Source organism: Acinetobacter sp. ANC_7553, from assembly GCF_056779895.1.
Genome location: NZ_JBWYIV010000018.1, coordinates 1 through 55,354, shown reverse-complemented (window position 1 = coordinate 55,354; position 55,354 = coordinate 1). Strand labels below are relative to the sequence as shown.

Below are 55,354 nucleotides of genomic sequence, written 5' to 3'. Positions count from 1 at the left end.
GAAAGTGCCGACCGTGGAAGGGATTCATCTGCTGTATCTCGAAATAAATAAGATATTTAGCTTATCATGTCAGCCTATTTGCAACAGTGCCTTAATTATTGTATTTACTAAAGAGAAAGGGCTTGATTTATATCAAGTTCTTTTTTTTGGAAAAATTTATCGATAACTTATATTGGTTTTCAATCAGCTACTTGCATAATTTATAATCATGCCTTTAAGGTATTAAGTAATACTAATAAAATAATGGACAATATATAAAAAAAATTGAATATTAAAAATACATGGAGTTAAAAATCAAAGGAAATTGATATGCACAAAACTAGTTGTGATATAAAATTTAAAGCCGTTAGTACTAATCTAATCAAAACATTTTTAAGCGTTAGTATCTTGGGGCTATTGCTTACTGGATGTAACAATGACGATAAAAATAACGAACATTCTGCAATACAGACTGACAAAGATAAATGTACAGAAGATTATTTGATTAAAGCGTTTGATGATCAATCCTACAAAATTTTAAAGACATATTATTTTAAAGCTGGTGACAAAGTTTCACTCAATAAAAATCCTGACAATACAGCTCAAATAGCAAATAATGATGTTTGCGTTGCTAAGGTACTTGTAGCTTCAGAAACTAACTCTCAACATAAAGATCAACCGTCGTATTCACAAGGGATAGGTATTGAAGTTTGGTTGCCAAAAGCTAGTGAGTGGGATAAAAGAATTCGCGTAAGGGGTGGAGGCGGATGGGCAGGTGGGAATCATACAGATGTTGATTTCTTAGCTGGGTTAGCATTATCAGGTACAACCTCTCCTTTTATAATTTCAACTAGAAATGGGTCTGTTTCAGCGGTGACTGATACTGGACACACAATAAATAATGCATCTTTTGCAATGAATCCAGACGGCACAATCAATGAAAAATTATGGAAGGATTTCTCAGAACGAGGAATACATGAAATGGCTGTCGTAAGTAAAGCTTTGGCAGAAAAATTCTATGGAGAGAAAGCTAAATATAGTTATTGGGATGGTTTTTCTACGGGTGGGAGACAGGGTTTAAAAGAAGCCCAAGTAAATCCGCAGGATTTCGATGGAATTCTAGCAGGAGCACCAGCAATCAATTGGACAAAATTCATTACGTCTGAATTATATCCTCAAATAGTAATGCAGCGAGATCTAGGTGGAGAATTAATAACTTCGGATCAATTGAATTTAGTTTCAAATAGAGCAAATGAGGTATGTGGCCAAATAAATAATCAATCATATGGTTACGTATTAGATCCAGAATCATGCAAATACGATCCAACCAAAGATCCTAAAATATTGTGTGAAGGCGGAGCTGTAGAGAATTGTTTGACTAATATTCAGGCAAAAGCAATTAACAAGATGTGGTATGGTCAGCACGAGGATGGATTGGCACCCGATCCGTTAATTGATAATAGCTTTAATTTAAATCTTTCAGAAAAACAAAAGTGGTTTGGAGTTACTCGCGGTACAAACCTAAACAGATTAGCAGGAAGCACCCCGTTTTTACACTCCACGGATTTAACGGCTCTTATTTTAGAGGATAGCCGTTATGCACAGGATAATTTTATAAATAAAATTAGTAATGGGATGAACTTATGGAAAGACATTACCTATGAAAAATTAAATTTCGTACAAAGTAGAGGCTTGGAGCTTCAAGATAAATTCTCTCATATAAATACTGATAATCCAGATCTAACTGAATTCAATAAAAGAAACGGAAAACTTGTAATATATCATGGTATGTCGGACGAGGTTATTATGCCTCAAGGTACTATGCAATATATTGAAAGAGTTAAAGAAAAGATGGGTGCAGATAATGTAGATAAATTTATAAAAACCTATTTCATTCCAGGAATGGGACATAGTTTCGGAAATGGAACCTCGAATAATCAAGCGGATGTTGCTTTATTAGAACTGGACCAGCTTTTTTATACATTGGTTGATTGGGTTGAAAATGGTAAAGAACCAAATACATTAATTGCAAAATCTGGGCAAACTAATCGCACATTACCAATATGTATTTATCCTAAAAAAATTAACTATGTATCTGGAAATATAAATGACCACAATAGTTATGAATGCAAGTAAATAATTGATACACGAAAGAGGTGCTTCTATAAGCACCTCTTTTTATTATAAAAATTACAAATTAAACGATTATTTAATAAATAAGGAGTATTTATTTGAAGGGTATATATTTTTGCTATGATGTTGATGATCTTGAAAGAGCCATGATTGTTAAATTCAGCATCTCGAACAACTCTTGCCATGGATTTTATGATAAAGCTGATCTACTCAAGATAATGAGGAAGAGTGATGATGATCTTGAAGATTTTTTAAATATAGAGTTAAAGAATATGAGAGCCTTGGTGATTCTAGTGGGTGAGAATGCTAAAGGAAATCATTACATTAATAAGATAATAGATAAATGCATTTTGTTAGATATGGATATTATTGAAATCAATATTTGCGATATTAATCCATTTGGCAAAGGGACGAGTACTTTTAAAGGGTGGGTATTTGATTCAACTGTACTAAAATATTCATGGTGTGAAGAAAAGGGGTATAAATACATTAATCAATGGATCGGATTGCAAAGCAATGGTTAAATTTTACTTAGAGTGAAGCTATAAAAAATTTTTAAAGTTAAATATAACACAATAGTATGTACAAAAGACTAATTATTAAATATAATATATATATATTATTTATACAAAAATACAGAGTAATTATGAGCCTTTCAAATCAGTTGCATATTCTTGCCCAATTGGACACTTAATAGTATATCGTACTGGACATAGATTCTTCTTTTAATTGGACACGGCTTTGTTGCACAAAGATTTGAAATGCAAAGCGCCCCTAATTGAGCCAAATTTAAGGCGTAACTTGGGTAAGTGGTCGACCTAATTCCGTAAATCTGTTAAGGACTGCTACACGTGCATGGATCTCATTCACTTGGCTATCAAAACTCCTTGCACTGAGTTTATCTCCTAATAATTTGATGCAATGCATCTTAGTTTCAACCAAACTTCGCCGATGATAGCCTGACCATTTTTTCCATAGTGTCCTGCCTAAACGTTTAATTGCTCGAAGTAATTCATTTCGCTCTAGCGAGCTACTCTTTGTATCTTTCCATGGTTTCGCATTTTTTCTAGGTGGAATCACCGCATGCGCTTGCCGATCTGCAATGACCTGACGGCATTGCTTGGTGTCATAAGCTCCATCGGTATAAACAGAGTTAATCTGCTCATCTTGTGGAATCTGATTAAGTAAATCACCAAGCACCTGTGAATCACTGATATTATTGGTTGTAAGCTGAACTGCTAGTATTTGTAGAGTTTTAGCATCTATACCAATATGAAGTTTACGCCATTGGCGACGATATTCAGGTCCATGTTTCTTGCGTTTCCATTCGCCCTCACCTAGAAACTTCATGCCTGTAGAGTCCATGAGTAGATGCAGCCCATCGCTACTTTTTTGGTAGCTGATTACAATATCAATATGCTTTTGTCTTCTACAAAGCGTGGTGTAATCTGGAGCTATCCAATTTAATCCGCAAAGTTTAATCAGACTTTGCACAAAGCCAGTGACCATACGTAAAGACAGACGGAATAAGGATTTAATCATTAAGCAGCATTGGATGGCTGCGTCGGAGTAGGTTTGATTTCGCCCTTGTTTGCCTTTTGATGGAGCATACCATTGCGTAGCAGGATCAAACCAAATGGCAATATTTCCGCGACTCATGAGTGCTCGGTTATATGCGGGCCAATTGGTTGTACGGTAGATTTTGTGTGCAGGCTTCTTCATTTGAAAATTATATCGCTGAAAAACCCTTTACAGATAGGTTTGTGCAACAAAGCCTTAGGAAAAACACAAGAGATTAATAAAGATTATCAGTATTTATTGTTAATCTCGAAGACTCGAAAAATCAGAGATAATTTAGAACAAGATTCTATTCCTCAAATATATGATTTTGATAAATTTAAAGAAGTGTTAGCTGTAGGATTTGAGGATGAGAATGTATATGAGATTCCTTATTTAGATTTTCAAAGTATATCAATAGTTATTGATAAAAATTATATTTAAATAATTGAAAAAATAAAATTGTCCTCTATATAAATATTACTTCACTACAGATTATTAAAGCTATAAATAGTTTGTAGTGAAGCAGACAACTAAAGGAGCTGAAATGTCATTAATTTTTGGTAAAAATAGTCAAGTTTCATTTAAGGATGATGCGGAAAAGTATAGTTTTATTGGATACTTAACAAAGTCTGTAGTTTTTATTCAGTGGGAAAATAACGACCAACAGGGAGCATGGGGTAAAGAAGGGAGAATGGCATTTACTACAGCAGATGGGCTTTGCCTTTCAAATCTTTGTGCAACAAAGCCATCTTGAGTTATATCTGACAAAAGAAAATCTTCTTCAAACACATTAAAAGTAAAATCTATATGTAATAAATAAGTTTTAAGTAATTCTAAATTTTTAATAAGTGTTAAGGCAGTAGCATCATCTAGCTCATAAGCATCTAAATGGATCTTACGTGCACCTTTAGAAACCAAATACAATATAGTACTTATTCCTAAAATACCTAAACCTGCACAGGATTCTAATATTTTATAAGGTCTTTCTAAGTTGTTAACAGTAATCAGGGAAGCCATGAATTTGGCGACTTCACTTGAAGTAAAGTATTGCCCAATCTTCTTTTTATATTCATTTGCTGTATTCGATGCATGAGAACTTTGCAAGAGCTCGATTTGCTCTAGAAAATTGGTCGGTGCTTCAAATGCTAGGTTCATTATGACAACGTGAAATCATGATTACTGGAATTAACTATTGTATTGGATGAAATAAAGAAAGTGTAAAGTTACATGCTAAATCTTTCTCTTCTACTTAAATTTATTATATGTTAAATTTACAAAATTAAGATAAAAATTTATAAGTGTATGAAATATAACATGTATATTATTTTGTATGTGGACTTCCGTTCTAGATCATATATTTAAATAGTTAAAAACCCTTTGTATAACAAAGGGTTTTTTGTTTTTATGATGATATAGTAAAACGTTTATTCATAGTTGAATTAGGGACAGTTGAATGAAACAAGGAATCATGTTTTTAACTTTTGTGCTGTGTAGTAGCATGAGCTTAGCAAAATCACCACAATGGACCGTGTTTGATCGAGATGATGCAGGCTGGTCTTATATTGATAAAACGACCATTAAATCACTCAATCAAGCCCCTCATATTTTTGAAATTGACTATAAATATGTGTATGAACATGGCGTACCCTCATTAAACATCAAACCCAAGGGCTACATACAAGCCGTTCATCAAATTGATTGTCAAAATAAAGCCAGAGCCTATGTCAAAAGCCAGCGTTTTACGCCGCAAGGTAAAGCCGTAGATGATAATAATTCATTCGATACGATTTATTTTGAACCCATGTCAATGCAACTTTCTAAAAATATTAAGTTAATTGAAATGTTATGCATTAAATAAAATTTATTAAAGACTTTGTATAACGCTACAACTTATTGAGATTTGATGCGAATCCATGAGTGATCCTTCAAAGCCTTTTTAAATAACAAGGCTTTGAAGGATAGTTAACCTAAAATTAGAATTTACCATTCATAACGTAAACGGAATAAATGCATATCTGGGGTTTGGAACGTATCATGTGTATATAAACGTTCATAATCAAATCCAAAACCATGGTTAAATCTAGCTGCTATACCAACACCGAGATCACGGCGTTTAAACTCTGAGCCATTGGTATATTCAAGTTGATTTCCCATGATATAGGGCTGAATGAATTTGATACCGTATTCTTCAATCTTGAAGTGCTGTCCCGCATAAAATTCAACGCCATAAGCCTCAGTATTCAGCAATGATTGAAGTTGAAAATCGCTCGATTCACTGTAAGCATCAAAATTTGGAACTAGATTTTTATACCAACCAGCGCCAAAGCTAAGCATCCATTTTCCATCAAAATAAAATAATGAACTTGCCCAAATTTCTTGCTTTAAATCATGCTTATCTTGTTGATTATTCAGACTAGCATTGTTGTACTTCCATGAGGTCGCCCAACTTAAATTTTTATTTAAATGCACATCAACTGCCAATTCGGCACCATTTTTACGTTGATATTGCACATCCGTATCTGCGACCGTCGTACTATCCTTGAACAAATAGCTGGCATATAAGTCTGCTTTATCTGTTTTGAACTCATAACGTAAAGTTTTATGAGCTGCTTGCGTACCATCTGTATAAGCGACAGGGCTCCACGTTTGGGGCTGAGCCAAGGTTGAGTAATTCCATAGGTCAGTTTTGGCGCCTACAATGTCGTAATAAATACTATAGATTTTTCCAAATTTAACGGTACCGTATGCTGAATCACGCAGACCAATATACGCCTGTTCGGTGGTGATGTTTTCATCAGAGGAACGGTAATGACCGTCCCAATCCAGCATCTTGGAAAGATTGATATAGTTTTGATAGCCTGCAATTAAATGCAAACGTTCATTCCATGCATAATCAGCATTGGCATACATACGGCTATTTGAGCTATAACCATCTCTGCGATATTTCTGATTTTCGTTAGATTGATCGTAATGATCGAAATTTAAGGCTTGTAGACGAATACTACCAGACGTGGTGAGTTTTAAACGATCTGATTCACTCAAAATTTGCTGTTCATCAATGAGTGTTATCTCGGCAAATGTAAGATTTGAAAAAATAAAGGTGCAGGAAAGCAATAGCTTGTAAAAGCATGGTTTTGACATAGTAACATCCGTGTGACTAAATATAAATTAAGCTGGTAATTCTGCTGATTAAAGCTGAGTAGAAATTAGGTGGTCTTTGTCGATTGAAAATATCGTTCCAAAATGGAATAGTGGTTGGTGTCTGCAAAACTCAAGAGATGCGTGAATTCAGGCTCTAGTTGCTGCCGAAATTGATAATATTTTTGGCTTTGCCATTTCAGTTCTGGTAACTCATCGAGTCCATACGCAATCGTACAGGGCTTAGCAAAGTGCGTAGAATGTTCAACTGGACTTAAGTTTTTAATGTCTAGCTCAGATAAATTTAAAGCCTTGTTTAAATGCGTTTCTTGAATCGGTTTTAGGTCATAGATACCACTGAGTAATATCGCTGAACAAATCAAGGGATGATCTAAATTTAAAGCAGCCAAATGGGCACCAGCAGAATGTCCAACCACAATGACATTGGGGCTGATCCAAGTTTGTTTGTGGATATAATCGAGCGCTTTGCGAATTTGTAGATTAATCAGATTTAAACTACTTTGAGGCGCTAAATCATATTCAACCAACACACATTGAGCATTTTGCTGTAAAACAAATTCAGCAACAAAGGCAAAATCCCTTTTTTCACACCATTGCCAATAACCACCATGTATAAAAATAACAGTAGTATTGGTGGCAACAGGTGTGGGGAAAAAATCAAGTGTAGATCTTCGCTGAAAGTCGTACTGTAAATCGGCAATATGATGGTGTTGCTTATAAGTCGCTTGGCTCATTTTTTGAAAATCAGACAAGATCTGATTTTCATCCGTCACAGTTTGCGAGTTGTCATAGAGCATGATTTACAGCTCCTTTACTAGGCTTGTTCATTTTCAGTTAATTGATGCTTTAAGGATGATTTCTTCATTTGATAGAAAATGATTAACATCACGATAAAAGGCACGCCAAACTGGAGAGTTGATTTAAATTCTTGCGTAAACCATGTGGTAAGCGTGATTGCAAGAATGGCAAACAAACCAATAAAGGAAATATAACGACTACCAGGAATGCTGTATTTGAGGTGGATATTATTTTTTGCTAAGTTCTTTCTAAAGAAGTAGTGTGTGGCAAAGATCGCCCCCCAAGTAAATAAAGCTCCAAACATGGACAGTGCAATCATGATTGGAAATGCTGATTCGGGATTAATGCTATATACAATACTCGCCACGGCAATACCTGTTGCCGAAAGTAGCAAGGCATTGATGGGCACCCCATTTTTACGAATTTTACCAAACAGCTTAGGTGCATCTCCTGAACGTGACAAGCTGAATAACATACGCGTTGAGATATATAACATGCTGTTCATTGCGGACAGTGCTGCCACAATCACAATGAAGTTTAAAATATGATCAGCAAAAGGAATGCCGACAATTTGCATAACAGACACGAAAGGACTGGTTGCACCTGGTGCTATCAATTGAGTCCATGGAACGAGAGTGACAATTAAACTCAGCGATAGTAAATAAAATAGAAATAAGCGAATCGCAGTGCTTTTGAAAGCGTATTTAACTGCTTTTTCAGGATCATTGGCTTCACCTGCAGCAACCGCGATCATTTCGATACTGAGATAACTAAAAATAGAAATAATGACACCAATCCAAACACCTTTAAATCCATTTGGCATAAAGCCATCATGTGCAGTGAGATTGTGAGTTAGCGCTTGATGAGGATTTGGATCTTGCGTCAAAATACCTATTGCCAACAGAATAAACACAATGATGGCAAATACTTTGATCGTCGAAAACCAATATTCAACTAAGCCAAATGCTTTGACACTATAAGCATTTACTGCGAGAAGTACGGTTGAAAAAAATACGATCCAAATACCTGAACCGACATGAGGAAACCAAAGTTTCATATAGTCAGCCACGGCGGTAATTTCTGTGCCTACAGCCAACACGATACATGCCCAGTAGCTATAACGAACTAAGAAACCAGAAAGTGGGTTGATATAATGTTCAGCGTAAGCACCAAACGAGCCTGAAGTGGGGTGTTGTACAGTCATTTCTGCCAGGCAAGCCATTAGTGCAAAAGCAATTAATCCGCCGATCGCATAGCTTAGAATGACAGCAGGTCCTGCAAAACTAATGGCAAATTTACTACCCATAAATAGACCAGTGCCTATGGCACCGCCTATTGCAATCATGCCCATTTGTTTAGCGGTTAATTTTTTATGTAATCCTGCTTCGCGTGTTTGAATTTTATCGAAGTTACTCATAAGCCCTCCTGGCCATGGTGATGTAAAGTGAGTAACTGAATTAAGTTACTTGACCTCGCACCGAATATTTTTCATTTTTCCATTCTTTATTCAGCATCACTTGTTTAAGATGTTGAACAGCATGCCAAATGTCTTCATGGCTTAGGTACAAAGGTGTGACCCCGAATCTGAGCACGGCTGGCTCTCGGTAATCTCCAATCACACCACGTGCAACAAGCGCTTGGACAATGGCATAACCGTGTTCATGGCAATAACTCACATGACTACCACGCTGTAAATGATCGATTGGTGTAATTAACTCAAAACCAAATTCAGCACATTCCTGTTCAACCAATTGAATAAAGAGATCTGTTAAATTTAGAGATTTTTCTCGGATCTTTTGCATGTCAGTTTTTAAGAACACATCTAAACCACATTCGATCAAACTCATGGACAAAATGCTTTGGGTGCCACATAAAAAACGACGAATGCCTTGAGCTGGCTCGTAGTGATCAGCCATATCAAAAGGACGTTGATGCCCCCACCATCCTGAAAGAGGTTGCCAAAATTTATTTTGGTGTTTTGCATGTACCCAGATGAGGGCAGGAGAACCTGGTCCACCATTAAGGTATTTATATGTGCAACTTACGGCAAAATCACTTTGGGTCTTGTTTAAATCGATTGGAACAGCGCCTGCAGAGTGGCATAGATCCCAGATGACCAAAGCGTTATGTTGATGAATCGTTTGATTGACCTGTTTCATGTCATAGAAATAGCCTGAGCGGTAATTGATATGTGACAACACCACAACTGCCGTTTGATGGGCTTTCAGAGTGGTTTCTAATTCATCAGGATGTTCGATTAAAACCAGTTGGTAGCCTTTTTGAACAAGGTCAATATAACCTTCAATAATATATAGGTCAGTCGGGAAGACGTCCTTTTCCGCAATAATCACTTTACGTTCAGGAGCGATTTCAGCTTGGATTTTGACAGCAGCAGAGAGTGCTTTAAATAAGTTGAGTGTGGTTGAATCAGAGATCACCGTTTCGCCTGGATTTGCCCCAATGAGCTGAGCCACCTTATCACCTAACCGAGTCGATAATCCCCACCAATCCGCTTTGTTCCAGCTATTGATGAGATCTTCTCCCCACTCTTGACTGACCACTTCGTGAGCACGTGTTAAAGCAGATTTAGGGCGTGCCCCAAGGGAATTTCCATCTAAATAAATGGTGTTCTCAGGTAAAGCAAATTCATTCTTTAAGTGGCTTAGTTTGTCTTGAGCATCCCATGCTTTGCATTGATCTAAGGTAATCATTTTTAACCTAACTTAGTCCGTGTTATTTCATTCGATTTTATCACGGCATTTTTTCATATTTATCCGATAATCATGCTTGAAATTGCATGAAAACTGGATAGTATTCGAATTAAATATAAAAAATCAGGATGATATTTAGGAATGAATTTAGACCTCATTGATCATAAAATTTTAAGACTGTTACAACAAAATGCACGACTAAGTCATCAGGAATTGGCAGATTTAGTGAATCTTTCTGCTTCAGCTTGCCATCGCCGTGTCAAAATTTTAGAAAACAATGGAGTCATCGAAAAATACCAAGCAAAAATTAATTATGAAAAATTGGGTATTCAGGTTGAGGCGATTGTCGAAATTAAACTCAATCAGCTGACCGAATCAGATCATCAGCATTTTCTGAGCCAGATTCGTAATTTTGATGAAGTGATCAATGCTTTTATCATTACAGGGGATTCGAATTACGTTCTCTTTGTGGCCACCAAGGATTTAAATGGGTTTTCCCAGTTTATTATTAATAAGTTAAACAAAATTAAAGGTATAGCCAACATTAATTCTAAAATTATTCTTGAAAAAGTGATCGAGAAGACCTTCATGTGATCATTAATTTTTTTATGAAAAAAGTGAATCCGTATTTTAAAATCAACCTCGAATTGATTTTACAAGCGATGTTTTTTTTATGAGTTAAAACACATAAAACTGCTATTATGGTTCATCTTTTTTTAAAAAATAATTCTATGAACGAACATTACAAATATATATACACTAAATTTAGTTTTTTTGGTTCATTACCTACATATAAGGTGTTTCTGAATGAGCAAAATAAGATCGTAAAATGGGTCTTTGCTGATAACTCTTTTATCTATGGGTATATATCTGATTGGGCATTGAATCATTCTGGTTTAGATGTGGGAAAGGCTACTTGGGCTGAAGAGTCGACATTATTACTAAATAATGAAAAATTTAAACTCAATTTGTATAGGTCTTTACATCAAAAATTTAAAACAGAATTATCTGAATAATTTATCTAGTAACGATAATGATTTTATAGTTTTTGATAAAAATAAATTATTTAGATTGCTATATATCTCAAATTAGCGTACAAATGCACTTGTTGATGCGGGATGGAGCAGTCTGGTAGCTCGTCGGGCTCATAACCCGAAGGTCGTTGGTTCAAATCCAGCTCCCGCTACCAATTAAAAACTAATTTAAAAGTTTACAACCTAATTGCGGTCGATCTGTAGTTAGGTTTTTTTATTAAAGAAAATTAAATCAATAAATCAATTAAATATGTGTTATATTGGTTTTCTAGAATTATAATTTTATTGTTTACTAATTTTATTTTGATCTGATATTAATTACATCTTTCATTCTATTAAAAGTCTATCTTCAAAATTATTTTCTAATTATTCATTACATAATATAGGAAATAAATGATGTCTAATTTAACAACTGGTACAGTTAAGTGGTTCAACGAAACTAAGGGTTTCGGATTTATCGCTGTAGATAATGGTCAAGATGTATTTGCTCATTTTAGTGAAATTCGAGCAAATGGTTTCAAGAATCTAGTCGAAGGACAGCGAGTTCAATTTGTTGTGCAACAAGGTCAGCGTGGCTTACAAGCAAGTGATATTGTAGCTATTTCATGAATACCTCATTAATTGAGGTGAAAGATCAGTTTGAAGTTAAATATGCAGTGATAGGTACATTTAATACTTCGCAGCATGCTTCGAACTTATCTCAAATAAATATTAAATTTATCACTGTTGATAATGAAAATATAAGACCTAGTTTTGATTTAAATTTTCATAGTTTAAATACTGGTAAAATTTACCAGCTCATTTAAATATTAAAATTAAACCATAAAATATTTTTTATGGTATAATCGTTGTTGATCGAATCCGTAAGCGAAACGGAAGTGTTTAGATAGAACTTAGAATTGCGTATTCTCAATTTATAGATTTTAATATCTATGATATCTAAACAGTTAACGCAGAGCATGAACTCGCACCATGCCGATCTTAGAAGTCCACAATCTCATTGTGGGCTTTTTATAATTAAATACATGCTAATGTAAAATTGTAATTTGAATTATAGGCTTGAGCCTCTTCGATATCAGAATCCATACTCTCGATTTAAATATTTAATATTATTTTTAATTTTACATGAGCTCATTAATGAGTAAGTGAAAATGAATATCTCTAATGGCTGGACTACAGCAAAAGCAGTGAATGGTGAAACCATTCGAATTAACATTATCCCATTTCATAAAGTTCAAAATACGATGAGAGGGCAAATTCTTGTAGAAGTTTATAAACAAGTTGAAGTCGAATCAGGTGAAGTATTTGAAATAAACTTAGATGGCCGATCTTTTTTCTTGGGATTTAATAATCTATATAAGATTATGATTTAAAAATATTTTTCATAAATGATGCTATTTTTAGTAGTAAAACCTTTAAAGATCATCAAGATAAATTTAAGAAAGCGATACAAAATCACAGACTCTGGTCTCGAGAGGATATAGTAGCAAGTATCCCAGCATAAAAATAAGAGAAGCCTAGATTCACTATCTAGGCTCTTTTTTTTAGGTAGTCATGATAGGTTTATTGATCGAATTATTTTGATTGGTCTTAAGTAAATATACCGTGAATAATCTGAGCACAGTTCATCATAGAACTTATAGACTCGTAATTCGAGCGACGTTAGATCGCTACTTGATTGGTTTCTATTTATGACCTTGAGTAATTTGATACAAAGCTAATTTTGATTTGTCTAGAGAATTGCTATTCTTGAGCTAGCGCTTGAAAATTTGAAATGTGAAACCGCCATACATATTTGTTAAAGTTATTCTATGAAAGATAATAAAAATGGGAAACGAATTTTGAGTAATGAACGGCGTCCTTTTGAAACGTCACTCCCGATACTACAAAAATCTAAGTTGGGGCATCATTTCTTTAGAGTGCAAAACTCACATATATCCATGGATCTTATTGAACTGATTCGTGGAAGAAAGTCATGATCGGTGCAATCGATGTGGCAACCAATCAAATTGAAACACTTGACGAGATGGTGAACACTTTGCGTAAAGTTTTGCAATTTGTCGATGCTGATAAGCTATACCCTTCAACCAACTGTGGAATGATACCACTGTCTCGTCACGAGGGACGTGACAAACTTGAAGCCTTAAGCACGGGTTCAGCGATCTTAAACTAAGAAATTAGTGCTTTAGCTGTGTTTATTTTCTACATTCAAGATGGATCATCTGTGCAATCACCTATATCCTAGGTTCGCACGAGTTTAGCAGTTTATATTTGAGAAGAGAAAAATGGTTGAAGCTTCAGACTACAGAAACGCAATGTCTTTATTAACCACTGCAGTCAATATTATTACAACAGCTGGTGAAACAGGACAGCATGGTTTCACGGCGTCTGCTGTATGTAGCGTTACTGATTCACCTGCTACACTTTTGGTGTGTATGAATCAATCATCCCGATCTCATCAGTATTTTATTGAGAACAAAGTTTTATCTGTCAATGTGCTCAGTTCTCAACATGAGTCTCTTTCAAATGCTTTTGCATCGAGTCAATTGAGTGCAGAACAACGTTTTGGATTAGCCCAATGGGGTAAATTGAAAACAGGTTGCCCGGTCTTAAAGGACGCTTTAGTCAGTTTTGATTGTGAGATTGAGCAAATTCAACAAGTGGGCACACACAGTATTTTTATTTGCCGAGTTGTAGCTATTCAACAAAGCTCGCAAGAGGAAAGTCTTGTCTATTTTAATCGATCTTATCATCAGGTTAATGCAAAAGAGGAAGTTTAATGAGCTAGAGCAGCAAGATTTTCAATCGTTTCATATAATGATTATAGAAATAGATCAGCGCTTGATTAATGATCTCGGGAAAAGATGGTGAATCGTAAGCCTCGAACAGTGAGCTTTCATAGTGTGAGGTTAAGCCCAATGGATATTACTCGAATTGTTTATGATCATACAGAGTGAATGATCTTTCTCTTTGGGATGAAAAAAGACAAGTATTATTTTCAAAAATTTGAAACCAATTGAATAAATTTCAAAAAATAAACAGTGTTTTATATTTGATTCATTCTCTTAAAGAAATATATTAACTTTTAAATCTAGAAATTCGATTGTTTTTATAAATACTTTCGGTTTTACCAATTTAATCATCTTTTGTATTCTCTATTTCAATGAAGCAACACTCTCACAAAGAAATAGAGGAAAACACATGAGTTTAATCAATACTGAAGTCAAACCATTCAATGCAACTGCTTATCAAAATGGTGAGTTCATTGAAGTTTCTGAGCAAGATTTTAAAGGTAAATGGTCTGTTGTCTTTTTCTATCCTGCAGATTTTACATTTGTATGTCCAACAGAATTAGGCGATCTTGCTGATAACTATGCTGAATTCCAAAAGTTAGGTGTAGAAATTTATGGTGTATCTACAGATACTCATTTCACACATAAAGCTTGGCATGATACTTCTGATGTGATTGGTAAAATTCAGTATCCACTTATTGGTGACCCAACGTGGACATTGTCTAAAAACTTTGATGTATTGATTGAATCTGAAGGTTTGGCAGATCGTGGTACATTTGTAATTGATCCTGAAGGAAAAATTCAAATTGTAGAGATTAATGCAGGTGGTATTGGTCGTGATGCTCAAGAACTTCTTCGCAAAGTGAAAGCGGCTCAATATGTTCATGCTCACCCAGGCGAAGTATGTCCTGCGAAATGGAAAGAAGGTGATGCTACACTTGCACCATCAATCGATCTTGTTGGTAAGATCTAAATTAAGTTGAAAAGTAAAGAACCAGCACGATGTGCTGGTTTTTTATTAAGAGGCATAACCTTCTTGATTTTGTGCTGCTTGTCGTAAACCTTCAACCAAGTGGTCGATGAGTTTTTCCATCACGAGTCGTTGTCCTTTACGTGATGCATAAACGAGTTGCACAGTCCCTATATTTGAGCACCAGTCAGGCAAGATGTGTATAAGCCGTCCTGCTGCCAAATCCTTTTGCACTGTAAGATAAGGTAGATCTGCAATACCTAATCCATCCATTACTGAATAATACACACCAGCCAAATCATTACTTTTAATACGTGGTTGTAATGGAATTTCAATGAGATCATGCCCTTCAATTCGGTGCAAATTCCATTGATAATGAGTTTTTTGAGTGCCTAAAACAATTGTTGGAAAATCATTGATTTCAGTTGGATATTCTAAAACGCGACCCTGTAAAAGCTCAGGGGTTGCCACTAAACAATGAGTGGTTTTGATGACATCACGAACCACGATGGTGGAGTCTTCATTGGCAGAAAAATTAGTTCTGATCGCCAAGTCAATATCATCGTGCAATACATCTACGCGTCGGCTGGTTAATTCCATCTCGACTTGAACTTGTGGATAGCGCTTCAAAAAATCATTGAGTAAAGAGCGAATTTGATAACGCATCATTACGGGTGGGCAACTAATTTTAACTAGACCCTGAGGTTCACTTTTCTGTTTAAGTAAAACATTATGAGCGCAATCAGCTTGGTTGATTACTTTTTCACATTCTTGAAAAAATTCTTGACCTAAAGGCGTTACTTTGAAATGGCGAGTAGAACGTTGAATGAGTGTGACATTAAATTTTGCTTCGAGTTCTAAAATACGTCGACTAAGCTTTGATTTAGTTATATTTGACGCGTCACTAGCAGCACTGAAACCGCCGTATTTAACGACCAAATAAAAATAGTAATAGTCATCAAATGAATGCAATTTTCACCTCGACGCCTGATCCGATAAAGTTTAAGCATAGGTTAAACTAAGCCGTTCAAGAAATCATCTTGGGTTTTGAATATGGTAAAAAAAAAGCGACCCAAAGGTCGCTTTTATTAAATATTATTTTTTAGTGGTGTTCTTTACATAGCTAACCATTAAGTTTTTATAGTCAGGAATATGCTCACCGAATAAAGCACCTAAACCTTCGATATCATTACGCCAGTCACGATGTAACTCACCTGCAGCACCAAACCATGTCATAAGTTGAGCACCTGCTTGAGACATGCGGTTCCATGCAGCATCGCGCGTAATTTGGTTGAATGTACCAGATGCATCAGTAATCACGAATACATCAAAGTCTTCAGCAAGAGCTGAAAGTGTAGGGAATGCAACACATACTTCAGTCACAACACCAGCGATGATCAGTTGTTTTTTACCTGTCGCTTTAACAGCATTTACAAAATCTTCGTTATCCCAAGCATTGATTTGACCTGGACGCGCGATATATGGAGCATCAGGGAACATTTCAACTAATTCTGGAACGAGTGGACCATTAGGACCATCTTCAAAACTTGTTGTTAAAATTGTCGGCAAGTTAAAGTATTTTGCTGCTGCTGCGAGTGCTAAAACATTGTTTTTAAACTTATCAGGATCGATATCACGTACAAGAGAAAGAAGACCTGTTTGGTGATCGACTAAAAGCACTACTGCATTATCTTTATCTAAACGAACGTAAGGTTTGCCCATTATTATTAGCCTCTATGATGTTAGTAAGTGTGAATACGTATCAATGAACTCGTATTCAGTCACCAGTTATATTAGACTGAAAATGAGATAAATTTGTGACCATTTTTAGGATAATTAGTCTTATTAATAGGAATATTGTAATCATGAATTTAAAATTTCAGTGAATAGTCACATATATGAATTAATTTAGATTTTTATAATCATAAAAATAGGAATCTGTGTGGCAGTAAAGCTCTTTTTATTTTCTGTGCAAAGTCTAAAATGAGCGCATGTTCATCCTATCGAATATAGGAGTAAAAGATGAAAAGAGTAATTGGGGTTTATCGTAACCAACATACACATTGGGTTGGTGATGGTCTGCCAGTGCGTAACTTATTTTCTTATGATCGGTTAGGTCAAGCACTTAGTCCTTTTTTGTTATTAGATTACGGTGCACCACATCACTTTGAGCCAACGACACGTCAGTTAGGTGTTGGTTCACATCCTCATCGCGGATTTGAAACAGTGACTATCGCCTATCAAGGTGGTTTGGCACATAAGGATTCCAGTGGCGGTGGTGGTGTTATCGAGGCAGGAGATGTGCAATGGATGACTGCTGGGGCTGGATTGGTTCACGAAGAGTTTCATTCTCCTGAATTTGCTCAAAAAGGTGGAATTCTTGAAATGGCACAGCTTTGGGTCAATCTACCAGCCAAAGATAAAATGACTCAACCACGTTATCAAGCGATCACATCTCATGATATTCCAACAATTACCATGGATGATGATGCTGGTCACATCCGTGTAATTGCGGGTGAGTTTGGTGGTCATTATGGTCCTGCTGAAACATTTACTCCAATAAATGTGTGGGATGGTCAGCTTAAAGCTGAGTATGAAACATTCATACATGTTCCTGTAGATCACAATGTATTGGTTGTAGTGTTGAATGGTGAACTCGTAATTAATGGGACTCAAAAAGTTCTAGACAGTTCAATTGTGATGTTTGCTCGTGATGGTGAGGCAGCAATTCAATTGCAAGCATATAAAGATACACAATTTTTAGTGCTTACAGGTGAGCCACTAAATGAGCCAATTCAAGGGCATGGACCATTCGTCATGAACACCAAAGAAGAAATCATTCAAGCTTTTCATGATTTCAATAATGGTAAATTTGGTGAAATTGCACGTTAATTGGAACGACAAAAGCGGAAATATCATTTCCGCTTTTTTTGTGATCATCATTTTAAAAAAATAAAGGACCTCTATCCCACACAACAGAGGTCCTTATACGCTGTAATTTATATTTATTTTCTAGATCACATTCTATTTGTGCTTCTTATTAATGTGATGTAGTTCTCATTTTCAAAACAATGATAATGCATTTTTTTTAAGCTGTAAACTAAAAAATTAAATTATTGGTGAAAATATCTATTTTGTTTTTAAACATATTTTTTAATTTCTTAAAAAATACAAGTGTATTAAATATTTAGCGTATGATGAATAGTGTAGCAAGAATTTTACGTAAATTTATTTGATTAAAAATTAATCAAAAACAAATAAAATCTGGAAGTTTTTAATAGCAAGTTTCAAAGTGTTCTATCGCATAATTAAAAAAATTTTTAATGCTTGGATCATAATTTTGAAAATTGCAGTGATTGGAAGTGGTATGGCAGGGTTGGCAACTGCGAGAATTCTCAAGGATGCTGGTCACCAGATCACAGTTTTCGAGGCGCTTCCAGGGCGTGGTATGGATAGTTATAGTCTTGAGTATGAAGGTGGGATTATTGATTCGCCATTACGTGTCATGAATCCAATGCTCTGGAAAAATACATTGAGTCTTGCCACACATTTGGGTCTCAACACTTTTCCAGTACGTACATATATGTCATGTAGCTGGTTATTTGAAGATAAAATCGAAACTTGGCTGACAACATCACGTTCACGCATAGGCAACTTTCCAATCATTAACAATCGAAAAGGATTAAAGCAATATGGCATCCGTTTAGTGAAAGGGATGTTACAACTTAGATCTGCATTGAAGCAGTTTTTTAAATCTAAAAATCAAGATATCACTTTAGATGAGTTCGTTAAATATAACCAAATAGAAGAAGTATTTTGGAATGGGGCAGTCATGCCTGTCCTATTTACCATTTGTACATGTGATGCAAAAACCATTGGTGAATGGCCAGCAAAACCATTGTTGATTTTCTTACGCCAACTGACGGATGGAGATGCACTCCTTCGAATTCAAGGTGGGACGCCAGCTTTCGTTGATAAATTGCTGGAAGATATCGATTTAAGAAGTGGGCAGCCCATTACTCGTGTACAAGAGCAAGGTGATTTAGTCTATGTGGAAAATGAAGCAGGTGAATCTGACTTATTTGATCGCGTGATTGTCGCGACACCAACAACAAAAGTTCATGAGTTTTTAGATGCTGAACAGTTTGCGGATGATATTGCACTTCTCAAACAATTTAAGTTTGTTGATGGTGAATTGGTCATTCATACTGATTCAGTGGTAATGCCTGTGAAGCGTAAAGATTGGTGCGTATTGAGTTATATGATGGATCGTAAATTTACTAAACAGCATTTCACTGTTTGGCTGAATTCGATTGAGCCAACATTAGTGGGTAAATCTCCTGTTTTTCAAACTTGGAATCCAGTAATTGAGATTGATCCTAAAAAAGTAATACATAAAGTGAAACTCACTAGAGCTGTTGTAGACCGACATACTCTACCACTAACGCATGAGTTGAATGCTCTTCACCAACAACAAGGTCGTAAAGTATTTTATTGTGGCTCTTGGTCATGTGATGGATTACCAATTTTGGAGTCAGCGGTGACTTCAGCAATGGATATAGCAAAATTACTCGATGCGCCGTTACCATTTTTAGGTTTAAAGCCTAAGGTACAGGTTGCACCAGAGTTAGGATATTAAGGGATTGAATGAAGAAGCTCCAAGCATGGATGAAAGCCCCTCGACATAAATATGCGATCAATGCAGCTTTATTGGGGGATTACCGTAATTGTGCTTGGAGTAATTTAGGTCTGTGGAAAACTGACCAGCTGAATTATCCACAAGCCTGCGAGTTACTCGCAATAACCCTTGCTCAATCTATTGATTTAAATTCAAAAGATAAATTAATTGATTTAGGTTGTGGACAAGGTGCTAGCCTAATTTTATGGAAAGAAAAATTTCAAATCGAATACTTGGAAGGAATTGAATTACAAGAATATTATGTAAATCATACGCGTAAGTTTTTACCTCATGTCAATCGGATCTCGCAGGGAACATTTTTAAATTTAGAATCTAGATCATTTGAATTTAAATTTGATGCGGCAATTTGCATCGATGCTGCTTATCACAGCAATTTGAATTTATTTCTTCGTTCTATAGATGGGGTTTTGAATTCAAAAGGACGCTTAGCATTTCATTATCTTGCTTTGAATTCAAAGTTCTATACTTTGAGTCCTCTAGCGCAATTGAAAGTTAAATTATTATTAAAAGCAGCTGACGTTCAACTGAACCATTTGCACTCATTCGATGAAACGCAATCAATCTTAGTGCAAACGGGTTTTAGAGATATACATATTCAAGATTTGAGTCACGAGGTATTTGCAGGATTTGCAACGTATATTCAGAGTGATATTTTTAAAAATAACATCCAAGCTCATTCGTATCACGTTTTAGATTTGGCAAAAATTAAGATGACAGCAAAGTTGTGTGCGAAACTTTATCAAGAGGGGATCGTGCGATATGTACAAGTGAGTGCAAGTAAAAAATAAATCATCAAAAACAACAAAGCCTCACTAAAAAGCGAGGCTAAGTATAAAATGGTGCCGGCACACGGATTCGAACTGTGGACCTACTGATTACAAGTCAGTTGCTCTACCAACTGAGCTATGCCGGCAACGTGGAGAGAATAATAGCGTTTTTTCACTAAAACGCAAGTCAAAAATTAATCGATTAATTAAAATTGAGCAGGATGAATTGTTTTTGCTTTATTTTTGATCGTCTTTTCTCCTCATTTTATAGTGATGCCCGTCATAGCGTGTACAGGCATCTTGAGAAAATTTTATAGGATCAGCTATTTGTTTTTTAGAATACGATCAAGGTCTTGTGCACACTCTTCAAGAGTATAAGCCATATCAAATTGCATTTGAGGTTTTAACTCTTGTGCTAATTTTCTCCATTGCTCAATTAATCTTAGCGCTTTTTGAATTTTGTGTTTATTCACATCTTTAGCGATAGTGGGTGTGTAGCCACCACGTTTTGCATTTTTAATTTGTTTTACATAGTTGGCGCTGTTATTCATATTATCTCCGGAATAGCAGGTTCTCTATTTTATAGGTGTGCAAAAATCATCTATTTGAATAACGTTGTTAGGTTGTTCAGCTCCTTAAGTATTGTTTTTATTAACTTAACATGATGTTGATGACAGTAAAATGAAGCGAGATACGTGCCAAAAGCGAAGTTTTAGGCGAAAAAAAACCGAATCTCATGATTCGGTTTTTTAAATTCTGGCGGTGAAAGAGGGATTCGAACCCTCGATACGCTATTAACGTATACACACTTTCCAGGCGTGCTCCTTCAGCCACTCGGACACTTCACCAAGGCGTGCGATGATAACTAAAAAAAAAGCAGATGCCAAGTTGAAACAATTGATTTAAAGAAAAAGTTTTTAGCCAGTGATATGATTGCCGAAAAATTCTGTCGAATGCATGAAGACTAAAATATGCAAAGCACTGCAAAAAAAGCCGCACTTCCTGCGGTAACATTGGCAGCATTAGGGGTGGTGTTTGGTGACATTGGAACCAGTCCTCTGTATGCATTGCGTCAATGCTTCCTTACGGCTCATATTGCAATTACTGAGGCAACCGTTCTGGGCATTTTGTCGCTCATTTTCTGGTGCATGATGCTCACCATCAGCTTTAAATATGTCTCAGTCATTATGAAGGCAGATAACAATGGTGAAGGCGGTATTATGTCGCTTCTTGCCTTAAATCTACGTTCAACTCGTATTGCAGATCAGCGCAAAATTTATCTCATTGCCTTGGGCTTTATCGGTGCATCACTTTTTTTTGGTGATGGCATTATTACCCCAGCAATTTCTATTTTATCTGCGATTGAAGGTTTAAGTATTGCGACACCGATGTTTAATCAATGGTTATTACCATTGGCCGTCGGTATTTTAACAGCACTGTTTTTAATTCAGCGCCACGGCACGGCGACCATGGGTAAGTTCTTTGGACCAATCACATTATTGTGGTTTGCATCTATTGGACTATTAGGCTTATGGAGTGTTATGCAAACACCGTTCGTGTTGGCAATGATCAGTCCGCACTGGGCGTTTGGCTTTATCATCAACCAACCTTTTGTTGCATTCCTCACGATGGGTGCCGTCATTTTAACGATGACGGGGGGTGAAGCACTATATGCAGATATGGGACATTTTGGTCGCATGCCCATTAAGCTTGCTTGGTTTGTGATTGTATTGCCAAGTCTAGTTTTTAACTATGCGGGTCAAGGTGCTTTACTTTTACGAGACCCAAATGCAATTGAGAACCCATTTTACCTGTTGGTCCCTGATTGGGCTTTATTTCCAATGATTGGTCTTGCAACCGCTGCTGCTGTGATTGCCTCACAAGCGGTGATTACGGGCGTATTCTCAATGGTCAATCAAGCGATCCAATTACGCTATTTACCGCGTTTAACCGTGCAACACACCTCTGATATTGAACAAGGACAAATCTATGTCCCATTCATCAACTGGGTATTATTTATTTCAGTCATTATTCTCATTTTATTATTTGAAAATAGTGCGAATCTTGCCAGTGCCTATGGTGTAGCAGTGACCATGACTATGCTGTGTGGTACGATTTTAATTTCGATTTTAGCTTATGGCGTTTGGCGCTGGCCTGTTTGGAAAGTAGCCCTTTTTGCTGTGCCTTTATTGATCATCGACCTCATTTTTGTTGCTTCGACTTCTTTAAAAATTGTTGGTGGTGGATGGGTGCCAATCTTGATTGGTGCAATTGTATTTACCGTTTTAATGACGTGGAAAGATGGCCGTCAAATCGTACTTAATAAGCTTGAGTCTGATGCGTTACCTATTGATCTCTTTATTCAAAGTGTCAAGATGAGTGATGAAACTCTGATCGTTCCTGGGGATGCAATTTTCCTCACAGGAACACCTAATATCGTTCCTCATGCGATGTTGCACAATATTAAGCATAATAAGGTTCTACACGAACGTAATATGATGATTACGGTCATTACTAAAGATGTACCTTATGTACCTGATATTGAGAGAATTCGTGTAGAGAAGATGGATAATCGATTCTTTAGGATTTTTGTATATTATGGGTTTAAAGACCAACCCAACATTCCAGTCGCGCTGAAAGCGGCATATGAGCAGTTAAATTTTGAATTTGATATGATGCAAATTAGTTTCTTTATTTCACGTGATCGTCTGATTCATACCGTGGGAGAAGGAATGGCGCCATGGCGTGAAAAATTATTTATTTCAATGCAGCGGAATACGAGTCCTGTGAGTGATTTCTATTTAATTCCTCCAAATCGCGTGGTCGAAATGGGAAGCCAGATCGAAATCTGAGTAAGCGTTTGCTAAAATTTTGGATATAAAAAAACCGCCTCTAAGGCGGTTTTTTTATTAAGTCTAATACCTTACTCAGCCACTGGTGCTTCTACAGGCGCTTCTTCAGTTGCATTTACTTCAGGTTGAGCTGGAACTGCAGTTTGTGCTTGAGGAGCAGTTTCTTCTGCTTCAGCAGGTGGTAAGTTTCCAATAGGCGCTTTCGCATCAGCAGGCGCTTGTGTTGTAGCACCTTCAGAAATAACTTTCATCTGACCATTAGCTAATACTTCTTGTAAAGTACCAGGCTGACCATTCACTGTTGTTACGACTTTAGCTTTAGAAAGGCTTTCCAAAGTTTCGCCAGCTTGAACTGGTGGCTCAGCAAATGCACTTGCACTTGCCAAAGATAAACCCATTACTAATGCTGTCAAAGAAGTATGTGATAATTTCATAGTGTCCTCACTTTCAATTCTTTTAATTTACTAAATAACTTTTATAGCATCTCACAAGTAATTGATGTAATTCAATCAAATACACGTAAAACCTTAAAGAGTATTAAAAAACTATTCTATAAAAACAACAATTTGTTACTTATTTTGAGTGATATTTGAACGGAATGCGAAGATCCTTTATTCACTTGAAAATTCACTTAATGTACTTCAAATTCATAGCTTGTTAAGCTGTGGCCGGTTTTGAATAAAGCCCACGCATTGGGCCAGAAGTTGAACACGGAATGAATAGGTAATCTGAGTTTGAATAATATTGTGGTAAAAGCTGTATTAGGTATTGTTGCAGCAGGAAGCTTTGCAATTGCTTTCGGTCAAGAAAAGTTGTCTTCATATCTGCCATTTTCAGGTTCGGTTAATAATACAGCTTGTCTAAATCAATTTTATCGCCAAGAGCCACCTTATTTAATCAAAGAGAGCTTAAATAAAGATCGCTACCCATTATGCTTTAATGGATTCACCACTATGTATTCTGGTGTCTCAAAAACACCATTATGGGTAGCTGAATATCTGAATCCAGATCGGCTGAGCCAAAAAATAAAAAGAGAAGACAGTTTCCATGAGGAGACTCGTGTAGCAGAAAAGCATCGAGCATTATTATCAGATTATCGTGGGTCGGGATATGACCGTGGTCATATGGCTCCAAATGCTGATATGCCAAATAAAGCTGCACAGTACGACAGTTTTTCTTTAGCCAATATGGTTCCTCAAGCTCCGCAGAATAACCAACAAATCTGGCGAGAAATTGAGGAAGCGACACGTGCAATCGTTACGAAGCAGAAACATGATGTGTATGTGATTACCGGGCCTGTATATAGTGGCAAAAAACTGAAAACTATTGGACGCGGTGTTATTGTTCCAACAGCGGTGTTTAAAGCCGTGTATATACCTAAAACAGGTGCTATTGGCGCATATTACGCTCCCAATAATAATTCACTACAGATGCAAGTGGTCAGTGTATGTCAGTTAGAAGAAGTGCTTGGCATGAATTTGTTTCCTCAACTTACATCTGAGCAAAAGCGAAATACTTATAAATTGCCATTAAAAGCCAATCAGGTCAAAGCCCAACAAGCCATAGAGTATTCGCACTGGGATGCCGAAAGCCAATGTGCAGTTGATATCTCAACAGATCAACTCAAAGCGCTGCAAAAAGAGTTTAGTAGTCAAAGCGTACCTGTCAATACAACCGCAACGAATCAAGAGGCTAAGATCGATGAACAAGCACAAGATGCAATCGTGAAAGAGTTGGTTCAAGCGTTGTTGCAATATTTATTACAAATCCTTAAATAAAAAAAGCTCGAATTCGCCCTGAAGATTCATTTATCTTCAGGGATTGATATTTATAAACTTAAAGAGATTTGCCATGTTTAAGCCTTTTGAAAATGGGACTGAGTCACATTCCATTCATGACTTGACGCTTGAAAACGATCTTGATCGTGTGAGTATTTATGGCAACTTGCAAATCACCAAAGATCAAGCCGGTTTAGCCGCTGCGAAAGCGTTAAAACAATATTTAGATGCAATGGTCATCTACTTAGAAGATCAAAAAAATTTAGCAGAAAAAATAGAAACGACGGCTGAGAATGAAATAGAAAATCCTTTCTTGTGATTCATCAATCATCTTTGGACTGAAGACTTAAATTCACAATCATCAAGTGCGAATATGATGTTGAATACGCCACTGTTGGGGTGTCATCTTCATCCACTGACGAAATGCGCGTTGGAATGCACTTTGTTCAGAATAACTGAGCAATAACGAAATCTCATGTAAGCTGAGATAAGGATCTTGTAGATATTGAATCGCTAGAAGTTTGCGGACTTCTTGAACACGCTGCTGATAGGTATCACCTTGATTTTGTAAATGGCGCTGAAGTTGTCTGACGGACATTCCCACTTGTTCTGCGACAGTTTGAATTTGATAATTGTGTCTCTGTATTCCAATCAGAATGGCTTGCTGTAACCGCTCATCGATTTGTGTGTTGTTGGGGAGTCGACTTAACAAATCTTGAGCTTGTTGCATCAGGAGTTTTTGTAAAGTTTGATCAGCTTGTTTAATCGGTGCTTGTAGGAGCTGGCTTGGAAAAGTAAGCTTGACATGAGGCTGAGAGAATTTTACTTTGCTCTGAAAAAAACGCTCATAAATCGCAATATTTTTTGGTGCTGGAAAGCGAAAGTGAATTTCTTGAATATGTAAATGCTCAATACCCGCATAACGTTTTAGAAATTCAACCAATAATGCCATCGCAATTTCATCCGTGATTTGTGTCGACAAATGCATCGGCAAATCTTCCCAACGTACGCTAAATACGCCTTGCTCCAGATCAACGGCGAGAGGTGTACCATCATAAATTAAACGATGATATTCATGATAACGGGTGAGTGCTTCTGCTAGGTTATCGCATGATAAAGCGATATACGCGATAATGCCTAAATGTTGCGGTTTGACCCATTGAGCAATTTCTAACCCTAAAGCAGGTTGTGGGTGTGCTTCATAAATTTCATTTAATATTTCACGCCAAATGCTAAAGTCAAAGCGCTCAGCTTGCTGAATACTTGCCAATTTTGCAGAAATAGGGAGACCGTTCTCTTCACAATAATTATGTAAGAGATGTCCAAGTCCACCATGAACCGAGCCTGAATAATCCTTTATCTGCTGCATGTGATTAATACTTTTCTTGTTTTATCAATTGAAATCACGATGAGTTATTAAGCCTGTTTTTACAGTGCCATACAAGCGCTTTTTCTACCATACGACATTGAAAAATATGTCGTGATTTGTCAATGAAAATTTTATCTTGCGTCAATGGTTGAGAGCTTGAGTTAGATATATTGAAAGAAAAGAAACAGGGATTTTGAACATGATTAAAGGTTTTGTTGCAGGCTTAATCATTGCCAATGGATTTGAATGGGTCGCGCATAAATATGTTCTACATGGTGTACACCGTCCGGGTAAAGCGAGGTTTAGTCCTGTGCCTAAAAATATGGAATCTCATTGGGCACATCATCGTGAAGTTAGAACACAAGATTTCCATGATGAGGGTTATGTAGAGGGAATCTCAAATTGGCGAACAAAAAATGAAATCGTATCATTGGGGATTGTTGCTGCTGTATTTGGAACAGCATTTTATCCAATCTCGAAAGGCATGAGTTTATCCGTGCTTTATAGTGCTTGTAACTACTACTACACGCATCGCAGAGCTCACCTCGAACCTCATTGGGCAAAAAAGAAAATTCCTTGGCACTATGACCACCATATGAACGCCAATCAAGATGCAAATTGGTGTGTCACTAAGCCTTGGTTTGATTACATTTTAGGGACACGTGTCATTTCAACGCCAGATTTGAAGGAAGATAACCCTTTAGGGGTGCAGTTACCGTCTTTTATTTCAAAACGAGTCAATCATATTGTTGAACAATATTTCCCCGCAAAGTGGGTTGAGCAGAAAGCAGCGCGTTCCGATATTTCAAAAAAAGCTTTGGCTATAGTGGAGTAAGTCAGATTAGATATGGAATTGGCTGAATTGACGTCTGATTTGTCATGTTTGGTCAATAAAATATGTAGCTTTTGTCAAGATTTCGTGCAGATCTGTCATTTATGATATGAGATGAATAAATCGGAGAATGAAAATCTGATGGTAGAACTCTCCAGTTTATCGCTTTGCATAACGAACCAAGCGCTGTTTTTTCTTGGTTTTTAGGGCCTTCGGGCTCTTTTTTTTGCAAAAAAAAGAGGCATTTGCCTCTTTTTTATGGGGCGTGATTAAAGACGCATTTCAATGCCTTGTTCAGCTAAATATTGTTTTGCTTCCGGGATGGTGTGTTGACCAAAGTGGAAGATAGAGGCTGCAAGCACCGCATCAGCACCCCCTTGTAAAATTCCGTCTGCTAGATGTTGAAGATTACCCACACCACCTGAAGCAATCGTTGGAATCGTTACACGATCATTAATGTGACGCATCAATGCTAAGTCATAACCAGCTTTTGTACCATCTGCATCCATTGACGTAATGAGCAATTCTCCTGCGCCGTATTCTGCCATTTTCACAGACCATTCAATCGCATCGATACCCGTTGGTTTGCGACCACCATGTGTGAAAATTTCCCACTTATTTTCCCCCGTTTTTTTTGCATCAATCGCAACTACAATACATTGTGCACCAAAACGTTGAGAGGCTTCTTGAACGAATTCAGGATTAAAGACAGCAGCTGAGTTAATACTGACTTTGTCTGCACCAGCGTTAAGCAATAAACGAATATCTTCAACTTTACGAACACCGCCACCTACGGTCAGTGGTACAAATACAGTTTCAGCCATACGCTCAACCGTACGGTAAGTGGTGTCACGCCCATTAGATGTTGCAGTGATATCGAGAAAAGTAATCTCATCTGCACCTTGTTCGTTATAACGACGTGCTACTTCAACTGGGTCGCCTGCATCACGAATATCAAGGAATTGAACACCTTTTACAACTCGACCGTTATCTACGTCGAGGCAAGGAATAATACGTTTAGCAAGCATAATTTTTTCCAAAAATAACAGCCGATTATGAAACTTACAGACTTTGGTGCTACACCTTGGTAGTCGGAGCAGGTATTCTATCAAAATAATGTAAGTTTTTTCGCAGGTTTTTTTATGTCGGTTTATACCACTTTGACTTTAAAGGAAGTTCAGGATTTTGCTACGCCTTATGGATTAGAGGTGATTGACCTGATTCCGATTCAAGGAGGTATTCAAAATACGAACTATTTTCTAGTTTGTGCAGATCAAACCGAATTTGTTTTAACAATTTTTGAAGATATGGATGAGCAAGGCGCAGGTGAACTCGTCCCTGTACTTGAGCATCTGGGTCATGCAGGTCTGCCTGTGCCTGTACCTTTGAAACATTCAGGACGTTCGATTCAGATCTTAAAAAATAAACCTGCACAAATTGCGCCTAGAATGCGTGGCAAGCATCCTATGCCTTCATCACTTGAACAGGTTCAGTCCATTGCTATTGCACAGGCTCAAATACATGTGGCTCTCGATAACTTTCCCTTAGAGCGCGCAGAGTATCGTAATCATGATTATTGGTTAAGTGTGGCTCAGCAGCTTCGACCTACGCTAAATCCAGCCGATCAAGTATTATTAAATAGTTTGTTAGGTTTATATGACGCTCTTACCGCAATGTACCCTGATCGTCCACGAGGTTTTATCCATTCTGACCTATTTAGAGATAACACTTTATTTGAAGGGGCTACTTTAAAAGGGATACTCGATTTTTATGAGTTGAATAAAGATGAACTTTTGTTTGATATCGCCATTACGATGAATGATTTCTGTACAGAATATCCAAGTGTTCATTTGAATGAGGAAAAGGCCTTAGCATTCTTGGAGGCTTATCAAAGTGTACGTGAAATGACCAGTGATGAAAAATCATGCCTAGAACTCTATTTAGCGATGGCAGCTGGACGTTTTTGGATGATGCGTTTGCTAGTGGCTCAAAAGAACAAAGAAATGGGGCGTGTTGGCGAGGATATTTTGCAAAAAAATCCTTTAGAAATGCGCAATATGCTGGTTGAACGATTAAAATTTGTCACAGCTTAAAAATTTAAAAAATCTGGGGGAAATATGCGTGATCAAGGTCGTCTAGTTGAATGGTTTGATGAAAAAGGCTATGGATTTATTCAACCCAATGATTCATCCAAAGATCGCGTTTTCCTTCACATTAAAGATTTTGCCAAACCAGGCCCAAGACCGATTCCAGGTTGTGCTTTGGAGTATATCGTTCAATTGGATGGTCAAGGTCGATTTAAAGCGAAACAAGTAACATACTTAAAAGCGACTCAGGCAAAAAAAGTAAAAACGAAGCCGCGTCATTCACCAGTTACTCAACAAAAAATGCAACCGATGCAAGTAGCGATTATTGCTTATATCTTGACGCTTGCTACATTAGTCCTATTGGGGCTATTGAGTATGATGGTGGTGTTGGTCATTTTATTGATGAACCTGATCACCTATGGCTTATATGCACACGATAAAGCGGCGGCTCAACAGGGGAGTCAACGTGTACCAGAAAATACATTACATGTGGTTTCTATATTAGGAGGATGGCCGAGTGCTTGGCTTGCTCAGCAACGCTTGCGTCATAAAACACAAAAACAACCATTTCGAAAAATTTATTTCTGTACTATAGCGTTTAATATACTGATTATTTTATGGATAATTTCACCATTTAATGGTTTGAAATTATAAAGCCTCAAAAAAATTAAAAAGGTGACTTTATGAATTATACAGCTGATCAAGATCCAAACCGCAGCTTAACGATTTTACTTTATATCCTGTATATCATCGCTATTTTTTCAGCAGGTATTTTGGCGGTTATTGCGCTAATTATTAACTATTGGAAACGATCAAAAGTACAGGGCTCAATTTTTGAAAGTCATTTTACTTGGCAAATTCGTACTTTTTGGTGGTATTTAATTTGGAATATCATCGCGTTCCTGCCGTTTTTATTCTTATTCTTCACGGGTGACAATCCTAATGCCTTTGCTGGTGTAGCACTGGGTGCAACAACATTCTGTATCGCAGTGATTGGTTTGTCATGGGTTTGGATTGTTTATCGTGCGATCAAAGGAATTATTAAGGTCAATGATAACGAGCCAATGTATCAATAATTAAAACTCATGAATGAGGTGGTGTCATGATTATTGAGCATGTTCATTTAAATATCAAAATGAACCAGAGTGAAGCATTCGAAAATGCTTTTAAATTAGCTAAAGACATTATTTCACCAATGAAGGGGCTAAATGCGGTTCAGCTGATTAAAAATACGAATAATGAACATGCTTATATTTTACTGATTTACTGGGACAAACTTGAAGATCATACGGAAGGTTTTAGGCAGTCAGAGGCGTATTTAAAATGGAAGGAACTCTTGCATCCCTTTTATACGCCTATGCCTGAAGTGCAGTATTTTCAACCATGTATGATGTTAAAGCTAAAAGAGCCCCAATAAGCTTATTCTTTCTTCTTAAATTTTGGTCTCCACTCACTGGTAATTACACCGAGCACAACCAACACGCCACCTAAAATTGAGAGCATAGCTAAACGCTCACCTGCTAATCTCCCAATCAAAGCCGCCCAAACAGGTTCGCCAGAATAAATAATCGCAGCCTGTGAAGGATCAACCACGCGTTGAGCCCAGTTCATGACTAACTGAATGATTGCACTTGCAAGTCCTAATCCTCCAATAATCACAACGAAGATCCAGTTAAACTCAGGGAGTTGTGTTTCACCCACCAATGGTGCCATTAGAAAACAAATTAACGATGCAAAAATGAGTTGTAATATCGTCACTCGGCGTAAATTGACTCGAGGCGCAAAGTAACTAATGAGAATAATTTCAAGTGCAATCGCAATTGATCCTATCAAGGTAATGATCTGACCAAATTCAAGCCGAATAGCACCAAACCCATTGCCTGTTAAGAAAACTAAACCTACAAAGGCGAGTCCTGCCCCTATCCATGTCATGACATGTGGCCTTTTGTTAAAGAGCAACCACAATAAGATGGGAACCAACGGCACATAAAGTGCTGTCAAAAAGGCAGACTCGCTACTGGTGATGGTCTGTAAGCCAATGGTTTGCGTTCCATAGCCAATTGCAATCACTGTTCCAATGCAAAATCCTGCCCAAATATCTTTGGCACTAAAATTTTTACAATATTGAAGTGAGATGAGACCAACAGCCAGCGCAGCTGCTGCAAATCGAAAGGCAACGAAAAGCACTGGTGTGCTGAAGCTCAATCCATATTTGACTGTTATGAAACTGGCACCCCAAATCATCGTAATTGCAATGAGGGCAAGTTGTGGTGTTTTGGTTTTAAGGGTAGGAGATAAATTCAACATATTTTTTAAGTAAGAAAAAAGAGGTCCTAAGACCTCTTTAGAAACATGCGCTATTAGAGCGCTTGTTCATCAAGTAATAATTGAGCTTCACGAAGATTTAAAGTGCCTTCATAAATTGCACGACCAGTAATCGCACCTAAAATACCAGGCTGACCTTTTAAGTTGCGAACGTCGTCAAGATTGGTCACACCGCCTGAAGCGATCACAGGTAAACCTGAATAAGTCGCAAGATTAACTGTTTGTTCGATATTCACACCTTGCATCATGCCATCACGTGCAATATCGGTATACACGATACTAGATACACCAGCATCTGCAAAGCGTTTAGCTAAATCAGTTGCTTTTACGTCAGTTACATTTGCCCAGCCATCAGTGGCGACCATGCCATTGATTGCATCAATACCGACAATGATGTGACCTGCGAATTTTCTACAAGCTTCCTCAACAAACTCAGGTTCTTTGACTGCTTTTGTACCAATAATGACGAATGATACACCTGCATCTAAGTAGTGTTCGATGGTTTCAAGAGAACGGATGCCACCACCAATTTGAATTGGCAGTTCAGGTTGTGCTTTTGCAATCGCTTCCACAACAGGTTTGTGAATAGGTGTACCAGCGAAAGCACCATTTAGATCAACTAAATGTAAACGGCGAGCGCCAGCGTCTACCCAATGTTGTGCTGTTGCCACAGGATCATCAGAGAAAACGGTATCGTCTTCCATACGACCTTGTTTTAAACGGACACATTTACCATCTTTAAGGTCAATTGCAGGGATAATCAGCATGCTTTCGCTCCTTGCCAGTATTCTGGAGTTTATTCGCAGCAATCTTAGCAAAGAAACATCAAATGAGCGAAGTAACAATGAAAAAAAACCGTCAAAACAATGTTGACGGTTTTTTATACGAACTTTGAATTAAATGTATGGTGTTGTATCTAAATTAGAGATTAGATCAAAGCTAGTTGGTGTGATACTGGTTGGGATTGCACCTAAAGCATTTGTGATCTCTCCCGTGAATCCTACAAGATCACCCACGACAGGAATCGATGACAGAGCATCTGTAACAGGTGCTAAATCATCCAGTAAATTATCTAATGTTCCTGAGACATCTCCTAATGTTCCTGTGACACTGCCTAAAGGATCATCAATGAGACCAGTCACGAGATCAAGAGGTTTGGTACTTGCTACATAATCTCCCGTTTCACTCACGAATCCCAAAAGATTTGAAGAAGTTTCTCCGACAACATCTACGACAGCACCTAAACCTGGCACTTGGCTTAGCAGGTCGGTCACGGGATCGGCTAAACCAGCGACCTCACCTACAACATTTGAAACATCTTTGATGGTTTGGCCTACAGTTGCAGTAGTGCCATTCAATGCAGTATTAATGCCCCCTAATAGATCTCCCTTCGAAAAATCATCAGCGATAGCGTGTAAGCCTCCGCTTAAATTTCCTAGTAAATTATTTTCAAGATTGAGTACCGATTCCACTGTATCTCCGATCAGTGGCAATTCTGTTAACTTATCCGTTAATGGTTTGGTCAGCGTCCCTACTGTGTCAACAACGGTATCTACAACTGTCGTTACGGTTTCTAGAATAAAACCAACTGCTTTCGTAATTCCCTGTAAAGCAAGGCTTAGAACGCCACTGATTTTTCCAGTAAAAAGTTTAAACATGTGCAGATTGCTCCAAAATATATGTGGTTAGTGTTGGATCTTTGTTGTTTCAGCAAGTTCATAATTAACAAAGAAAAAAATCTCAGACAAATCGAAAAAAAACAATATAAGTGGAATAATTTTGAAGATATGCCGTAAAAACAGCAACTTAATACAACACAAGGGTAATGTTTAAAAATGTTAACAAAATCAATTATTTATTGTGGTTTAATTTGGTGCTTGATAGAATAAATGTACACTTATAATGCATGAATATTATCGAGTAGCATGGTGTAAATACCTAAAATGCCAACTTGTTCGATTCGTTGATTGATTTTGTGAATTTTGTGTATTTTTTTAATGATTAAAATTGGTGCTCATTGTCTTTACATAAGTTAACAATTAATCATTGGGTCAATTTATTTTTCTTTTTAATTCAAACTGAGTAATGAGAAAAATTAGATCACACTTTTATTTGTGAATTATCTATATTGAAAATAATTTCAATTTCATCTGATTTGTTTGGCAATATTAGACTCAACTGCATAGGCTTAATGTTAAATTGAAACTGCAGACAGTGAATAAGATTTGGACAGAAGCGATGGCAGTTCAAGAAGATGATTTATTTAGCGAAGGTGCTAAAAAACTTAGAAAATTGATCAAAGAGAAAAACATTAAACCGACTGATGTGGTGAATGCATTGGGAGTCTCTAAGGAAACGCTGTCGAAATGGGTGCAAGAGTCAACTCCTGCCAATGCTCAACATCTAGTTGAATTAGCGAAAGTACTGAGTGCTGCAGAACGATGGGTTTCAGACGCTAAAGATGGTAAAAAATCAGAAAGTTTTAAACAGTATCCTTTGAAGGATGAGTTGGCTTTAAAAGATGCAACGCCAGAACAATTAATTTCAGAACTTAAAAGTCGTTATGCTGCGCTGAATCTAAAAGCAGAAATTAAAGTAACTGTTGAGCCAATTGAAGGTGGCTTTGTCGTAAAAGATATTTAGAGTAAAGTCTGAAAAAAAGCTCACTGAAAACAGTGAGCTTTATTATGGCTTTAAATTTTCCACTCTACAAAATTTTTCAACAACTGTAAGCCAGCTGTATGACTTTTTTCTGGATGGAACTGCGTAGCAAACAAATTATCTTTATGGATTGCGGTGCAGAATTCCAAACCGTAGTTACATGTCGCAGCAATGATCTCAGATTGTTTCGGTTCAACATAGAAACTATGTACGAAATAGAAACGAGCATCTTGATCAATGTTGTTCCACATTGGATGGCTTGGATCTGCTTGGTGTACCTGATTCCAACCCATATGGGGAACTTTTAAACCTTCAATATCTGGAAAGCGTTTAACAGCACCATCAAAAATGCCTAATGCATCTGCACCACCATTTTCTTCAGAGTGTTGCAGCAGAGCTTGCATGCCGACACAAATCGCAAGGACAGGCTTGTTGAAAACGGCATTGCGTACAACCTCGTCAATGCCAGCCTCGTGCATACCTTGCATGCAATCACGCATTGCACCAACGCCTGGGAACACAATTTTATCTGCTTGAGCAATCAGCTTAGGATCATTGGTCACATCAACGGTTGCACCAACATGCTCAAGTGCTTTTGCTGCTGAGTGAAGATTTCCCATGCCATAATCAAGAAGGGCAATACGGGTCATTACAAAGTACCTTTGGTTGAAGCTACAGTATTTTCTGCACGTGGATCTACTTCACAAGCCATACGAAGTGCTCGTGCAAATGCTTTAAATACACTTTCAATTTGGTGATGGCTATTTTTACCTTTCAAATTGTCTATGTGGAGTGTCATTAATGCGTGATTCACAAAGCCTTGGAAAAACTCAGAGAATAGGTCGACATCAAAAGTACCAATGCGCGCGCGCGTAAATGGAATGTCCATCCATAAGCCAGGGCGCCCTGATAGGTCAACAACGACACGACTCAAGGACTCATCAAGTGGTGCATAGAAGTGACCATAGCGACGTAAACCTTTTTTGTCACCTAAAGCCTGTGCAAATGCCTGACCAAGGGTAATACCACAGTCTTCTACTGTATGGTGATCATCAATTTCTAAATCGCCGTCGCAATGAATATCGATATCAAATAAACCATGACGCTTGATTTGGTCGATCATATGGTCTAAAAATGGAACACCTGTATTGAGGGTGCCTTGACCAGTACCATCAAGATTCACGCGAACACGAATTTTGGTTTCGTTTGTGTTTCTTACCACTTCACTGATACGTTGCGTCATAGACACGTTCCTCAAAAACGTTAAAAATGATGAATGTAGATTTTCGATGTCACGAAAGTGACAGCATATTAGATTGCTCAGGAGGGTTAATCAATGCCTATAACCGTACATGCAATAACTTCGCTTGATAATGTTGAAGTTCGTGAACAGCTTGAGCGCTTATATGACACCAGTCCAGAATTTAGTGACGGACAAGATGCCATTGAACAACTTGAGCAAAACTTAGCTCAGTATACCTTACTTTACACGGCAGAATTTAATACAAAGATCATTGGGGCCATTTGGTCAACTGGACAAGGTGAAAGTCGAACGCTTGAAAATATCGTAGTTCATCCGGCTAACCGTGGACGTGGTGTCGCAGAGCGCTTAGTGAGTGAAGCATGTCGAATGGAAGAAGAGAAAGGCGTCAACCATTTTGAGCCTGGATGTGGTGCAATACATCGTTGTTTAAGTAGTTTGGAAAAAATTTAAAACTATTGTTCGATTTTAAATATTAAAAGTCAGTCAATACTGGCTTTTTTTATTGGATTTGTATGTATTTACATCGAATAATCTAAATGTTGTTTTAAAAACATCCAGTTGTTTAAATATCCCAAAAACTTGCTTGACTATATCGAGATGAAACTGTTTAATACGCGACATCGGCGTGATAGCTCAGTTGGTAGAGCAACGGATTGAAAATCCGTGTGTCCCCAGTTCGATCCTGGGTCTCGCCACCATATTCTTTTAAGAATTTGTATTTTCAATCTCTGATCCCATCAGAGATTTTTTTTGGGTAAAATTTACTCGAACAAATAAAAAATGCATGATTTTTATTGACTATTGAGCTCAGTTACGGCTTAATACACCCCATTGGCGTGATAGCTCAGTTGGTAGAGCAACGGATTGAAAATCCGTGTGTCCCCAGTTCGATCCTGGGTCTCGCCACCATATTCGAAAAATCCTCAACATTGTTGAGGATTTTTTTTGCTTATAAAAAATACAAAATGAATTGAAGTCATTCATCATCCATTTTTTTGATGTGCTAAGGTTGATTCCTCGATCAAATTCAGAATAAAAAATGAAAGACCTATCTTCTGATCAAAGTGAGCTTTATCAACAATCACGTCCAAGTTATCCACAAAGTGTGATTTACGAAATCTTCAAATATGTTCAGAACTATGAAATGGTTTGGGATTGCGGGGCAGGTTCAGGACAATTCACCCGCTTATTGGCTCCGCATTTTAATCAAGTCATTGCAATGGATTTGAGCGAAGCACAACTTCAGCAAGCCCCAGCAATAGATAATGTAATTTACCGAATTGAAAATGCTGAACATAGCAATTTTAAAGCACAATGTTTTGACCTGATTACAGTTGCCCAAGCCATTCATTGGTTTGACTTCGAGTTATTTTTTCAAGAAGTTTATCGAACACTGAAGCCCCAGGGTGTCTTTGCAGTGATTGGATATGGGCTTATTGAAGTGGAGAATGAGGAGCTTCAAAGCTGTATTGAAAAGCTATATCACCAAGTATTGAAAACATATTGGGAGAGTGAGCGTCACTATATTGATCTGAAATATCAAACGATTCCATTTCCTTTTGAAGAAATCCCGACCTGTGAGCAGCACATGCATTGTAAATGGCGGATTGATCAATTGATTGATTATTTAAATACATGGTCAGCTTTAAAGAAATATCTTAAACAAAATACGCAAGCCGATAATCAGGCGACACAAATATTAAATCAGATGAGCCAATATGCCTTAACTTTGAATGATGATACCAGTCATAAATTTAATATTCGATTCCCAATATTTTTACGGATCGCTAAATTGATAAATGCTCCTGTTTTATAAAATTTCTTAATGGTCGTGAATGAGTCTTTTAGCAAGGCATACAACTTCTTTTTCGTCATATCTCAATTGTTCATAAAAGTTTTGAATATCAATAAATTCTTTTTGCACTAAAAGCTGAACTTCTGGACAACCAAGTGCAATCAATCTTTTTTCCAAATGTTGAATCAACGCTGTAGCAACACCATTCCGTTGATGATTGGGATGTACCGCGAGGTAATTGATCCACCCGCGATGACCGTCGTAACCACCCATTAATGTTGCGATAATGAACTGATCTTTCACAGCCACCAAGAATAAGTCATCTTTTTGTGCAGCCTTCCTAAAAATATCAATTTCCGGATTATTCCATGGTCGTGTTAGATCACATCTTTCCCAGAGTTGAATGATGTCTTCTAAGTCAGTCTCAATATAAGGACGAATGATAAACATGATGCGCTCAATGTTGGTTAATTTTAATACAGAGATTAGCCTACTCTGATGAAGTTCATAACTCATAATCATCTTATGTGTCTATTTTCTGCTTTACATTTATGCATTCTTTTTTTAGATAGGAAGATAAATATTAATAAAAAAGATTTGTCTGTGACATGAGTCTAACAATTCTTGTTAAGTAAACGATATTTAAGATAAATGGTAGTTGTTTTTGGCTGGAATGTTTTTAAAGATGGCTTTTATTACGTTCAGTGAGAGCGATGGGGAATGAGGCAATTTAAGCAAGTTTTGTGGGGAATCTGTGCTTGGGGTCTTTCGAGTTTGAGTTGGGCGGCACATCCTAACAATGGAAATTTTGAATTACTGCCAGACGATCAGTTAAGTTTGGTCAATGCTTTAGGTATTGAGGAATCTCAAATTCGTGAAATTACATCTTTTAAATCTCAGGAATTAAATCATTTAGATAATTTCGTGAGTGATAGAAAAAGGATTCATTATACAAAGGATGAAGAGCAACCTTTTAAAGCGCTTATGGACTTAACATCTATGAACTCTTTACAATTCAACGCACAGGTTATGGAGCAGCGGTTTGATCTTCAAAATCGGCAGATTTACATTAAATTTGGTCCAATTCGTGTTGACCGAATGGAGATGCAGTTAAATATGAACGGAGTTTACCAATTAGGTCATATTTTAAATCCGCCACAAGCACTTTTTTAGTCAGCTAAATTTTGACTCCATTGATATTGATTTGATGTCCCATAAAAAGAACCTCTATTAAGATGATTCTTTTGGGATTAAAGCCTGTGCATATCTTCGGTGTTTTTCTTGCCTAATTATTAAAGTAACGCATAAAAAAGAATCCCCAAAGATGGGGATTCCTTTTAGATTAAAGCCTACGCGGACTTCGTCTTTATCTTAAGTAAAAAAGAAAAGCAGTGCTTTCTTTTTTACTCAGGCTTTAGGCCTTCAGCTTTTTCTAAAGTTTCATCATTGTTGAAGAACTTTTCACGTTGTTCTTCAAGAAATTTCTTTGCATCAGCTTCAAAGACATTTAAACGTTTTTCATTGATTAAAGTAGTTTGATGCTTTAACCATTCGCCCCATGCTTGCTTAGAAACACTATCAAATAGTTCCTGACCTTTAGGACCAGGGAATGGTGCAAAATCCAAACCTTCCATTTCTTTTTGATACTTACGGCAAAATACTTGGCGAGACATATCAATACTCCAAAAATATAATCAGAAATTAAGCGTAAAGAGCTTCTAAACGCGCATAAGCACGCTCAATTGCTGCTTCAACTTGAGCTGGTGCTGTGCCACCGATGTGGTTACGTGCATTGACAGAAGCTTCTAAAGTTAATGCTTTTTCAAAGACGTCAGCTTGAATTAAATCAGAGAATTGTTGAAGTTGTTCAAGCGTAAGTTCTGATAAATCCTTACCTTCTTGTACCCCAAGCGCAACTGCTTTACCGACGATTTCATGTGCATCGCGGAATGCAACACCATTTTTTACCAAGTAATCAGCAAGGTCAGTTGCTGTTGAGAAACCACGCAGCGCTGCTTCGCGCATTTCAGGAATATTTGGAACAAGTGCAGGAATCATGTCTGCGAAAGCCATCAAAGAGCCACGAACTGTATCGATAGCATCAAATAGTGGTTCTTTATCTTCTTGATTGTCTTTGTTATATGCCAAAGGTTGACCTTTCATGAGGGTAAGTAGACTCATTAAGTCACCATATACACGGCCTGTTTTACCACGAACAAGTTCAGGTACATCAGGATTTTTCTTCTGAGGCATAATCGAAGAGCCTGTGCAGAAGCGGTCAGGAATATTCACAAACTTGAATTGTGCAGATGTCCAAAGAATTAATTCTTCAGACATACGAGATAAGTGCATCATGATGAGTGATGCCGCAGCATTAAACTCAATACCAAAATCACGATCAGATACAGCATCTAATGAGTTTTCTGCAACTGCTTCAAATCCTAAAAGTTCTGCTGTATAAGCACGATCGATTGGATAAGTGGTACCTGCAAGCGCAGCAGAACCTAAAGGCATACGATTCACGCGTTTACGGCAGTCAATCAAACGTTCTGAGTCACGTACCAGCATTTCAAACCATGCCATTAAATGATGTCCAAACGTCACAGGCTGTGCAGTTTGAAGATGTGTAAAGCCTGGCATGATTGTATTAGTATTTTTAGCAGCCAAGCCTAGAATGCCTTTTTGTAGTTTGTGTAATAACCCTAAGATGGCATCAATTTCATCACGTACATACAAACGAATATCCGTTGCTACTTGGTCATTACGGCTACGACCTGTATGTAATTTCTTACCTGTAATCCCAATACGTTGTGTTAATCGAGATTCAATGTTCATGTGAACATCTTCTAAATCAATACGCCATTCGAAGTTGCCAGCTTCAATGTCCGCTTTAATTGCGGTTAAGCCTGCGATGATGTCATCACGCTCTTGTTCAGTGAGTACACCGACTTTTGCCAACATCGTTGCATGTGCGATTGAACCTGCAATATCTTGTTTATAAAAGCGTTGGTCAAATTGAACAGATGCTGTAAATTCAGCGACAAAGGCATCAGTTGCTTCGGAAAAACGACCGCCCCACATACCTGAAGTTTGGGCTTGTGACGGATTAGAGGAATTAGAAGATGTGGTCATGTCGGCTCAGTAAAAGAAAAAGCAGTAATTTTGCATCAAGTATAACAAATTCAAATCAAGATGCCGAAGTCTTGCCTATGGATAATTCTTCAAAAGATAAACAAGAATTTATCGACGCCAATTTCTTTGTACGTATTGGACAATGGCAATATTTTGCAGAGCTGTTTATTGCCAGTATTTTTTTGGCGTTATTGCTGTGCCTAGCAGAGTCACAGTCTTGGTCAAATTTACAGACATCAAAGGTGATCAGGTATGTGCTTTATATCAATTGGGTGGTATTGGTCTTTATCGCCGTAATTGATTTATTTAGGGGGTTTTGGCAAAAACTAACCACTTGGCAGTCTGCGATTTATACATTTGTACTATTAGAACTCATCATCCTGTTCACTACTTGTAGTTTGAATTTTCTGTTTTTTTGGGGAAGTAACTTTTCTTTACAAAAATTTTCATGGTTACTTTTATTTGATCATGTGATTTTACATATGAGCTATGGCGTATTGTTGATCACTTTTTGTTTACGATATATCTATGTTCGGGGTGAGTGGTTAAAGCAGCAACAAGGTGAATTGAATGCTCGAATTCAAGCCATGCAAGCAAGAATACATCCACACTTTCTTTTTAATAGTTTAAATAGTGTGGTGAGTCTGATTGGGAGTGATCCAGATAAAGCAGAGCAAATGCTCATCGATCTTTCAAGGCTGTTTAGAGCAAGCTTTCAAGAGCTTAAAATTGTCACATTAAAAGAAGAAATCCAATTGTGTGAACATTATTTGGCGGTTGAAAAGCTAAGGTTGGGTTCGAGATTAAATGTGGAATGGAATATCTTGCAACCAGAGCAGTTGGGCCAAGCAAGTATCCCTTTTTTAACTTTACAGCCTTTAATTGAGAATAGTATCTTTCATGGGGTGGAGAAAAAGTTAATTGATGCAAAGATTGTCATATTGGTTGAAATATTACAAAATCAAGTCACTATAGTCATTACTAACCCTTATATAGCCGATAAAATGGCCAATAGGGAGGGGAATGGTATTGCGATAGAAAACGTGAAACAGCGTTTGAAAGCACATTATGGGTATACGGTACAGTTTAGGAGTCATGCAGGTAATGGAATTTACACGACTGTAGTCCAGTACCAATATAAATAAAATCAAGTTAATACATTAAAATAAGCAACGTTAACTTGAGCAAGGAGGAACAATGGACATCCTAATTTGTGATGATGAGCCACTCGCGGTTGAGCGCTTATCTCGCTTGGTCACTCAATTGGGGCATCAAGTTGTTGCAACTGCGCACCATGGAAAAGAAGCTTTGACCTTAGTGCAACAATATGAGCCTGATGTAATTTTACTTGACATCCAAATGCCTGAAATGGATGGTTTGACATGTGCTCAGCATCTTTCACAGCTAAACCCAATGCCCGCTATTGTTTTTTGCACGGCCTATGATGAGCATGCTTTGACTGCTATTCAGGCACAAGCGAAAGGCTATTTATTAAAACCGATTATCAAATCAGAATTAGAAAATACACTCAATAATTTAACTAAACTTACTCAAGCTCAAATGTCGAATATAGAACAAAAAGAAAATATGGAAGAAAAACATCAACGTCAGCAAATCGCTGCGAAAACGTATCGTGGTCTTGAACTCATTCCTATCGAAAATGTTTACTATTTTCTAGCTGATCAGAAATACGTAACAGTACGACACAAAAACGGCAGTGTGTTGATTGATGAGACTTTAAAAGATCTAGAGCGTGAGTTTTCAAATAAATTTATACGAATTCATCGAAATGCGCTGATTGCATTGGATTATTTGGATGGATTGGAGTTGGTTGCTTCAGGCCAGTATCAAGTTCGTTGTCGTGAACTTGAAGAGAAATTGGCGGTGAGTCGCCGTCATTTACCTCTGCTCAGAGAAAGAATGCAAAATATTTAGTTGCCTAAAATTATAGATATTGCTGAACAATTTACTTGCAATTTTGGGACAGCAGGGTAAGTTTAGGATGTCTAAAGTTTGGCAGCATTAAAATGATCAAAACCTTAAAAATTGCAACTCGTCAAAGTCCATTGGCTTTATGGCAGGCGGAGCATATTCGTGAGCGACTTGAGACCCTACATGCTGGTCTAAAAGTTGAGTTGGTGACGTTTGTGACCCAAGGCGATAAAATTTTAGACACCCCTTTAGCCAAGATTGGTGGAAAAGGTTTATTTGTTAAAGAGCTTGAGGCTGCATTACTTGATGGTCGTGCAGATCTGGCTGTCCATTCCATGAAAGATGTGCCGATGGCGCTCCCAGAAGGATTAAGTCTTGCCGTGATTTGCGAGCGAGAAGATGCTTTAGATGCTTTTGTTTCGAATACTTATAGCAAGTTTGAAGATTTGCCCCTTGGTGCCAAAGTGGGAACCTCAAGTTTGCGTCGTAAATGTCAAATTTTAAAAGCCCGTCCAGATCTTGAGATTATAGATTTACGTGGAAATGTAGGCACACGACTATCTAAGCTTGATGATGGGCTTTACGATGCCATCATTCTGGCAAGTGCAGGCTTAAAACGTTTAGGTTTAGCAGAGCGTATTCGACACACGCTGGATGCACAGACGAGTTTACCCGCAGTTGGCCAAGGTGCATTAGGTCTTGAGTGTCGAGGTGACGATGCACGCGTATTAGAGTTGATTCGACCTTTATTACATCCAGAAACAGATGCGTGTGTTCGTGCAGAACGTGCATTTAATACTTATCTAGAAGGTGGATGTCAGGTACCGATTGCGGGATATGCGACTTTAAATGATCAACAGATTCAATTAGAGGGGCGCGTAGGCAGTGTGGATGGTCAAACATTATTGGTTGCTAAAGTAGAAGGTCCAGTTGAACAAGCTGAAACGTTGGGTGTTTCACTTGCAAAAGCTTTGATTGACCAAGGTGCTGCTGATTTATTAAAAGCACTGTATAAATAAAACAATGAAATGAAGTTTATCAATACTCGACCTGTAGATCGTGCTAAGCCTCTTAATGAGGCACTGGTACGTGCAGGATATGAGCCTATCGAGTTATCTGTACTAGAGTTGGCTGCTGTTCATTGGAGTGATGAACTTGATCAGCGCTTTCAGCAATTAATTTCAGCACAAGTGATTGTGGTTGTCAGTCCAACAGCAGTTGAAGTTGGCATGCGGTTTCTTGAAAAATCGGGACTTAGATTGACCGATTTAAATCATATCAAATGGATTGCGGTTGGTCGGAAAACAGCTGAAGCCCTAAGTCGATATGGTGTTAAAAGTTTAGTTCCAGATGTTGAAACTTCTGAAGGAATGTTAAGTCTTCCGGTTTTAACACAAAACGCTGATCTCAAACGTATTGCGTTTTGGCGGGGTGAGGGTGGTCGTCAGTTCATGATGCAGCAGTGTCGTGTTGCTAAAATTCAAGTGCTTAATTTTGTTTTATACTCCCGCTACTGCCCAAGTGATGCTCAAGATAAATTTAAACATCTACTTGAAGCATTCAATGCAAATCCACAACCTTATGCTGTATTGATTAGTAGTGAAGCCAGTTGGAAAAATTGGCTGAGTTTATGCAAAAATTATCCTATATTTATGCAACACGGTCATTACTTGGTTTTGGCGGATCGGTTATATCAGATCGTGTGTAAGTATCAACAGACCTCAAATACTAAATTTCAAATCACTCAAATTGCGGACTTAATGCCAGATACGATTTTGTCGCAGCTTGAAAGTGAACATAGGCACTCATGAAGAAAATTTTATATCTATTCATTTTAGGCTTAATCATTTGGTTGATTAAACTCAGCTATGATCATTTTTCATTACAAAAAAAAGTTGAGTTGCTACAACAAACTCAACATAAATCAGAGCAATTAGTGGCAAGTTTGAATGATCAGTTGGTAGCAATTCAGCGCTCAAATCAGCAGGTTTCGTCTCAATCCAATCCACCTCAGCAAAACAAGAATCAACAAGAAATTCAATTTGAAATCAATCCAATCAAACTCTTAAGTCAAAAATTAGAGCTAATTCAATTTGCCTTAGATCAACATGAGTTTGTATATGCGCTTGAGCAACTCAATCAACTGGATCAACTGGTTGAGCGCTTGGCTTTGGCAGATACATTGCAGGTTTCAATGCATCGAGCTGTTGAGCATGATCAAAAAATGATTCAACAATATGTTGTGGCAAAAAATATTCAAATTGCTCAGTTAGGAGACTTGCTTGAAAATATTGATGCAAATTTGAAAAATGAACAACAAGTACAGCAACTCACGAGTGATAACTCTTCGCAATCCTCATGGTTTGAGCGTGTATTCAAAGTTGAACGCGTTGATGAACAGATGCCGGTATTACTTAATCGAAGATTAGTTTTAAAAGAAGTTCAATTGAGAGTGTTATTTGCTCAAAGAGCACTACAACAAGGACAATACATTGATTATCAAAATGCACTGACCTCAATTATCGATGAACTGGATCAACTGCCTGATGCTGCGGCAATCAAAATAAAAAATAAAGCGAAACATCTCAAACAAACACAACTTTTACCTGTCCCTAAATTGAACAGTAAAGCAATTTTAGAGGGCTAATCATGAAACATATTTTTATAGTTTATGCATTAGTTGGTTTAATGATATTAGCCGTGTTAAGTGTGCTGAGTTATCAAGAAGGGCCAGGTTATATTTACATGCTTTGGCACGGTATTCAGATTCAAACGAACCTCTGGTTTGTTTCATTTTTTTTTCTATTCGTTGCTTTATCTCTTCATTTTTTATGGTTTTGGGTTGGAAAGATGAGATCAAGAGAGCAGCGTAAAATTCAACAAGTTACAGACTTTTCAAGGTTACATACGTATGAAAAATTAGGAGTTTTGTGGGTTTTGGAGGCAAACACAAAACAGCGAGAATATTTACAACCTGTGTTTGAGAATTCAGGATTACTCAAAGAGGTTATTCAATCTCGTATATGGTTGAAGCAAGATCGTATTGATGATGCGTTGAGTGTTTTACAACAAAGTCCTGCAGATGCTTTTGAATTGGCTGAACTCCAGCGTATTGAAATTTATTTAGCTCAAGAGCTTCCAGATCAGGCTTTAACCCATTTAGAGTTTTTACATGGTCATATGCTGTCACCTTGGTTAAAAGATCTTGAAGATGCTTATCAGCATAAGTTGAATCATCTATGGGGTAGATTTGCGATTCAATATCCATGGCATTATTTAAAAGCCACGCAATATGGTCATTTAGATTTGGAACATAAAAAGAAATGGCTTTTAAAGCTACTCAATGATTTTGACAACGTTTCAAATACAGATTTAGAGCTTATTCAAATTCGGTATGCTCAAATGAGTGATCAAATTGTGTCGTCTTCATATGGTATTAAATCGTTATGGTTAAAACTTATTTCTCGCATTCCTGAGATGGCTTTTGATGAAACTCAACTTTCTTTGTCTTTATTAGAAGAACGGTTCGATCAGGATATTTTTTATTTATGGTTTCAACAACAATTGTTAAAACAAAATCCTGATTATGAAATGCTTGAAAACCAGATTGATCATTTTGAAATGAAATATCCTGGATTACCGATTTTGAGTTTTTCTAAATGGCATATTTATACTGCGACTCATCGTGAACAGGATGCTGAGGCATTATTGCAATTATATCCTGATCACCCTTTAATGAACTATTTAAGAATTAAATCTGTATTAAAAGGCAATGCTGTATTAACTCAGCAATTGAACAGTGTCTTTGAGACCCATAATAAATTTATTCAATTTAAGTTATGAGAATGATGAATGAAACAAATGAATGAGTACAAAGTCATTACCCATCAAAAAGTCGCTTGGGGTGATATGGATGCTTTTGGACATGTCAATAATGTGATTTATTATCGCTATATTGAAACTGCTCGAATAGAGTATTTGAATCAATTAGAAATCTTAGCGTTAGATATTAATACTGTTGTGGCTTCAAATAGTTGTAAATATCTTAAACCAGTGTTTTATCCTGATTATTTACGCATTGGAACTAAAGTGGTTGAATTGCGTAACTCTGCCTTCAGGATGGAATATACAGTTTGGAGTGAGCAACAGAATGAAATTGTGGCAATTGCTGAGGCCGTTATAGTTTGTGTGGATAAAAATACAATGCAAAAGGTTTTGATTCCAGAGCATATTAGAGAAAAAATAATAGAAATAGACTCGGTTAATTAATGTGTTAAATTATTTGTTTTATTTATGTATATTAAATAACATGATGGATTGATTAAAATAATTTATAACAATAAGATGGCGCTTTATAAATCTAATAATGATATTGAATTTTTTGGAGTAAATGTTATGCCTGATATTAGTAATTTATCTGTTGAAGAGTTAAGAAAGTTAACTGCTGAAGCCCAAGCTTTGATCGAGTCTAAGAAAGATCAGGAAATTGAAGATGCTTATCATCAGATTACTCAAATTGCTGAATCAGTGGGTATGTCTTTAGAGCAATTCATTGAATATGGTGCACAAAAGCGTAAGAAAAGCACGCGTAAATCTGTAGAGCCTCGTTATCGTAATAAAAATAATACTGCGGAGACTTGGACAGGGCGTGGAAAGAAGCCACGTTGGTTGGTTGCAGAGCTTGAAAAAGGTGCCAAATTAGAAGATTTCCTTATCTAATTTCACTGATTTGTCATGTAATGACACTAATATTAAAAAAACCAAGCAAATCTGCTTGGTTTTTTTATAAGTGAATTGGAGAAGTGTAAAATTTATGCATAATACCAAGATAGAAAATTTTCAAACATTTTGCGGTTAATTAGACTTAGATGTTGGTATACATGGAATGATAAAAAAATCAAAAAAAATGGTGTGGTTAAGCGTCGCTATCTTCGCTTTTTTATTATTTGTTTTTTTACAAGTTCCAGCATCGTGGCTCATTGCTAAATTTTATAAAAATAATCAAATTTTAAAAAATGTCAGTGGCAATATCTGGCAAGGTCAAGCAGATTGGCAAAAAGGAAATCTTGCAGGTTCTGTCATCTGGCAAACACGTCCTCTCGATCTGATTTTATTAAGAGCTGGTGCCAACTTAGAAATACATAGTGGTCAGACGCAACTCAACGGTGTGGTGGGTTATGGGCTTGGAAAAAAAATAATTATCAAAAATATGAATGGAAATATTGCCCCTGAAACACTCAAAACATTTGTGGATTGGCAATGGCCTCAGAATAGTATTCAGTTGAAGGATGTAGCATTTCAATTCAAACAAAACGATGGTTTTGCAAAAACCGCCGGAGAGATGCAATGGGGTGGTGGTACGCTAACTTATACCTTTGCCCAGAAACAAGAACGAATGAATATGCCATCTTTAAAAGGGCAATTTTCAGACGAAGCTGGAAAACTGCTCATTGATGTACAAGATCAGCGCGGGCAAAAAATGGCCAACCTTAGTTTAGATCCTGCATTAATGTTGGATGCACAGGTGACCCAAAGATTATTAATGAATGTGCCTTCATATGATGGTAAAGCTGGTTTGGATACCTTTGTTGTCAGTACGAGACAGCCACTGCTGAGTGGAGGCTTCTAATGAAGGGATTCCAAGATAAGTTTTCACAAATTTCATTTAAAGATTTAGATCGAATTGCTCCGCTTACTTTATTTATTCTGATTTTAATCTTAATGTGGAAGCTCGCTTCATTATTTTGGTTGGTGGTTGCACCACCGCAAGTCATGCAAGTTGAGCGAGTCGCATTAGGTTCGCAGCAACCTCCTGTTCCGAATATATCGAGTTTCTCTTTGTTTCAAGAAACAGGTGCGCAAGTGAGTGGTGCTGATGCTAATTTAGCGCTTACGTTGCAAGGGGTTGTGGTTTCGACGCCAAGTAGTCAATCTTCAGCCGTGATTAAAGTGCGAGAGGTTGCTGATCGTTATACCATTGGACAAACTTTGGAAGGAAGTTCTTATCAGCTTTCAGAAGTATATTGGGATCATGTGGTATTGAAACAGCCGAGTGGTGCGACGACTGAGTTGAGATTTACTGGAATAGAGAATCTTAATCAGCCAATGGTACCTGACGCACAGCAAAATTCTGCTAACGTAACACCGAATTCTGGTCAAACGACCACTCAAAATGCCATTGGTCAGGCAATCAATCAAATTCAAGAAAATCGTGAACAATACTTAAGTAATATGGGTGTCAACACTGACAGTGGTCAAGGTTATGAAGTCACGGATCGAACGCCTGCATTTTTGAGAAGCAAACTGGGATTAAGACCTGGTGATCGCGTTTTATCCTTGAATGGGCAGTCAGTCGGTCAAGGACAAAGCGATGCACAACTGCTAGAACAGACTAAACGAGAAGGTAAAGTTCGCATTGAAGTAAAACGAGGTGATCAAGTGATGACCTTCCAACAAGAATTTTAAAATGTGTAAATTTGCATAAAGTATTAGGAAATATAACAAGTTATGGATTTTTTAAATCGAAATCGGTCACTTTGGGCGATGGTCGCAGTAGCACCAGTATTGGCTGTCGCAAGTACCGCTGCGCAAGCGCAAACTTGGAAAATTAACCTGCGTGATGCAGATTTAACTGCATTTATTAATGAAGTGGCAGATATCACGGGAAAAAACTTCGCAGTTGATCCGCGGGTTCGGGGTAATGTGACGGTCATTTCAAATAAGGCTTTAAACAAAGCTGAAGTCTATGATTTGTTCTTGGGTGTGTTAAACGTTAATGGCGTTGTTGCTGTACCTGCGGGTAACACTATCCGCTTAGTCCCTGACAATAATGTAAAAAATTCAGGTGTGCCTTTTGATGCCTCTCGGAACGCACGAGGTGATCAAGTGGTCACTCGTGTCATTTGGCTGGAAAATACTAACCCCAATGATCTAATACCCGCGTTAAGACCACTCATGCCGCAATTTGCGCATTTGGCGGCGGTACAAGGTACAAATGCGCTTATAGTCTCAGATCGTGCGAATAATATTGCACAGCTTGAAACGATTATTCGTAATTTAGATGGAACGGGACAAAACGATATTGAGGCTATTAGCTTGCAGTCTAGCCAAGCTGAAGAGCTGATAGTTTTGTTGGATTCAATGTCTTCTACGGGTGGTGCCAAAGACATTTCAGGTTCTCGAGTACGTATTATCGCAGATGCACGTACTAATAGGATTTTGATCAAGGGTGATCCAAGTACTCGTAAACGCATTCGTCAAATGATCGAAATGCTTGATGTTCCTTCAGCTGATCGCTTAGGCGGTCTAAAAGTATTTAAGCTTAAGTATGCAAGCGCAAAAAATTTGGCTGAAATTTTACAAGGTTTAGTATCTGGTCAGGCGGTGAATAGTGCCAGTAATTCAAATAGTTCAAGCTCCAATTCAAGTGCTAGTAACTCATTAATTAATAATACCTCGAGTAATACGTCTTCAAATGGGAGTGTGAATACCCCAGCGATTAATTTGAATAGTGGTTCAAATCAAAATCAACAAGATATTACAAGTTTTAATAGTAATGGCGTGAGTATTATTGCTGATGGTGCACAAAATGCATTAGTGGTAAAAGCAGATCCTCAACTCATGCGTGAAATTGAATCTGCTATTCATCAACTTGACGTGCGTCGTCAACAAATTCTCATTGAGGCTGCTATTGTTGAAGTTGAAGGAAATGACGTAGATCAATTGGGTGTTCAGTGGGCACTAGGTGACATCAGTAGTGGTATTGGTGTAATCAATTTTGATAAAGCGGGTGTGGGGCTGAGTCAATTGGCTTCTGGATTCCTTGGTAATGTAGCTACGGGTGCTGGTTTGATTGGAGCTGGTGCTTCATTGGCCTTAGGTGAATATAAAGAAGGTGCGAATGGATCGCGTAAACTGTATGGCGCACTGATTCAGGCATTGAAGACCAATACTAAGTCGAACTTACTGTCTACACCATCGATTGTCACCATGGATAACGAGGAAGCTTATATCGTTGTGGGTGAGAATGTCCCATTCCAGACAGGATCTGTGACAACGACAGGTGGAACAGCAAACCCTTATACTTCAATTGAGCGTAAAGATGTTGGTGTAACATTAAAGGTCATTCCGCAAATTGGTGAAGGTGGAACAGTTCGTCTTGCTGTAGAACAAGAAGTATCCTCGGTGAAGCCAGATAGTGGTGAGGCGAAAGACTTGGTGACCACTAAGCGTGCCATAAAAACCTCGATTTTGGCTGAAAATGGTCAAACAATTGTACTGGGTGGTCTGATTTCAGATGATACTAAGTTAACGCGTCAAGGCGTCCCAGGTTTAAGCTCGATTCCTGGTTTGGGTAGACTGTTTAGAGCAGATGCAAAGAATAATGTGAAACGAAACCTACTCGTTTTTATTCATCCAACAATCGTAGGAGATACGGCTGATATTCGTAGATTGTCACAGCAACGCTATGATCGTTTATACAGTTTGCAGTTAGCACTGGATGGTGATGGGACATTTAAGAAGTTACCGGATAATGTTGATGATATCTTCCAACAGCGGTTGCCTGTATCAAGTACTCCTCAACCCGTCAAGCCTATCGTAGTGCCATCAACGCCTCAAGCAGTAGAGCCACAGGCACAGCGTTATACTGCTCCAACAGCGCAGTCTAAGCCAGTAGGGCGTGTGATTGAACGTCCAAATGTCATCGTGACTCAGGATCCTGTGGTGAAATCAACGCGAGTGCTGCCAAAGCCTGTGATTTACAATCAAGTTGCCACAACAAATACAAACAATGCCCAAGTCGTGGTGGAAACCCCTGTCGCGATTGAGCCAAAACAAGATGTGCAAAGAACACAAAATACGGTCACAACCACGACATTGAGACCATCTCGATAACATGCGTTCAATGTGAATCTCGAAAACAGCCATGTTAAAATGTCAAAACTTGAATAATGGATCGAAACTATGACTTGGAAATTACAAACAATTACTGGCGAATTTGCGGGTAAAGAAGTTGATATCGATCGAGACATGTTGGTGGGTCGTCATCAAGATGCAGATATTTTGATTCAGTCTGCAGATGTATCACGCCGTCATGCTGCTTTGTTTCTAAAAGAGCAGGTGCTCACTGTTCAAGACTTAGGTTCGTCAAATGGCACGTTTATTAACGATACAAAAGTTGCTGAAGGCGAAACTATTGTTAAAGATGGCGATATTCTGCAATTTGCTAGCCATAAATTTTCAGTTTTAGCACCTGCGCAATCTGCACAAACATTACAAGATGTTCAGCAGCCTAGCGAAGCAATCGCAACAGCTGAAATTTCTTCAAAGGTTGCAGTAGAGAAGACAGCAGCAGCTGAAATGCTTGAGCAGGGTATGCCTGATCTGAAAGAGCGAGATAGCTCAGTTCAGCTTAGTCGAGATGGTATGCCTCAAAATGTAGGAATTCCTAAACCAGCGCCAATTCCTGAGGGAGTTGATGTTAATACAACTGTCAATAAGCATGAAGCGTATGAGGTAAATATTCCTGCAACTTGTACGGAAAAAGAGTTGGAAACTCAAAAAAATGCCAATATTGGCTTAATGGCATTATTGGTGTTAGTGATTGTGGCACTGGTTGCCTGGTTTATTTTCAACTAAGTTGCATGTGATTTTTTAAGGCATGCTTTCGCATGCCTTTTTTGTTAGGTTTAAAATAATGAATATTGCGAATTTGGAACAGCGTGACTTAATTCTTTTTGATCTGGATGGAACTTTGGTTGATTCGGCATTTGATCTATATCGTGCCATGAATATGAGTTTGAATGTATTAGAACTGCCTTTGGTCACAGAATCTCAAGTTCGAAATTGGATTGGCAAAGGGACTTCATTGTTCTGTCAGAGTGTTTTAATGCATCTGACTGGGCGTGTAGAGCCTTCTGAGCATCAACAATTATTGGATACTTTTTTAGAAATTTATAATGCCGAACCGTGCGTGGATACGCGTCCATTTCACGGCATTATCGAATTTTTAGAGTGGGGTCGAGCTCATCAAAAAAAAATGGTGTGTGTCACGAATAAGCCGGAATTACCCGCTAGAAAAATATTGGCTGAATTAAAGATGGATCACTATTTTGTGGATACGGTGGGTGGAGATCGTTTTGAGGTGAGAAAACCAGATCCTAAACCTTTGTTGCATTGTGTTGAGGCCTTTGGAACTGATCTGGACAATACCTTGATGATTGGTGACTCATCGAATGATGTAGAGGCAGCGCGCCGTGCGGGTATTGATTGTATTGTCGTAAGCTATGGTTATAATCATGGTGAAGATATTCAGTTATGTAAGCCGCAACAAGTAGTTGATGATTTAACTGTGTTGATTTCTAAATAAGTTGTAATAAATAAAGAAGGGTAGAGGAATGAATAGTTTTAATGTTTTTCGATGGCGTCTCTCAGCGCAGACCTTATAGAACATTCAATATGCATCGAAAACTACAGAGAATTCCTCATGACAACGTCAACTCAATTTCAACAACTTCAATCACAAGGTTTTAACTTAATTCCAGTTTATCGCCAACGCTTAGCAGATACTGATACTCCATTGTCAGTATTTGCACGTTTAAAACAACATCAACAAGCCTATTTATTTGAGTCTGTAGAAGGTGGTGAAAACTGGGCGCGTTATTCCATTATTGGTCTAGGTGAGTCAACCGTATTCTCTTGTAATGCAGGACAGTTAACAATTCAGAATGCTGACGGTCAAGTCGAATCGTTTGAATGCCAGGATCCTTTCCAGTATATCCGTGACTTTCAATCGCAGTTCAAAGTGCCATCAAAAGCAGAACTTCCAGATTTGCCTAACTTTACAGGGGGCTTGGTGGGCTATCTAGGTTATGACGCGGTACGTTATATTGAACCGCGCTTAAATAACGTTCCTGATGCTGATCCTGTTGGATTGCCAGATTTATGGCTCATGTTGTCTAAAACAGTTGTAGTTTTTGATAATTTAAAAGACACGCTATTTATTATCGTACATGCGGATACACAGGATGCGGATGCTTTTAATAAAGCACAAAGCCAGCTGGATGAAATTGAATCATTACTTGCCACACCGGTGAGCTTGCAGGCAAAGCCTCACACGGCCCCTCATTTTGAATCATTAACAGGTAAAGAAAAATTCTTAGAATCGATTGAAACGGTTAAAGAGTACATTCGTGCGGGTGATGTGATGCAGGTGGTTCCTGGTCATCGCATGGTATCGGACTTTGATGGTGATCCTTTACAAGTATATCGTGCATTACGTCATCTTAATCCTTCACCATATCTGTTTTTAGTACAAGGAAAAACGCTTAGTGATGAAAAGCCATTTTATATTGTGGGCTCATCACCAGAAATTTTATCGCGTTTAGAAAATGGGGTGGCGACTGTGCGCCCATTAGCGGGCACACGACCACGCGGTAAAACCAAAGAAGAAGATTTAGCGCTGGAAAAAGATTTACTTTCCGATGAGAAAGAAATCGCAGAGCACTTAATGTTGATTGATTTGGGTCGCAATGATATTGGGCGTGTATCAAAAATCGGTAAAGTGCAAGTCACTGATCAAATGGTGATCGAACGTTATTCACATGTCATGCATATTGTTTCTAATGTGCAAGGGGAAGTTGCGGAAGGCGTAGATGCTTTGGATGTTTTTAAAGCAACATTCCCTGCAGGAACACTTTCTGGGGCGCCAAAAATTCGTGCTATGGAAATTATTGACGAAGTTGAGCCAGTAAAACGTGGAATTTTTGGCGGTGCTGTTGGTTATTTAGGCTGGCATGGTGAAATGGACATGTCTATCGCAATTAGAACCTGTGTTATTCGCGAAAATAAGGTTTATGTACAGGCTGGTGCGGGTCTTGTTGCAGACTCAAATCCTGATTCTGAATGGAATGAAACCCAAATAAAAGCTCGCGCAGTGATCAAAGCGGTTGAATTATCATCAAACGGATTGATTTTGTGAGTTTTTAGGGTTTTTTTTGAAAAAAACACTTGCACGGATTTCAAGTTTTGCTAAACTGCACACCGTTCCGATACGAAACGTACGAAACACTAAGAAACGCCGGCATAGCTCAGTTGGTAGAGCAACTGACTTGTAATCAGTAGGTCCACAGTTCGAATCCGTGTGCCGGCACCATCTTAGAGAGTTTAAGTAGTCGAGTAAAGAACAACACTGAAGTAAGTGTAAATGGTGAGATTCCCGAGCGGTCAAAGGGAGCAGACTGTAACTCTGCCGCGTAAGCTTCGAAGGTTCGAATCCTTCTCTCACCACCAATTTTAAAACTTCGATCTAGTGTCTTACCAATATGCGGGAGTAGCTCAGTTGGTAGAGCGGCAGCCTTCCAAGCTGCATGTCGCGAGTTCGACCCTCGTCTCCCGCTCCATCGAAGTGTTAAATGCTCTTATAGCTCAGTGGTAGAGCACTCCCTTGGTAAGGGAGAGGTCTCGAGTTCAAATCTCGATAAGAGCTCCAGATATACAGTTTAGTAGAAATTTCTACAAAGTTTTAAAGAAAGCAGGCTTATTAGTCTGCTTTTCAAGTATTTAAAGTGTCATTTTTTTGGCGACAGGTCGATACTGAACAATCTTAGAATTGTGTTCGACGTAAACGAGGAAGATCTCATGGCTAAGGCTAAGTTTGAACGTAATAAGCCACACGTTAACGTGGGCACAATCGGTCACGTTGACCATGGTAAAACAACTTTAAC

Annotated in this window: 60 protein-coding genes, 9 tRNA genes and 1 pseudogene; 48 read left to right on the top strand and 22 right to left on the bottom strand. The window is 37.7% G+C overall.

The annotated features are described in order from the left end of the window. Positions 1-309 precede the first annotated feature (309 nt). Positions 310-2,115 carry a tannase/feruloyl esterase family alpha/beta hydrolase gene (locus AC1M9I_RS13335; RefSeq protein ID WP_481611150.1) on the top strand — a complete coding sequence of 602 codons (1,806 nt, stop codon included), beginning with the start codon at positions 310-312 and terminating at the stop codon, positions 2,113-2,115. A gap of 95 nt (positions 2,116-2,210) precedes the next feature. Further along, a complete protein-coding gene (locus tag AC1M9I_RS13330) occupies positions 2,211-2,636 on the top strand; it encodes a TIR domain-containing protein (protein WP_481611149.1) in 426 nt (141 codons plus the stop codon). Between the two features lie 265 nt (positions 2,637-2,901). Here the strand turns inward: AC1M9I_RS13330 and AC1M9I_RS13325 are convergent, their stop codons facing one another. Next, a complete protein-coding gene (locus AC1M9I_RS13325) occupies positions 2,902-3,834 on the bottom strand; it encodes an IS5-like element ISAba12 family transposase (protein ID WP_481611148.1) in 933 nt (310 codons plus the stop codon). Between AC1M9I_RS13325 and AC1M9I_RS13320 the strand changes: the two genes are divergently transcribed. Beyond that, the gene (locus AC1M9I_RS13320) at positions 3,835-4,113 is read left to right on the top strand and encodes a hypothetical protein (RefSeq protein WP_481611147.1); all 279 of its coding nucleotides are present in this window, start codon (positions 3,835-3,837) and stop codon (positions 4,111-4,113) included. 201 nt (positions 4,114-4,314) lie between these two features. Here the strand turns inward: AC1M9I_RS13320 and AC1M9I_RS13315 are convergent, their stop codons facing one another. Further along, the gene (locus AC1M9I_RS13315; protein ID WP_481611146.1) at positions 4,315-4,827 is read right to left on the bottom strand and encodes an N-6 DNA methylase; all 513 of its coding nucleotides are present in this window, start codon (positions 4,825-4,827) and stop codon (positions 4,315-4,317) included. A gap of 298 nt (positions 4,828-5,125) precedes the next feature. Between AC1M9I_RS13315 and AC1M9I_RS13310 the strand changes: the two genes are divergently transcribed. Continuing rightward, positions 5,126-5,530: a hypothetical protein gene (locus AC1M9I_RS13310; RefSeq protein ID WP_481594489.1), complete on the top strand. Its 405-nt coding sequence runs from the start codon at positions 5,126-5,128 to the stop codon at positions 5,528-5,530. A gap of 122 nt (positions 5,531-5,652) precedes the next feature. On the opposite strand, the gene AC1M9I_RS13305 is transcribed toward AC1M9I_RS13310, so the two are convergent. The 4 genes from AC1M9I_RS13305 to kynU form a co-directional block, all read right to left on the bottom strand. Next, positions 5,653-6,813, bottom strand: coding sequence for a porin (locus tag AC1M9I_RS13305; protein WP_481594488.1), 1,161 nt, complete (start codon positions 6,811-6,813; stop codon positions 5,653-5,655). Positions 6,814-6,878: 65 nt separating this feature from the next. Next, the gene (locus AC1M9I_RS13300) at positions 6,879-7,631 is read right to left on the bottom strand and encodes an alpha/beta hydrolase (RefSeq protein WP_481594551.1); all 753 of its coding nucleotides are present in this window, start codon (positions 7,629-7,631) and stop codon (positions 6,879-6,881) included. Between the two features lie 14 nt (positions 7,632-7,645). After that, entirely contained in the window at positions 7,646-9,046 is a 1,401-nt protein-coding gene (locus tag AC1M9I_RS13295; protein ID WP_180028467.1) for an amino acid permease, read from the bottom strand. A gap of 40 nt (positions 9,047-9,086) precedes the next feature. Then, on the bottom strand, positions 9,087-10,340 hold the full coding sequence (kynU, locus tag AC1M9I_RS13290) for a kynureninase (protein WP_481592844.1): 1,254 nt from the start codon (positions 10,338-10,340) through the stop codon (positions 9,087-9,089). A gap of 141 nt (positions 10,341-10,481) precedes the next feature. On the opposite strand from kynU, the gene gigD reads away from it, so the two are divergent. The 8 genes and pseudogenes from gigD to ahpC all read left to right on the top strand — a co-directional run bounded on the left by gigD (position 10,482) and on the right by ahpC (position 15,139). Continuing rightward, positions 10,482-10,934: an Lrp/AsnC family transcriptional regulator GigD gene (gene gigD / locus AC1M9I_RS13285; protein ID WP_092766480.1), complete on the top strand. Its 453-nt coding sequence runs from the start codon at positions 10,482-10,484 to the stop codon at positions 10,932-10,934. 518 nt (positions 10,935-11,452) lie between these two features. Next, positions 11,453-11,529, top strand: a tRNA-Met gene (locus AC1M9I_RS13280). Positions 11,530-11,770: 241 nt separating this feature from the next. Further along, on the top strand, positions 11,771-11,983 hold the full coding sequence (locus tag AC1M9I_RS13275; RefSeq protein WP_035267602.1) for a cold-shock protein: 213 nt from the start codon (positions 11,771-11,773) through the stop codon (positions 11,981-11,983). Further along, positions 11,980-12,180 (top strand): hypothetical protein, encoded by a 201-nt coding sequence (locus AC1M9I_RS13270; protein WP_092766478.1) that lies wholly within the window; start codon positions 11,980-11,982, stop codon positions 12,178-12,180. Before AC1M9I_RS13275 ends, AC1M9I_RS13270 begins: the two co-directional genes overlap by 4 nt. A gap of 345 nt (positions 12,181-12,525) precedes the next feature. Then, positions 12,526-12,747 carry a transposase gene (locus AC1M9I_RS13265; RefSeq protein ID WP_481592845.1) on the top strand — a complete coding sequence of 74 codons (222 nt, stop codon included), beginning with the start codon at positions 12,526-12,528 and terminating at the stop codon, positions 12,745-12,747. A gap of 366 nt (positions 12,748-13,113) precedes the next feature. After that, a pseudogene (locus AC1M9I_RS13260) lies at positions 13,114-13,547 on the top strand (uroporphyrinogen decarboxylase/cobalamine-independent methonine synthase family protein); the annotation flags it as partial. A gap of 112 nt (positions 13,548-13,659) precedes the next feature. Continuing rightward, the gene (locus AC1M9I_RS13255; protein WP_481592846.1) at positions 13,660-14,154 is read left to right on the top strand and encodes a flavin reductase family protein; all 495 of its coding nucleotides are present in this window, start codon (positions 13,660-13,662) and stop codon (positions 14,152-14,154) included. A gap of 421 nt (positions 14,155-14,575) precedes the next feature. After that, on the top strand, positions 14,576-15,139 hold the full coding sequence (gene ahpC, locus AC1M9I_RS13250; RefSeq protein WP_035267594.1) for an alkyl hydroperoxide reductase subunit C: 564 nt from the start codon (positions 14,576-14,578) through the stop codon (positions 15,137-15,139). 45 nt (positions 15,140-15,184) lie between these two features. Here the strand turns inward: ahpC and AC1M9I_RS13245 are convergent, their stop codons facing one another. Both AC1M9I_RS13245 and ycaC read right to left on the bottom strand, forming a co-directional pair. Further along, complete coding sequence (locus AC1M9I_RS13245) at positions 15,185-16,108, bottom strand: LysR substrate-binding domain-containing protein (RefSeq protein WP_481592847.1); 924 nt, start codon at positions 16,106-16,108, stop codon at positions 15,185-15,187. A gap of 123 nt (positions 16,109-16,231) precedes the next feature. Beyond that, positions 16,232-16,858 carry an isochorismate family cysteine hydrolase YcaC gene (ycaC, locus tag AC1M9I_RS13240; protein WP_035267592.1) on the bottom strand — a complete coding sequence of 209 codons (627 nt, stop codon included), beginning with the start codon at positions 16,856-16,858 and terminating at the stop codon, positions 16,232-16,234. Between the two features lie 300 nt (positions 16,859-17,158). Here ycaC and AC1M9I_RS13235 point away from each other — a divergent pair, with 300 nt between their 5' ends. From AC1M9I_RS13235 to AC1M9I_RS13225, 3 genes are all read left to right on the top strand, one after another. After that, entirely contained in the window at positions 17,159-18,028 is an 870-nt protein-coding gene (locus AC1M9I_RS13235) for a pirin family protein (RefSeq protein WP_035267590.1), read from the top strand. Between the two features lie 448 nt (positions 18,029-18,476). After that, entirely contained in the window at positions 18,477-19,775 is a 1,299-nt protein-coding gene (locus AC1M9I_RS13230) for an FAD-dependent oxidoreductase (protein WP_481594487.1), read from the top strand. Between the two features lie 8 nt (positions 19,776-19,783). Continuing rightward, the gene (locus AC1M9I_RS13225) at positions 19,784-20,623 is read left to right on the top strand and encodes a class I SAM-dependent methyltransferase (RefSeq protein WP_481594486.1); all 840 of its coding nucleotides are present in this window, start codon (positions 19,784-19,786) and stop codon (positions 20,621-20,623) included. 49 nt (positions 20,624-20,672) lie between these two features. Here AC1M9I_RS13225 and AC1M9I_RS13220 read toward each other — a convergent pair. The 3 genes from AC1M9I_RS13220 to AC1M9I_RS13210 form a co-directional block, all read right to left on the bottom strand. Beyond that, a tRNA-Thr gene (locus tag AC1M9I_RS13220) sits at positions 20,673-20,748 on the bottom strand. 177 nt (positions 20,749-20,925) lie between these two features. Continuing rightward, positions 20,926-21,153: a hypothetical protein gene (locus tag AC1M9I_RS13215; RefSeq protein ID WP_035267585.1), complete on the bottom strand. Its 228-nt coding sequence runs from the start codon at positions 21,151-21,153 to the stop codon at positions 20,926-20,928. Between the two features lie 206 nt (positions 21,154-21,359). Beyond that, positions 21,360-21,450: transfer RNA gene (locus AC1M9I_RS13210), tRNA-Ser, on the bottom strand. A 123-nt stretch (positions 21,451-21,573) separates the two neighbouring features. Between AC1M9I_RS13210 and AC1M9I_RS13205 the strand changes: the two genes are divergently transcribed. Beyond that, complete coding sequence (locus AC1M9I_RS13205; protein WP_179999076.1) at positions 21,574-23,454, top strand: potassium transporter Kup; 1,881 nt, start codon at positions 21,574-21,576, stop codon at positions 23,452-23,454. A gap of 71 nt (positions 23,455-23,525) precedes the next feature. Here the strand turns inward: AC1M9I_RS13205 and AC1M9I_RS13200 are convergent, their stop codons facing one another. Next, a complete protein-coding gene (locus tag AC1M9I_RS13200; protein ID WP_481594485.1) occupies positions 23,526-23,888 on the bottom strand; it encodes a hypothetical protein in 363 nt (120 codons plus the stop codon). 300 nt (positions 23,889-24,188) lie between these two features. On the opposite strand from AC1M9I_RS13200, the gene AC1M9I_RS13195 reads away from it, so the two are divergent. After that, positions 24,189-25,232: a DNA/RNA non-specific endonuclease gene (locus tag AC1M9I_RS13195; protein WP_481594484.1), complete on the top strand. Its 1,044-nt coding sequence runs from the start codon at positions 24,189-24,191 to the stop codon at positions 25,230-25,232. A 73-nt stretch (positions 25,233-25,305) separates the two neighbouring features. Beyond that, positions 25,306-25,551 (top strand): hypothetical protein, encoded by a 246-nt coding sequence (locus tag AC1M9I_RS13190; protein WP_179999072.1) that lies wholly within the window; start codon positions 25,306-25,308, stop codon positions 25,549-25,551. 42 nt (positions 25,552-25,593) lie between these two features. On the opposite strand, the gene AC1M9I_RS13185 is transcribed toward AC1M9I_RS13190, so the two are convergent. Beyond that, the gene (locus AC1M9I_RS13185) at positions 25,594-26,601 is read right to left on the bottom strand and encodes an AraC family transcriptional regulator (RefSeq protein WP_481592859.1); all 1,008 of its coding nucleotides are present in this window, start codon (positions 26,599-26,601) and stop codon (positions 25,594-25,596) included. 199 nt (positions 26,602-26,800) lie between these two features. Between AC1M9I_RS13185 and AC1M9I_RS13180 the strand changes: the two genes are divergently transcribed. Next, positions 26,801-27,436 (top strand): sterol desaturase family protein, encoded by a 636-nt coding sequence (locus AC1M9I_RS13180; RefSeq protein WP_180028773.1) that lies wholly within the window; start codon positions 26,801-26,803, stop codon positions 27,434-27,436. A 266-nt stretch (positions 27,437-27,702) separates the two neighbouring features. Here AC1M9I_RS13180 and hisF read toward each other — a convergent pair whose 3' ends face one another. Continuing rightward, positions 27,703-28,461 carry an imidazole glycerol phosphate synthase subunit HisF gene (hisF, locus tag AC1M9I_RS13175; protein ID WP_481592860.1) on the bottom strand — a complete coding sequence of 253 codons (759 nt, stop codon included), beginning with the start codon at positions 28,459-28,461 and terminating at the stop codon, positions 27,703-27,705. Positions 28,462-28,575: 114 nt separating this feature from the next. On the opposite strand from hisF, the gene AC1M9I_RS13170 reads away from it, so the two are divergent. Genes AC1M9I_RS13170 through AC1M9I_RS13155 form a run of 4 tightly spaced genes read left to right on the top strand, consistent with a single transcriptional unit; the run spans position 28,576 to position 30,937 of the window. Then, the gene (locus AC1M9I_RS13170) at positions 28,576-29,526 is read left to right on the top strand and encodes a homoserine kinase (RefSeq protein WP_481592861.1); all 951 of its coding nucleotides are present in this window, start codon (positions 28,576-28,578) and stop codon (positions 29,524-29,526) included. A 24-nt stretch (positions 29,527-29,550) separates the two neighbouring features. Continuing rightward, on the top strand, positions 29,551-30,174 hold the full coding sequence (locus tag AC1M9I_RS13165) for a DUF1294 domain-containing protein (protein WP_179999061.1): 624 nt from the start codon (positions 29,551-29,553) through the stop codon (positions 30,172-30,174). Between the two features lie 29 nt (positions 30,175-30,203). After that, positions 30,204-30,596 carry a DUF4870 family protein gene (locus AC1M9I_RS13160; protein WP_035267567.1) on the top strand — a complete coding sequence of 131 codons (393 nt, stop codon included), beginning with the start codon at positions 30,204-30,206 and terminating at the stop codon, positions 30,594-30,596. A 26-nt stretch (positions 30,597-30,622) separates the two neighbouring features. Beyond that, entirely contained in the window at positions 30,623-30,937 is a 315-nt protein-coding gene (locus AC1M9I_RS13155) for an antibiotic biosynthesis monooxygenase family protein (protein WP_092766466.1), read from the top strand. A 2-nt stretch (positions 30,938-30,939) separates the two neighbouring features. Here AC1M9I_RS13155 and AC1M9I_RS13150 read toward each other — a convergent pair whose 3' ends face one another. The 3 genes from AC1M9I_RS13150 to AC1M9I_RS13140 all read right to left on the bottom strand — a co-directional run bounded on the left by AC1M9I_RS13150 (position 30,940) and on the right by AC1M9I_RS13140 (position 33,503). Beyond that, positions 30,940-31,827 carry a DMT family transporter gene (locus tag AC1M9I_RS13150; protein WP_481594482.1) on the bottom strand — a complete coding sequence of 296 codons (888 nt, stop codon included), beginning with the start codon at positions 31,825-31,827 and terminating at the stop codon, positions 30,940-30,942. Between the two features lie 53 nt (positions 31,828-31,880). After that, positions 31,881-32,612: a 1-(5-phosphoribosyl)-5-[(5-phosphoribosylamino)methylideneamino]imidazole-4-carboxamide isomerase gene (hisA, locus tag AC1M9I_RS13145; RefSeq protein ID WP_035267561.1), complete on the bottom strand. Its 732-nt coding sequence runs from the start codon at positions 32,610-32,612 to the stop codon at positions 31,881-31,883. 129 nt (positions 32,613-32,741) lie between these two features. Then, the gene (locus tag AC1M9I_RS13140; protein WP_179999052.1) at positions 32,742-33,503 is read right to left on the bottom strand and encodes a hypothetical protein; all 762 of its coding nucleotides are present in this window, start codon (positions 33,501-33,503) and stop codon (positions 32,742-32,744) included. 580 nt (positions 33,504-34,083) lie between these two features. Here AC1M9I_RS13140 and AC1M9I_RS13135 point away from each other — a divergent pair. Continuing rightward, positions 34,084-34,488 (top strand): helix-turn-helix domain-containing protein, encoded by a 405-nt coding sequence (locus AC1M9I_RS13135; protein ID WP_035267606.1) that lies wholly within the window; start codon positions 34,084-34,086, stop codon positions 34,486-34,488. A gap of 50 nt (positions 34,489-34,538) precedes the next feature. Here AC1M9I_RS13135 and hisH read toward each other — a convergent pair whose 3' ends face one another. Together hisH and hisB are read right to left on the bottom strand one after the other, a co-directional pair. After that, complete coding sequence (gene hisH, locus AC1M9I_RS13130; protein WP_035267559.1) at positions 34,539-35,156, bottom strand: imidazole glycerol phosphate synthase subunit HisH; 618 nt, start codon at positions 35,154-35,156, stop codon at positions 34,539-34,541. Next, positions 35,156-35,749: an imidazoleglycerol-phosphate dehydratase HisB gene (gene hisB / locus AC1M9I_RS13125; protein ID WP_035267557.1), complete on the bottom strand. Its 594-nt coding sequence runs from the start codon at positions 35,747-35,749 to the stop codon at positions 35,156-35,158. Before hisB ends, hisH begins: the two co-directional genes overlap by 1 nt. 93 nt (positions 35,750-35,842) lie before the next feature. Here hisB and AC1M9I_RS13120 point away from each other — a divergent pair, with 93 nt between their 5' ends. The 4 genes from AC1M9I_RS13120 to AC1M9I_RS13105 all read left to right on the top strand — a co-directional run bounded on the left by AC1M9I_RS13120 (position 35,843) and on the right by AC1M9I_RS13105 (position 37,586). Beyond that, positions 35,843-36,220: a GNAT family N-acetyltransferase gene (locus AC1M9I_RS13120; RefSeq protein WP_035267556.1), complete on the top strand. Its 378-nt coding sequence runs from the start codon at positions 35,843-35,845 to the stop codon at positions 36,218-36,220. A 172-nt stretch (positions 36,221-36,392) separates the two neighbouring features. Then, positions 36,393-36,468: transfer RNA gene (locus AC1M9I_RS13115), tRNA-Phe, on the top strand. A gap of 135 nt (positions 36,469-36,603) precedes the next feature. Beyond that, positions 36,604-36,679 (top strand) — tRNA-Phe (locus AC1M9I_RS13110). A gap of 130 nt (positions 36,680-36,809) precedes the next feature. After that, complete coding sequence (locus AC1M9I_RS13105) at positions 36,810-37,586, top strand: class I SAM-dependent methyltransferase (protein WP_481611145.1); 777 nt, start codon at positions 36,810-36,812, stop codon at positions 37,584-37,586. A gap of 6 nt (positions 37,587-37,592) precedes the next feature. On the opposite strand, the gene AC1M9I_RS13100 is transcribed toward AC1M9I_RS13105, so the two are convergent. Beyond that, entirely contained in the window at positions 37,593-38,015 is a 423-nt protein-coding gene (locus AC1M9I_RS13100; RefSeq protein ID WP_481611144.1) for a GNAT family acetyltransferase, read from the bottom strand. A gap of 270 nt (positions 38,016-38,285) precedes the next feature. Here AC1M9I_RS13100 and AC1M9I_RS13095 point away from each other — a divergent pair, with 270 nt between their 5' ends. Further along, entirely contained in the window at positions 38,286-38,738 is a 453-nt protein-coding gene (locus AC1M9I_RS13095; RefSeq protein WP_481594480.1) for a hypothetical protein, read from the top strand. A gap of 230 nt (positions 38,739-38,968) precedes the next feature. Here AC1M9I_RS13095 and AC1M9I_RS13090 read toward each other — a convergent pair whose 3' ends face one another. Then, the gene (locus tag AC1M9I_RS13090) at positions 38,969-39,238 is read right to left on the bottom strand and encodes an oxidative damage protection protein (RefSeq protein WP_035267550.1); all 270 of its coding nucleotides are present in this window, start codon (positions 39,236-39,238) and stop codon (positions 38,969-38,971) included. 28 nt (positions 39,239-39,266) lie between these two features. Then, positions 39,267-40,697, bottom strand: a complete 1,431-nt coding sequence (gene argH, locus AC1M9I_RS13085) for an argininosuccinate lyase (protein WP_481594479.1) — start codon at positions 40,695-40,697, stop codon at positions 39,267-39,269. Here argH and AC1M9I_RS13080 point away from each other — a divergent pair. The 19 genes from AC1M9I_RS13080 to AC1M9I_RS12990 all read left to right on the top strand — a co-directional run. Next, a complete protein-coding gene (locus AC1M9I_RS13080) occupies positions 40,688-41,842 on the top strand; it encodes a sensor histidine kinase (RefSeq protein ID WP_481611143.1) in 1,155 nt (384 codons plus the stop codon). The genes argH and AC1M9I_RS13080 overlap by 10 nt on opposite strands. Positions 41,843-41,894: 52 nt before the next feature. Then, on the top strand, positions 41,895-42,632 hold the full coding sequence (locus AC1M9I_RS13075; RefSeq protein ID WP_092766460.1) for a LytR/AlgR family response regulator transcription factor: 738 nt from the start codon (positions 41,895-41,897) through the stop codon (positions 42,630-42,632). 95 nt (positions 42,633-42,727) lie between these two features. Next, complete coding sequence (gene hemC, locus AC1M9I_RS13070; RefSeq protein WP_481594550.1) at positions 42,728-43,648, top strand: hydroxymethylbilane synthase; 921 nt, start codon at positions 42,728-42,730, stop codon at positions 43,646-43,648. A 9-nt stretch (positions 43,649-43,657) separates the two neighbouring features. After that, on the top strand, positions 43,658-44,440 hold the full coding sequence (locus tag AC1M9I_RS13065; protein ID WP_481594478.1) for a uroporphyrinogen-III synthase: 783 nt from the start codon (positions 43,658-43,660) through the stop codon (positions 44,438-44,440). Continuing rightward, positions 44,437-45,276, top strand: a complete 840-nt coding sequence (locus AC1M9I_RS13060; protein ID WP_481611142.1) for a hypothetical protein — start codon at positions 44,437-44,439, stop codon at positions 45,274-45,276. The genes AC1M9I_RS13065 and AC1M9I_RS13060 overlap by 4 nt, the downstream gene beginning before the upstream one ends. 2 nt (positions 45,277-45,278) lie before the next feature. Further along, the gene (locus tag AC1M9I_RS13055) at positions 45,279-46,472 is read left to right on the top strand and encodes a heme biosynthesis protein HemY (protein ID WP_481594476.1); all 1,194 of its coding nucleotides are present in this window, start codon (positions 45,279-45,281) and stop codon (positions 46,470-46,472) included. A gap of 9 nt (positions 46,473-46,481) precedes the next feature. Beyond that, positions 46,482-46,898, top strand: coding sequence for an acyl-CoA thioesterase (locus AC1M9I_RS13050; RefSeq protein WP_035267539.1), 417 nt, complete (start codon positions 46,482-46,484; stop codon positions 46,896-46,898). 126 nt (positions 46,899-47,024) lie between these two features. Continuing rightward, positions 47,025-47,348: an H-NS histone family protein gene (locus tag AC1M9I_RS13045; RefSeq protein ID WP_035267603.1), complete on the top strand. Its 324-nt coding sequence runs from the start codon at positions 47,025-47,027 to the stop codon at positions 47,346-47,348. A gap of 166 nt (positions 47,349-47,514) precedes the next feature. Further along, positions 47,515-48,258, top strand: a complete 744-nt coding sequence (gene gspN, locus AC1M9I_RS13040) for a type II secretion system protein N (protein WP_092766456.1) — start codon at positions 47,515-47,517, stop codon at positions 48,256-48,258. Further along, positions 48,258-49,094, top strand: a complete 837-nt coding sequence (locus AC1M9I_RS13035; protein WP_481611141.1) for a type II secretion system protein N — start codon at positions 48,258-48,260, stop codon at positions 49,092-49,094. The genes gspN and AC1M9I_RS13035 overlap by 1 nt, the downstream gene beginning before the upstream one ends. Positions 49,095-49,136: 42 nt before the next feature. After that, entirely contained in the window at positions 49,137-51,524 is a 2,388-nt protein-coding gene (gene gspD / locus AC1M9I_RS13030; RefSeq protein WP_481611140.1) for a type II secretion system secretin GspD, read from the top strand. A gap of 69 nt (positions 51,525-51,593) precedes the next feature. Next, positions 51,594-52,268: an FHA domain-containing protein gene (locus tag AC1M9I_RS13025; RefSeq protein WP_481611139.1), complete on the top strand. Its 675-nt coding sequence runs from the start codon at positions 51,594-51,596 to the stop codon at positions 52,266-52,268. Between the two features lie 58 nt (positions 52,269-52,326). Continuing rightward, positions 52,327-52,998 (top strand): HAD-IA family hydrolase, encoded by a 672-nt coding sequence (locus AC1M9I_RS13020; protein ID WP_035270445.1) that lies wholly within the window; start codon positions 52,327-52,329, stop codon positions 52,996-52,998. A 117-nt stretch (positions 52,999-53,115) separates the two neighbouring features. Further along, a complete protein-coding gene (gene trpE / locus AC1M9I_RS13015) occupies positions 53,116-54,609 on the top strand; it encodes an anthranilate synthase component I (protein ID WP_481592877.1) in 1,494 nt (497 codons plus the stop codon). Positions 54,610-54,707: 98 nt separating this feature from the next. Further along, a tRNA-Thr gene (locus AC1M9I_RS13010) sits at positions 54,708-54,783 on the top strand. A 53-nt stretch (positions 54,784-54,836) separates the two neighbouring features. After that, positions 54,837-54,920: transfer RNA gene (locus AC1M9I_RS13005), tRNA-Tyr, on the top strand. 34 nt (positions 54,921-54,954) lie between these two features. Next, positions 54,955-55,030 (top strand) — tRNA-Gly (locus AC1M9I_RS13000). A 14-nt stretch (positions 55,031-55,044) separates the two neighbouring features. Beyond that, positions 55,045-55,119, top strand: a tRNA-Thr gene (locus AC1M9I_RS12995). A 149-nt stretch (positions 55,120-55,268) separates the two neighbouring features. After that, the coding region (locus tag AC1M9I_RS12990) for a GTP-binding protein (protein WP_001029592.1) at positions 55,269-55,354 on the top strand (86 nt) is incomplete at its 3' end.

Excerpts from the sequence above, each read along its gene's own strand:
- AC1M9I_RS13335 (WP_481611150.1), top strand. The coding sequence starts at position 310 with ATGCACAAAACTAGTTGTGATATAAAATTTAAAGCCGTTAGTACTAAT.
- AC1M9I_RS13325 (WP_481611148.1), bottom strand. The coding sequence starts at position 3,834 with ATGAAGAAGCCTGCACACAAAATCTACCGTACAACCAATTGGCCCGCA.
- AC1M9I_RS13315 (WP_481611146.1), bottom strand. The coding sequence starts at position 4,827 with ATGAACCTAGCATTTGAAGCACCGACCAATTTTCTAGAGCAAATCGAG.
- AC1M9I_RS13310 (WP_481594489.1), top strand. The coding sequence starts at position 5,126 with ATGAAACAAGGAATCATGTTTTTAACTTTTGTGCTGTGTAGTAGCATG.
- AC1M9I_RS13305 (WP_481594488.1), bottom strand. The coding sequence starts at position 6,813 with ATGTCAAAACCATGCTTTTACAAGCTATTGCTTTCCTGCACCTTTATT.
- AC1M9I_RS13295 (WP_180028467.1), bottom strand. The coding sequence starts at position 9,046 with ATGAGTAACTTCGATAAAATTCAAACACGCGAAGCAGGATTACATAAA.
- kynU (WP_481592844.1), bottom strand. The coding sequence starts at position 10,340 with ATGATTACCTTAGATCAATGCAAAGCATGGGATGCTCAAGACAAACTA.
- gigD (WP_092766480.1), top strand. The coding sequence starts at position 10,482 with ATGAATTTAGACCTCATTGATCATAAAATTTTAAGACTGTTACAACAA.
- AC1M9I_RS13275 (WP_035267602.1), top strand. The coding sequence starts at position 11,771 with ATGTCTAATTTAACAACTGGTACAGTTAAGTGGTTCAACGAAACTAAG.
- AC1M9I_RS13270 (WP_092766478.1), top strand. The coding sequence starts at position 11,980 with ATGAATACCTCATTAATTGAGGTGAAAGATCAGTTTGAAGTTAAATAT.
- AC1M9I_RS13265 (WP_481592845.1), top strand. The coding sequence starts at position 12,526 with ATGAATATCTCTAATGGCTGGACTACAGCAAAAGCAGTGAATGGTGAA.
- AC1M9I_RS13255 (WP_481592846.1), top strand. The coding sequence starts at position 13,660 with ATGGTTGAAGCTTCAGACTACAGAAACGCAATGTCTTTATTAACCACT.
- ahpC (WP_035267594.1), top strand. The coding sequence starts at position 14,576 with ATGAGTTTAATCAATACTGAAGTCAAACCATTCAATGCAACTGCTTAT.
- ycaC (WP_035267592.1), bottom strand. The coding sequence starts at position 16,858 with ATGGGCAAACCTTACGTTCGTTTAGATAAAGATAATGCAGTAGTGCTT.
- AC1M9I_RS13235 (WP_035267590.1), top strand. The coding sequence starts at position 17,159 with ATGAAAAGAGTAATTGGGGTTTATCGTAACCAACATACACATTGGGTT.
- AC1M9I_RS13225 (WP_481594486.1), top strand. The coding sequence starts at position 19,784 with ATGAAGAAGCTCCAAGCATGGATGAAAGCCCCTCGACATAAATATGCG.
- AC1M9I_RS13215 (WP_035267585.1), bottom strand. The coding sequence starts at position 21,153 with ATGAATAACAGCGCCAACTATGTAAAACAAATTAAAAATGCAAAACGT.
- AC1M9I_RS13205 (WP_179999076.1), top strand. The coding sequence starts at position 21,574 with ATGCAAAGCACTGCAAAAAAAGCCGCACTTCCTGCGGTAACATTGGCA.
- AC1M9I_RS13200 (WP_481594485.1), bottom strand. The coding sequence starts at position 23,888 with ATGAAATTATCACATACTTCTTTGACAGCATTAGTAATGGGTTTATCT.
- AC1M9I_RS13190 (WP_179999072.1), top strand. The coding sequence starts at position 25,306 with ATGTTTAAGCCTTTTGAAAATGGGACTGAGTCACATTCCATTCATGAC.
- AC1M9I_RS13185 (WP_481592859.1), bottom strand. The coding sequence starts at position 26,601 with ATGCAGCAGATAAAGGATTATTCAGGCTCGGTTCATGGTGGACTTGGA.
- AC1M9I_RS13180 (WP_180028773.1), top strand. The coding sequence starts at position 26,801 with ATGATTAAAGGTTTTGTTGCAGGCTTAATCATTGCCAATGGATTTGAA.
- hisF (WP_481592860.1), bottom strand. The coding sequence starts at position 28,461 with ATGCTTGCTAAACGTATTATTCCTTGCCTCGACGTAGATAACGGTCGA.
- AC1M9I_RS13170 (WP_481592861.1), top strand. The coding sequence starts at position 28,576 with ATGTCGGTTTATACCACTTTGACTTTAAAGGAAGTTCAGGATTTTGCT.
- AC1M9I_RS13165 (WP_179999061.1), top strand. The coding sequence starts at position 29,551 with ATGCGTGATCAAGGTCGTCTAGTTGAATGGTTTGATGAAAAAGGCTAT.
- AC1M9I_RS13160 (WP_035267567.1), top strand. The coding sequence starts at position 30,204 with ATGAATTATACAGCTGATCAAGATCCAAACCGCAGCTTAACGATTTTA.
- AC1M9I_RS13155 (WP_092766466.1), top strand. The coding sequence starts at position 30,623 with ATGATTATTGAGCATGTTCATTTAAATATCAAAATGAACCAGAGTGAA.
- AC1M9I_RS13150 (WP_481594482.1), bottom strand. The coding sequence starts at position 31,827 with ATGTTGAATTTATCTCCTACCCTTAAAACCAAAACACCACAACTTGCC.
- hisA (WP_035267561.1), bottom strand. The coding sequence starts at position 32,612 with ATGCTGATTATCCCTGCAATTGACCTTAAAGATGGTAAATGTGTCCGT.
- AC1M9I_RS13140 (WP_179999052.1), bottom strand. The coding sequence starts at position 33,503 with ATGTTTAAACTTTTTACTGGAAAAATCAGTGGCGTTCTAAGCCTTGCT.
- AC1M9I_RS13135 (WP_035267606.1), top strand. The coding sequence starts at position 34,084 with ATGGCAGTTCAAGAAGATGATTTATTTAGCGAAGGTGCTAAAAAACTT.
- hisH (WP_035267559.1), bottom strand. The coding sequence starts at position 35,156 with ATGACCCGTATTGCCCTTCTTGATTATGGCATGGGAAATCTTCACTCA.
- hisB (WP_035267557.1), bottom strand. The coding sequence starts at position 35,749 with ATGACGCAACGTATCAGTGAAGTGGTAAGAAACACAAACGAAACCAAA.
- AC1M9I_RS13120 (WP_035267556.1), top strand. The coding sequence starts at position 35,843 with ATGCCTATAACCGTACATGCAATAACTTCGCTTGATAATGTTGAAGTT.
- AC1M9I_RS13105 (WP_481611145.1), top strand. The coding sequence starts at position 36,810 with ATGAAAGACCTATCTTCTGATCAAAGTGAGCTTTATCAACAATCACGT.
- AC1M9I_RS13100 (WP_481611144.1), bottom strand. The coding sequence starts at position 38,015 with ATGTTTATCATTCGTCCTTATATTGAGACTGACTTAGAAGACATCATT.
- AC1M9I_RS13095 (WP_481594480.1), top strand. The coding sequence starts at position 38,286 with ATGAGGCAATTTAAGCAAGTTTTGTGGGGAATCTGTGCTTGGGGTCTT.
- AC1M9I_RS13090 (WP_035267550.1), bottom strand. The coding sequence starts at position 39,238 with ATGTCTCGCCAAGTATTTTGCCGTAAGTATCAAAAAGAAATGGAAGGT.
- AC1M9I_RS13080 (WP_481611143.1), top strand. The coding sequence starts at position 40,688 with ATGTGGTCATGTCGGCTCAGTAAAAGAAAAAGCAGTAATTTTGCATCA.
- argH (WP_481594479.1), bottom strand. The coding sequence starts at position 40,697 with ATGACCACATCTTCTAATTCCTCTAATCCGTCACAAGCCCAAACTTCA.
- AC1M9I_RS13075 (WP_092766460.1), top strand. The coding sequence starts at position 41,895 with ATGGACATCCTAATTTGTGATGATGAGCCACTCGCGGTTGAGCGCTTA.
- AC1M9I_RS13065 (WP_481594478.1), top strand. The coding sequence starts at position 43,658 with ATGAAGTTTATCAATACTCGACCTGTAGATCGTGCTAAGCCTCTTAAT.
- AC1M9I_RS13060 (WP_481611142.1), top strand. The coding sequence starts at position 44,437 with ATGAAGAAAATTTTATATCTATTCATTTTAGGCTTAATCATTTGGTTG.
- AC1M9I_RS13055 (WP_481594476.1), top strand. The coding sequence starts at position 45,279 with ATGAAACATATTTTTATAGTTTATGCATTAGTTGGTTTAATGATATTA.
- AC1M9I_RS13050 (WP_035267539.1), top strand. The coding sequence starts at position 46,482 with ATGAAACAAATGAATGAGTACAAAGTCATTACCCATCAAAAAGTCGCT.
- AC1M9I_RS13045 (WP_035267603.1), top strand. The coding sequence starts at position 47,025 with ATGCCTGATATTAGTAATTTATCTGTTGAAGAGTTAAGAAAGTTAACT.
- gspN (WP_092766456.1), top strand. The coding sequence starts at position 47,515 with ATGATAAAAAAATCAAAAAAAATGGTGTGGTTAAGCGTCGCTATCTTC.
- AC1M9I_RS13035 (WP_481611141.1), top strand. The coding sequence starts at position 48,258 with ATGAAGGGATTCCAAGATAAGTTTTCACAAATTTCATTTAAAGATTTA.
- gspD (WP_481611140.1), top strand. The coding sequence starts at position 49,137 with ATGGATTTTTTAAATCGAAATCGGTCACTTTGGGCGATGGTCGCAGTA.
- AC1M9I_RS13025 (WP_481611139.1), top strand. The coding sequence starts at position 51,594 with ATGACTTGGAAATTACAAACAATTACTGGCGAATTTGCGGGTAAAGAA.
- AC1M9I_RS13020 (WP_035270445.1), top strand. The coding sequence starts at position 52,327 with ATGAATATTGCGAATTTGGAACAGCGTGACTTAATTCTTTTTGATCTG.
- trpE (WP_481592877.1), top strand. The coding sequence starts at position 53,116 with ATGACAACGTCAACTCAATTTCAACAACTTCAATCACAAGGTTTTAAC.